Origin of the sequence: Arthrobacter sp. CC3 (genome assembly GCF_039907775.1) — a bacterium.
In the GTDB taxonomy this organism is placed as follows: domain Bacteria; phylum Actinomycetota; class Actinomycetes; order Actinomycetales; family Micrococcaceae; genus Arthrobacter.
The window spans coordinates 114,132-171,802 of record NZ_JARCCY010000008.1 but is presented as its reverse complement, the minus strand read 5'-3'; the positions used below and the strand labels follow the sequence as shown (position 1 = coordinate 171,802).

Below are 57,671 nucleotides of genomic sequence, written 5' to 3'. Positions count from 1 at the left end.
CAGCGATGCTCCGGGCGCCATGGGGATGGCACGGTACGTCCTGGCCCCCGTGGCCGCAATCGGCGTCGCCCTGGCGCATCCAAACGGGCTCATGTCCCTGCTGGCCTTGTCGATCCCCATCCTTCTGGTGTCCTTCGTCGCGTTCTCGCTGGCAAGGTACAGGAACGGTCATGGCCACAGGGGAACCCTTCTCATGGGGGCCGGGCTGCTTGGAATTCTCGGCGTCATCGCGGTCATGTGGAAGTACATTCGTCCGCCCGCGGCGGCGGCAACCTGGCTTCCTTTCCAGACACCCGGCCAAGCCGTGGGTGAGATCCTCACCAACTCCGCAATGCAGCGTCCGCCAGCCTGGGCTGTGAGCATCCTGCTGATCACCGGCGTTGTGGTCCTGTGCCGCCGTCACAAGCGCATCTGGCTCCTCGGCTCGTTCGCCGTCATAGCCGCCCTGTTCATCGTCGTCTCCGCCGGGCCGACCGGGTGGCTGCGCAATACGCTGACCGGTGTCTGGTACAACGACAGTTACCGCCTTGCGGCCCTCCTGCCCGTTGCCGCCGTCCCGCTGGCAGCTGCCGGAGCGGGCTGGCTTGTCGGAAAGCTTCAGCACGTCTGGGTGACGCACCGTGATTCGCTGAAGGCCGTCCCTGCCGGAATCCGGAAATCCCGCCTCGTGGTGTCCGCTGTGGTGCCGCTGGCACTCCTTGGCCTGATTCTGGCCGCCCAAACAGTGCCGCTGGGTGCTTCCATCCAGTCGGCCAAGGTCAATTACTCAACAACCCCGGACTCGGCCCTGGTCAGTTCAGACGAGATGGCCCTGATCGACGAGCTGGATGACCTCGTCCCCGCCGATGCAACCATCGCCGTCAACCCTTGGACCGGAGGCGCAATGGCCTTTGCGATCGCCGACCGCAACACCACGTCCAAGCACACGCTCACCACATACACGAAGGCCACCGAACTGCTGAACGACAAGTTGCGGGAGGCTGGCACCGATCCTGCCGTTTGCGACGCCGCCCGCGCGGACAACGTCCGCTATGTCCTCGATTTTGGAACGCGGGAAGTCCACGGCGGAAACCATGGTTTCGTGGGCCTGCAGATACCCGACGCGACGCCCGGGTTTAAACTGCTGGCCCGCCACGGTGACGCCAAGCTGTTTGAAGTGACCGCCTGCTACTGACGTTTTAGAGCCGGAGCATCCTCGCCAGCGGCGATGCGAGCGTCCTGGCATAGCTGTTGGTCATGTGGTTGTCCCGATAGACCATCACGTTGCCGATGACGGACGGGCAGCGGCCGTCGGTGCAAAAGTACGGGTACAGGTCGACCACGTCCACACCGGGAACCCTCGCGGCAGCCGCAGGCAAGGGATCGACCGGGCGGTCCCCGACGGCCTGCTGGATGACGCAGGCGTCCGAGCCGCTGCCGTTCGCCTGCACGCAGTCCGGTGCGGCGAACTCGGGATACGGAATATCCATTACGACCGAGACCCTGATTCCGGCGTCCCGAAGCGGCTTCAGCAGGCCCGCATAGCCCGAGACCAGGGCCTCCGGGTCCTTCCACCCCCACTGAAGGGCCCGTTCATAGCCTGCGGGCGTCATGCCCGAGACCACTACCAGGTCAGGTTTCAGGCGCAGGATCCGGCCCAGCGTCTCCCGGTTCTGGTTGGAGCAGTTATGGAAGACCGTGTCTGCGGATTCCGGCGGGGCCAGGGAGAACGGGCAGCCGTTCCGGACCATCGCGTGGACGTTCCAGCCGGACTGCTCCCCCACCAGCAGCAACGGATCCACCAGTTGCGCTGCGTGCGAGTCACCAACGACGATCATGGTCTTCCCGGCGTCGGCACTCCCGTAGCGGCACTTCTCCTCGCCCATTTTCGCCGGATCGAACGCTCCGCATTCGTTGCCGCCTGTCACGGGAACATCCTTCATCGCCACGGCCGGATCGGGCCGCACCGCCAGTCCTGAAGGCACCGCCGCCGGCCGGTCACCATCGAGCGCCATTGCTCCCGGATACTGACGCAAGTTAAGGGCCCCGTCCAGCTGCTGAGATTTCGCCTCAACGATTCCCCAGGGAGCGAGTGCGGTCAGCGTGGTAGCTGCAACCAGCCCGGCTGCCAGGACAAAGGCCTTGCGATGGCCCATGTGCCTCAACCCTCGGACGGGGACCTCCACGCCACCGTGCCCGCCATCGTGGCGGAACTTCTGCTCGACAAGGTAGTAGGACGCCACCGCCGCCACCAGACTGATGGCGGCCATTGCGGAGCCATGCAGGAGCCCCGGCGCCCTCCCCAGAAAGAACACATACAGGACAACCACGGGCCAGTGCCACAGGTAAAGGGAATAGGAGATGTCGCCGAGGAACTTCGCCGGACCGGTTGAGAGCAGCGAGGACGCGCTGAACCGGCCGTTACCCGGCTTCACTACCGAGGCGGCCGCTGCAGAGTGGTTGCCCGCAGCCGTCGTGCCTGCGGCCAGAACGAAAACGGTGGCCGCAACGGGTAGCAGTGCGACGTAACCCGGGAAGGCCATGGACGTGGAGAACGTGAAGGCGCACCACATAACGCCCAGCAGTCCGGCCCATCCAAGGAGCATTCGTAACCGCTCCCCAAGCTGGAACCGCGGAAGAACCAGCGCCAGGATCCCGCCCAGCCCAAGTTCCCACATACGGGTAGTGGTGGCGAAATAGGCGACGTCGTGGTCGGAGACCGAGAAGAAGGCGCTGTGGAGGAACGACGCCGCGGACAGTGCAACCAGCAGGTAAAGGCACAGCGATTTCTTGGCCATCCCGGTCCTTGTTGCCCACGCGGCCGCGGCGATCAGGCAGAGCGGGATAATTACGTAGAACTGCTCCTCCACGGCCAGCGACCAGTAGTGCTGGACCGGAGAGACGAGGGCCGTGGCTCCTTCGTAGCTGCCGGAACCGAAGGCCTGGTTCCAGTTCTGCACCTGGAGGGCGGCCATGATCACGTCAAAGGAAATTGACTGCCAGCGGCTCTGCGGGAGCAGCAGCACCATGGCCGCCAGCGTTGCCACCAGGACCAGGCTGGCGGCAGGGAGCAGCCGCCTGATCCGTTTGGCGTAGAAAGACCGGAGTGCGATTCGTCCGGTCGCTTCGATTTCGCGCACGAGCGATCCCACAATGAGGAAACCAGAGATGACGAAGAATACGTCCACGCCGACGAAACCGCCGGGCAGCACCGCCGGCCAGATGTGGTAGATAATCACCAGCCCCACGGCCACTGTCCGGAGGCCCTGGATGTCGCGCCTGGGTGCAGGACGGTTCGGGGCTGGCGGCGCAGCAAGGGATGCGGGCGCGGGCAGAGCGGGCACAACTATCCTTCCGGTTGAGAGCGATAGTTGTCCGCTCCGTTGCTGGACTATCCGTACGAAACGGATTGGTGCCGTGGCTGGCCGGCGACGGCGGCGCCGGAACTCTGGTTAGCCGGAACCCTGGCTAGGAGCGCAGCAGCGCCACGGCGTCGTGAATTGAACCGTCAAACTTTACGACGCCGTGCTCCAGCAGGATTCCGCGGGCACAAATGCGGGAAACAAGGTCGAGGTCATGGCTGACCACCACGAGCGTCTTGCCGTTCTGTGCGAGTTCCTGGATTTTGCTGATGCATTTCCGTTGGAACGGCTCGTCACCGACTGCAAGGATCTCGTCGATGAGGAACACCTCCGGGTCGGTGTGGACCGCCACGGAAAACGCCAGCCGGAGATACATGCCCGAAGAGTAGAACTTCACCTCGGTGTCAATAAACTGGCCGATTTCGGAAAACTCGACAATGTCATCGAACCGGTCGTTGACCTGTTGCTCGGTCATGCCCAGGATGGCACCGTTGAGGAACACGTTGTCGCGGCCCGAAAGATCAGGGTGGAATCCCGCGCCCACTTCGATGAGGCCGGCGACGCGGCCCCTGGTCCGCACTGTGCCGGAGTCGGGAAGCATCACGCCGGAAATGTGCTTCAGCAGCGTGGACTTCCCCGAGCCGTTCAGTCCCAGGAGCGCAACCGTCTCTCCCGTTTTTACCTCTACGGAGACATTCTTCAATGCATGGAACTTCTCGGACAGGTCGCCCTTTCGCCCTTTGGCGAGCCAGACGACGGCTTCCTTGATCGACCGTGTGTGGCGAAGCACGAACTGCTTGCTGATGTCAGAGACTTCGATTGCGTTGACCACTCACAGCTCCTGCGCGAAGCGGCCTTCGAGCCGCCGAAAGGTTAATTGGCCCAGGACGAGGACCAGCAGGGCAACGCCCAGTCCGACCGGTGTCCAGAGGCTGAACAGGTTCGGCGGAACGGCCGCGGAGCCGTCCGTCGTCGGGAACCAGAAAGCATAGTGGAACAGTTCGACGCCGATCGTCACCGGGTTGGCCTGATAGACCGCGAAAGCCGCGGCGCCAAGCTTCTCCTGCACCATCGTCCACGCGTACATCACCGGCGACGCCCAGGTGGCCACCATCAGCAGCATGTCCACGAGGTTTTCGGAGTCGCGGAAATAGACGTTGGCTGCGCCGAACAACAGCCCCAGACCGGTTGCCAGCAGGCCGACGATCACAAAGCCGGCGACCGCGGCCAGGAGCTGGAACACGTCCGGATGCCATCCTGCGATGAGGCAGCCCGCCACGAGAACCACAAGTTGCGGGAAAAAGTGGACACCTGACACCCAGACGGACGCGACGGGGAACAGCTCGCGGGGGAGGTAGATCTTTTTGATCAGGTTGCCGTTGTTGACTATTGACCGGGCCGCGTTACCCAGCGCCTCGGAAAAGAAGTTGATCAGGACAATGCCCGAAAACAGGTACACGGCGTAATTGGACAATCCCTCGGGGTTCCTCGGACTGCGTTCAAGTCCGAGGAACACCCCCAAAGCCACGTAGAAAACAATGAACTGCACACCGGGCTTCACGTAGGACCACAGGAGTCCAAGAACGGAGCCCCGGTAGCGGACCTTGAGTTCCTTCCGCACCAGGAGTTTCAGCAGGAACCCCGACTGGCGAAGATCGCGCAGGCCGCCGCCCAGTCCGGGCGTGGTTAGTTCCCCAGGAGTAGTCGCGCTCACTTGATCTCGTTCTGAGTGTGCTGCTCGAACGTCTTCCTCCAGGACTCAATCGACGTGAGGTCGTTCATTGCAGCCTTGTACTTCTTGCTGAGCGCCGGCCAGTCCTTCAGGAGTTCAGCGTGCAGCCGTGCGCTTTCAGCCAGCATCTTCCGAAGCTGTTTCGGATCGCGGCGGTACCAGGACGCACCGGTTCCTTCGGCGTTGGACACTACTGCGCTGTCGTACTGGGCCATCCGCCACCAGCGGTTGTCCTGGTGGGCAACAGTCGCCTGCGGCCGCTCGGCGCTGGAACCGCTAACCGGAGTGGCAAGCTGCCGGATGACAGTCTTTGCGGCCCACGGCAGCAGCGATACCTTGGACGGCTGGGATATCCCGTGTCCCCGGCGAGGGGGCTTGTCCATCTTGGGTGCAGGGAATTCATCCGGATCGGGGCGGATCACTGAATCCGAATAGCCGGACATCATTTCCCGGATCTGCGGCAGTTTGGTCGGGAGCAGCTCCCGCAGGGCCTCGGGGCCCTTAAGGATGTCCTCGAGCGCCCAGCCGCGGCCCTGGGCCGTGGCGTACTGCATCGACACCATGTGCTTCACGTCGATGTACTGCGATTCCCGGACAACGCGTCCGCCATGTTCATAAGGGCTGTGCAGCAGGGCCGCAATGACGCGGTTGCGGGCATGGAAGTAAGCCTGCCAGCCCACCAGGTCGTCCTTGTCGATCCAGGAGACATGCCAGACGGCCGAGCCGGGCAGGGAAACCGTGGGGAACCCGTGGGCCTTCGCCCGAAGACCGTATTCGGAGTCGTCCCATTTGATGAACAGCGGAAGGGAGAGCCCGATTTCGCGAATGACCTTCGTGGGGATCAGGCACATCCACCAGCCGTTGTAGTCCACGTCGCAACGGCGGTGCAGCCAGGACGTCTGGCGGAGGTTCGACGACATGAAGTCGTGCCCCAGAATCATTTCCTCGCTGGGCAGCGAGGGCTGGAACCGGTAGGGGTTCACGATCTCGCCGAACGTGTGCAGAACCGTCCGGTTGTAGAGGTCGAACATGTGCCCGCCCACGATGGTCGGGGTCTTGCAGCGGTCCGCGAAGGTCAACAGGCGGATGATGCTTTCCGGTTCGACAACGACGTCGTCATCCATCAGCAGGACGTAGTCGCTGCCGTTCTCCACTGCCTCAAACATCCCGCGGGCAAACCCGCCGGAGCCTCCGAGGTTGGACTGGTTAATGATCCGCAGTTTCCCCTGCAGGGAATCCTGGACCTCGTCGAAGCCCTCGGCATCCGCGACCTTCTGCGATCCCTGGTCCACGATCAGGATTTCCTTGACGTGCTCCAGCGCCTCGCCGTTCTCGGCAAGGAGCCTCAGGTTGTTGAGGCAGAAGTCGGTCTTGTTCAGCGTCGTGATCTGCAGGGTTACAGAACCGGCATTGCTCTCGGCTGCCGGGCCCTGCCATTCCGCGTCGAGCATGACGAGCGGTTCCGAGCCGGCCACGAGGTCGAACCAGTACCAGCCGCCGTCGCCGAACGGCGCGAGGGACAGATCGAAGAAGTTCTCCGAGATTCCTTCGACCCTGCGGGTGTCCACACGCTGGAGCGAACCGCGGGCGTTGGACTTGTAGACGATGACCGAGCCGGTGCCCTGGGTGCGGACGTGGAGGCGAATTTTCTCAACAGTGGTCCACCGCCGCCAGTAGCTGGCGGGAAACGCGTTGAAGTAGCTGCCGAAGGAAACCCGTTCGCCGGACCGCACGGACGTGGAGAACCGGGAAAGGAAGTCCTCCACGTGGGCTTCCTTCGTAGGGCTGCTGAAGGCCTGCGGTTTGCTGGCTTTTCCGTCGCGGTCGCCGACGGTGGGCAACTGGATGCCGGTGGCCGTGCCCATGTCCATGTACAGGGGCACCGTGTCCATCTGGCTGGAGCTCGGCAGGATGACGCGCTGAAGCGTATCCCAACGCTGTTCGCTGGACTCCAGGCTGTCGGTGCCCTTCGGGCTTTCGGTTGAGACACTCATGCGTCTACGCCTCCGCTTTCAAGCTTTGCGCCACTCTCAAAATGCGGCCGGATCTGGTTGTCAAACATGGTCAGGGCTGAGCCGATTGCCATGTGCATGTCGAGGTACTTGTACGTGCCCAGGCGGCCGCCGAACAGTACATCGCTCTCCGCGGCCGCGAGGTCGCGGTACTTCAGCAGGCGTTCGCGGTCGGCGGCAGTGTTGATCGGGTAATAAGGCTCATCGCCCTTCTCCGCCGCGCGGGAGAACTCGCGCATGATGACGGTCTTTTCCGTCTGGTAGTCGCGCTCGGGGTGGAAATGGCGCGGTTCGATGATGCGCGTATAGGGGACGTCGTCGTCGTTGTAGTTGACCACCGACGTTCCCTGGAAGTCGCCGACGTCGAGCACTTCTTCCTCGAAGTCGATCGTCCGCCAGGACAGGTCGCCTTCCGCGAAGTCGAAGTACCGGTCCACCGGCCCCGTGTAGATCACCGGGATCTGGCCAACGACCTTGTTCTTGCTGTACTCGTGCGACTCATCGAAGAAGTCGGTGTCGAGCCGGACCTCGATGTTCGGGTGCTCCGCCATCTTCTCGATCCACGCGGTGTAGCCGTTGGTCGGCAGTCCCTCGTACTTGTCGTTGAAGTAGCGGTTGTCGTAGTTGTAGCGCACCGGGAGGCGGGAGATGATACCCGCGGGCAGGTCCTTCGGATCCGTCTGCCACTGCTTGCCGGTGTAGTGCTTGATGAACGCCTCGTACAGCGGACGTCCGATCAGCTGGATGCCCTTGTCGTTCAGGTTCTGGGGATCGGTGCCTGCGAGCTCGCCGGCCTGCTCCTTGATGAGGGCCTGCGCCTGTCCCGGCGTGAGGTTTGCGCGGAAGAACTGGTTGATCGTGGCCAGGTTGATCGGCAGCGAGTACACCTCGCCCTTGTGGACTCCGTAGACCTTGTGCACGTAATTCGTGAACGTCGTGAACCGGTTGACGTACTCCCAAACACGCTCGTTGGACGTGTGGAACAGGTGGGCACCGTACCGGTGCACTTCGATGCCGGTCTGCTCTTCCTTTTCGCTGTAGGCATTGCCGCCGATGTGGTGGCGGCGGTCGAGGACAACGACCTTCAAGCCAAGCTCAGTGGCGGCCTGTTCTGCGATTGTCAGGCCGAAAAAGCCCGACCCTACGATGACGAGGTCAGCGGTCACAAAATCTCCTGGTTCGAATGCGGGCAGCCCAATGTTGTGCATTGGCTGCTGCTCTAGCCTACCCGAGACTACGCCGACACTAACGATTCGAAGGAGCTGGCAGGGCTTATCCACATAGTGCGTTGGGGGCGATGCCCCGCTGCCCTGCCAGCCGGTAGCTTGGGCAGAAACCACCTCCTCCCCAAGGGAAAGCACCTGATGACGCTCCACTGCACCCTGGTCCGCGGCCCCGATGCCGCCAGTCCGGGACCACCGCTCGAACTGACCGTCGAGGCGCCACCGGGAGGCTCCGGGCTCATGCTGCAGCAGGCATTAGCGCAGGAGTACGATGCTCGTGAACTCTCCGTGTCCGGCCTTCCCTTGTGCAGCCTGGTCGTTGGTCTACCGCCGCTGGTTACCGGGGCGGTCATCGTTGACGGCGCCCGGGAGCGCCCGCCGCAAAGCGGCGACGGAAGGGCCGAGACTCTGCTGGTTGCCGTACACAGCGGTCCGGCGGCGGGGACGGTGCTGCCGCTGAGGCGCGGCAGCTACCGGATCGGCCGGAGCGGTACAGAAATCGCCTTACCGGATGCTGCCCTCTCCCGCGAGCACGCCAGGCTGGATGTCACTGACACGGCCGTCACCATCACCGATTTGGACAGTGTCAACGGGACCTTCGTCGACGGGAAGCGGGCGGGGCATGCCGCGGTCTCAACAGACTCGCTCATCAGCTGCGGAAATTCGACGCTGTCCATTGTGTTCGGGGCTGGTCCTGCTGGACGTCTGCCGGAGTGGGAGGCCGCCGGATCCAGCGTGGTCGACCCCCTCACGATTCCGCACCGGCCGGAAGGCGGCAACCGGGGAATTCTCCTCCTCACAGCGATACTGCCGCTACTCATTGGCGTGGGCCTGGCCGTCATCACCGGAATGTGGATGTTCCTGGCTTTTACAGCCGTATCCGCTGTCTCTGTCCTGGTTCCCGTGCTCGCCGGCCGCCGTCAACGGCGGCGGCTCAAGGCATTGGTGGCTGCCGCCGTCGACGAGGACAGGGAACGACGACGCCGGGCCGCACCTTCCGCGGCCGAACTCGCCCTGAGCGGGCGCTCGGAACACACCGGCCGGCGGGGCGGGCCAGCCGTGCCCGACGATATCGGGCTTCGACTCGGAGTGGCCGAGCAACGGGCAAACATCAGACTGGACCCGGCCGACCCGGATTTCGAGGCGCCGGCGGCGGGCCTCATGCCGACTATCCTGCAGCTTTCGGACCTTACGCTTGTCCGCGGACCGCGGCAGGACGTGGCCGGGATGGTCAGGTTCATGCTGATGCAGCTCACAAGCTTCAGGTCAGCGGCCCGGACCCGGGTCGTTGTTCATGGAACACCCACCTCCCTGCCGCTGACTGCACGGTACCTAGCGCGGGTCATGCTGTCGCCCAATGCACGGACGACGTCGGAGCTTCTCGAACGCGGCATCGACCTGACCCGGGAGCGGGGCGTGCTGATACTGACACCTGATGTCCGCGGCGAGCCCCGGTCCCACGGCATGACTGCCGCCGCCATCAGCCGGGGCTGGCACGTTGTTGACTGTACCCAGGATGGCGACCCGCAGGAGGGCCACCCCGAATCGGGTGCGGTCATCGAACTGGGAGGAGCCGCCGCAAGGTTGCGGATTGAGGGCACGGCGACGGACTTCCTGCCCGACCTCGTCCCGGAGGGAGTCTTCGACCGGTATTGCCGGAACATGGCCGTGAAGCTTGAGCAGAGCCCGGATGCCACACCCGTCGTGCCGCAGAGTTGCTCGCTGGCTGAAGTCCTTCCTCATGCTGCACAAGACGTCTCGGGCCGCTGGGTTGCCGGCAGCACAAGGCCAGGACTCTGCGTTCCCATCGGGATGACTGCGCATGGGCCCCTCGTGGTGGACCTCGAGTCGGACGGCCCGCATTTTCTGGTGGCCGGAACCACCGGGTCCGGAAAATCCGAACTACTCCGGAGCCTGGCCGCTGGACTGGCACTCGGCCACCCGCCGGACCGGATCAACTTCCTCTTTTTTGATTTCAAAGGCGGTTCGGGCCTGGGACCGCTGACCGGGCTGCCCCATTGTGTGGGCATGTTGACCGACCTCACCAGAAACGAACTGGACCGCGCCCTGATTTCCCTGCGTGCGGAAATCCGGCACCGGGAAGAGTTGCTGCAGGCCGCGCAGGCTCCGGATCTGGCTGGCTATCGGGCCGTTGGCTCCCCGTCGGGTCCGCTCCCCCATCTGGTCCTCATCATTGACGAATTCCGCATGCTCGTTGAAGACGCCCCCGACGCCCTGAAGGAGCTGATGAGGATCGCGGCCGTCGGACGGTCGTTGGGCCTGCACCTGATCATGGCCACGCAGCGGCCCCAGGGCGCCCTTACGGCAGACATCCGCGCCAACGTCACCACAAGCATTGCCCTGCGCGTCCAGTCGGATATGGAATCGGTGGACATTATCAATTCACGGCTTGCCGCCTGCATTCCTGTGGCCAACCCCGGGCGCGCCTACCTCGCCCGCGGGTCGGAGGATCCGGTCGAGTTCCAAGCGGCGACGCTCGCGGGTGCCGCGGCAGCGGTGAGAGCATCGCCGGTCCGGGTTCGCCCTGCAGCCGAGGCCCTTGTGTCGCCAGTGGCCGGCCAGGAGGACGACGCTGACCCGGGGTGCCGGCTGTCGCCGGCCCGGGCAGCCGGTCCCATTGTGGAGTCGCTGGTGCAACTCTGGGACGGTCTGGGAGACCCGCCTCGCCGTCCCGTGGCGTTGCCCCTGCCAACGACAGTGCTCCTCCCCGAGGCCGGCAGAGAGTGCGGGCCCGATCCCGGCATCTGGTCCGTACCGCTCGGCCTGCTGGACGAACCGGACAGGCAACGGGTCTCCCGGCTGACGTGGCAGCCGGCCAACCATGGTCACTTGGCCTTGGTCGGCGGAACGGGAAGCGGAGTGGAAGAAGCCCTGGACCTAATACTTCAGCAGCTGATCCAACATGACACGGAATCGCATCTTTACCTGCTCGATGCCGGAAATGCCTTCAGCTCGGTCCGTTCCCAGCCCCGGGTCGGCGCGGCGGCCGGCCTCCACGAACTCCGCCGGGCCGTCAGGATCCTGGAACGTGTTGCCCTCGAACTTTCAGTGCGGCTCAGCGGCCCGACGGAGTCACTGCCGCCACCGATCGTCCTGGTGCTTTCCGGCTGGGGTTCATGGGTCTCATCACTCCGGGCCGGGCCACTGGCCTGGGCGGAAGACACCGTCCAGGACATCGTCCGGGACGGTGCCAAAGCGGGCGTGACGGTGCTCATTGCCGGAGACCGGGAGGTAGTAACGGCCCGGTACTTCGCCTCGATCCCCAACCGGGCCTACTTCCCCGCCAGCTCCACCGACGAGGGCCGGCTCGCCTGGCCACGGCTCCCCGACATACCGCTAATCCGCGGACGGGCAGTGATGTTCGGCCCGCTGACGGTCAGCCCGGCCTCAGCGGCCCAGTTTTACACAGCCCCTCGTGCGTCGACGGCAGCCCCTCCCACGGGCAAGGAACCGGCCGTCAGGCCCTTCAGAATTGAGGCCCTGCCCAGGCGTCTCAGCGTTGCGGATGTCCTGGCACGCGTCCCGGGCGTTCCCGCACCACCAGCCGGCACCGCTGCTGCAGCCGGACACGGCAACAGCAGCCGCCAGATACTTGTGGGGCTCGGCGGTGATGAACTTGTCCCGGCTGCAGTCCGTCTTCCACCGGGAAGCGTCCTACCGGTTCTGGGAGGCCCGTCTTCCGGCAAGAGTTCCCTTCTTGCAGCCATCCCGGAGCTCAACGCTGATGCTCCAGGATGGCTCTGCCCCGGCCCGGAAGATACAGCCGCCAGCTACTGGGCCGGCGTGCTGGCCAACGCTGAGGCGGGGACGCTTAACAAGGACGGGGTCCTGCTCGTGGACGATGCGGACACGCTGACCCCCGAGGCCCACCGGCATCTCGAGGCCCTGCATGGTTTTGGTTTGAGGGTAATCCTGACTGCGGGGTTCAGTCCTTCACTCAGCCAACGCGTCCCACTGGCTGCACATGCCCGGGGCCAGGGGGCCGGCATCCTGATCGCGCCACGGCACATCAGCGACGGCGATTTCTTCGGCATTCGCTTTGAGGTGGAAGCCAACCCGCCCGCAGGGAGGGCCGTCATCATTGCCGAGGGCCGGGCAGTGCCCGTTCAGTTGGCGGCCGGACCCGACTCCGGGGTCACAACGCCGGCGGAGCCCCGCCGGCACGTGAAGCAAAGCTGATCACGCGCTTGTTAAAGAGGAGGACCACGGCAATGACCGCAGGAACCAGCATCGCGAATCCCGCGGCAATGTAACCGCCGGTGAGCGTCGGAAATCCGATCGTCAGAACAAACAGCTGGGCCACCAAAGCCCCCGCCCGCGGCCAGCGGAATCCCCGGAACAGAAAATAGGCAACGGCGTAAAGCCAGGCCGAAAACGACAGCAGTAGTGCCAGGGTAAAAACAGCCCCCCAAAAGGAAAGGACGGGCGCTCCCGTGATCAGCTGAATTGCATACCAGCCCGCTGCCGCAAGAAGTGCCGTTGCTTCAGCGGCCACGATCAGGGACAGGACGGTGACCGGCGGCGGCCGGATGGCCCGAACTTCCGGAGAAACAGGGCGCGGGGATGCAACCGAATCGTCGGCATCGCCCGGCAAGCGGGGCTCGGGGCTGGCGTCGGAGTGGTCCTCTGGGGGTCTTGACACACTGGCACCATACCGGACATAGTCGACTCCGGGGAGAGCGCTGGCGAGCTATGTGACGTATCGCTCACGCTTATAAGGCACTTCGTGGACGATTACCCCTTGTTTACACAGCGTTAACATGACACGCTTAATTCAGATGACCAAGGGGACCCGGCTGGGTCCCTTTCTTATGTTGCTTCTAGTGAATATTTTCACAAGTGGCTAAAACGAGTTCCCAGGAATGGAGTGACTGATCAGCATGGATTGGCGTAACCGCGCAGCGTGCCTCGACAAGGACCCGGAGCTGTTCTTCCCAGTAGGAAACACCGGGCCCGCTCTCCTGCAGATCGAGGAGGCCAAGAGTGTGTGCCGCCGCTGCCCGGTGGTGGACACCTGCCTCCAGTGGGCCCTCGAATCGGGACAGGACGCCGGCGTCTGGGGCGGAATGAGTGAAGACGAGCGTCGTGCCCTTAAGCGCCGTGCTGCACGCGCTCGCCGGGCCTCCTGACCGTCTGAACTTCCGGCCTCCGGCCAAAGTGAAGCGGCCGCGGACTTCAGAGTCCGCGGCCGCTCCTATTTAAAGGTCGTTAGGGTTTCACCGTCACCGTTTTTGCAGGTTCAGGACGATCTGCACAGCGGTGCCGCCACCCTCGCGGGGTTTCCACTGGATACTCCCGCCCAGCTCACTGGTGACGAGGGTCCTGACGATCTGCAATCCCAGGCCTTCAACATGTGGCGTTTCCGGAAGCCCGACACCGTCATCGGCCACCGTCACGGTCAGGAACTCGTCGCCGTCGTCGCCCTCCGATCGGTCGGCGAGTAGCCAGACGGTTCCGGTCCGTCCCTCCAGGCCGTGCTCGACGGCGTTGGTCACGAGTTCGTTGATAACCAGGGCAAGCGGGGTGGCGAAGTCGCTGGGCAGTTCGCCGAACAGCCCGGACCTGGCGGTTTTGACTTGCTGCGACGGCGAGGCGACCTCGGCGGACAGGCGGAACTGACGTCCGATCAGCTCGTCGAAGTCAACGCTTTGCGTCAAACCCTGGGACAGCGTCTCGTGGACCAGGGCAATCGTTGCGACTCTCCGCATCGCCTGCTCCAAGCCCTGCTTGGCCTCATCACTGACCATCCGGCGCGACTGCATGCGCAGCAACGCCGCGACAGTCTGAAGGTTGTTCTTGACCCGGTGGTGGATCTCCCGAATGGTGGCGTCCTTGGTCACAAGCTCCATTTCACGGCGGCGGAGCTCGGAGACGTCGCGGCAGAGCACCAGGGCTCCGAACCTTTGCTGCTCATCGCGCAACGGGATGGCCCTAAGTGAGAGGCTGACTCCGCGGGATTCGATTTCGCTCCGCCACGGCATCCGGCCGGTGACCACGAGCGGCAGCGTTTCATCCACCATGCGGCGGTCCCGCAGCAGTCCCGCCGTAACCTCGGCGAGCGACCTGCCTTCAAGGGATTCACCGTCACCCAGGCGCCGGAATGCGGAGACGCCGTTGGGGCTTGCGTACTGCACAATCCCGTCTGCGTCGAGCCGGATCAGCCCGTCTCCCACGCGCGGCGCGCCGCGGCGGGATCCGGTGGGCGAGGCGAAGTCGGGCCACAGTCCGAGCGTTCCCATCCGGAGAAGGTCATAGGCGCACTGCCTGTACGTCAGTTCGAGCCTGGACGGCATCCGTGAACTGGACAAGTCCATGTGTGTGGTCACGACAGCGAGCGTCCGGCCGTTCCTGACCATGGGGACAGCCTCGACGCGGAGGGCCATGTCGCTGCTCCAGTTGGTCTCGCTGGAGCGCTCAATGGTCCGGCTGCTCCACGCCTTATCAACCAGCGGCTGCAGATCCGACCTGATCCCCTCCCCCACGAAGTCGGTGTGGAACACCGTGTGCGTGGTGGAGGGGCGGACGTGGGCCAAGGCCACGTAGCCGAACTCAGGATGCGGAAACCACAAGGCAAGGTCAGCGAAGGCGAGGTCGGCGACCATCTGCCAGTCGCCCACCAGGAGGTGAAGCCACTCGGCATCCCCCGGCCCAAAATCAGCGTGTTCCCTGATGGGGTCCGTAAAGATTGCCACTACACCTCCAGATTCGACGCAAGGAACGGATCCCTAGCGCCGGACGATTGACCTCAAGAGCCTCAATGCTACCGACAGTGACGCCATATCGTCCGCTTCGAGCGAGTTGACCTCCTCAAACATGCTCCTGGCACGGCCGAGCTGTTCGGCATTCAGGCCCTCCCACTCCAGTACCCGCTCCGCCGCGGGGGTTCCGGGCGACGTCGACTCAAGCACCGACGTCGTAATGTCCGAAATGGTGGAGTAGAGGTCATCACGCAAGGCGGCGCGGGCCAGCGCCTGCCAGCGGTCGCGGCGCGGGAGTTTGGTGATGCGTTCCAGGAGGGAATCGACGTGGAAGCGGTCGAACACCGTGTAATACACGTGAGCGATGTCTTCCACCGGCTCCGCATTGATGTGGGCGATCTTGGCAATGTCGAGCAGTACGAAGCTTTCGAACAGTTCGGCCCAGCGATGGGCGAGATCCTCCGGAAGCTCCCAGCTTCGGGCCTTTTCCAGCCATGCAGCCACCCGGGCGCGGTCCTCGCCCCGCAGGTAATCGAGGAGCCGTGCCCGCATCGGATCCATCAGCGGCTTGAACTCAGCCACGATTTCGGAGATCGGCCGGGAAGCGTTGCCCTGGCCGATCACCCAGCGGACAGCCCGGTCCAGGAGCCGGCGGATGTCCAGGTGGACGGTGCTCCAGTGCTCGGTGGGGAAGGAGGCCGGCAGTTCGTTGAGCTCGCCGACCATGATGTCCAGCTCGTAGATTTCGCGGAGGGCCACAAACGCCTTGGCCACCGCGGCTTCGTTGGCTGATGTCTCTTCGATGGTGCGGAAGGCAAACGTGATGCCGCCAAGGTTGATCATGTCGTTGGCCACCACCGTGGCGATGATCTCGCGCCGCAGCGGATGGCTGTCGAGCTCGACGTCGAACCTCTCCCTCAGCTGCTTCGGGAAATAGGAGCGCAGCGTCTGCCTGAACCACGGATCGTCGGCGAGATCGCTCTCACGCAGAGCCGTTGCAAGTTCGATCTTGGCATAGGCCGCCAGCACCGAGAGTTCCGGCGACGTCAGCCCCTGCCCCTGGGCCAGGCGTTCCCGGAGGGTCGCGGTTGTGGGCAGCGCTTCGAGCTCGCGCTTGAGGTCGGCGGACTTCTCCAGCCAGTCCATCAGCCGTTCGTAGCTGGGGCTCCACTCCGCCACCCGGATACGGTCATTGAGGAGCAGGATGTTCTGGTCAATGTTGTCTTCCAGGACGAGCCGTCCGACTTCATCCGTCATGGACGCCAGGAAATCGGCCCGCTCGGCGGACTCGAGCTTGCCCGCGGCGACCATCCGGTCGACGAAGATCTTGATGTTGACCTCGTGGTCCGAGCAGTCGACTCCGGCCGAGTTGTCGATGGCGTCCGTGTTCAGGATGACACCCTGAAGTGCTGCCTCAATGCGTCCGCGCTGGGTCATGCCCAGGTTTCCGCCTTCGCCGACCACCTTGACGCGGAGGTCACGCCCGTCAACGCGGATGGCGTCGTTGGCCTTGTCCCCCACCTCGGCATGCGTTTCGGTGCTTGCCTTGACGTAGGTTCCGATGCCGCCGTTGTACAGCAGATCGGCAGGCGCCAGGAGAATCGCGCGAAGGAGCTCAGGCGGGCTCAGCTCGGATGTGCCGTCCGGGAGTCCCAGGGCCGTCCGCACCTGGTCGGAGACAGGAATGGACTTGGCCTGCCGTCCGTACACGCCGCCGCCTTCGCTGATCAGGGCCTTGTCGTAGTCATCCCAGGAGGACCGCGGCAGGTTGAACAGCCTCAGCCGCTCTTCGTAGGACGCCGACTCGTCGGGATTCGGATCCAGGAAGATGTGGCGGTGGTCGAACGCGGCCAGCAGCCGGATGTGTTTCGACAGCAGCATGCCGTTGCCAAAGACGTCCCCGGACATGTCCCCGACGCCCACCACGGTGAACGGCTCCGACTGCGTGTCAAGGTCGAGTTCGCTGAAGTGGCGCTTGACCGATTCCCACGCGCCCCGGGCAGTGATCCCCATGGCTTTGTGGTCGTAGCCCACGGACCCGCCTGAAGCAAAGGCATCCCCGAGCCAGAAGCCGTATTCCGCCGAGAGCCCGTTGGCGATGTCCGAAAAGGTTGCGGTTCCCTTGTCTGCTGCGACAACCAGGTAATTGTCGTTGTCGTCGTAGCGGACGACGTCGGCCGGCGGAACTACAGCTTCACCGTCCGGCGTGGTGATCAGGTTGTCCGTCAGGTCCAGCAGGCCCCGGATGAATGTCTTGTAGCTTTCCACGCCCTCCGCCATCCATGCGGTCCTGTCAGCGGCAGGATCCGGGAGCTGCTTGGCGAAGAATCCGCCTTTGGCGCCGGTGGGCACAATGACGGCGTTTTTGACAGTCTGCGCCTTAACAAGGCCCAGGATTTCGGTCCGGAAGTCCTCACGCCGGTCGGACCAGCGCAGCCCGCCGCGGGCCACCTTGCCGAAGCGGAGGTGCACGCCCTCCACCCTGGGCGAGTACACCCAGATTTCAAACATGGGTCGCGGGAATGCCAGCCCGTCGATGGCGGCAGGATTCAGCTTGAAGCTCAGGTACGGCTTCTGCTGATAGAAGTTCGTCCGGAGCGTGGCCTCGATGAGGTTCGCGAAAGTCCGGAGCACGCGGTCGGCGTCCAGGGTGGCAACCTGTTCAATGGCAGCCGCCAGCTGCGCGCGGACGGTGGCTTGGCGCTCCGCCCGGACGTCGTCCTCGAGTGCGGGGTCAAAGCGTGCCGCGAAGAGGGCCACGAGCGAACGTGTCACGTCGGGATTTGCCAGGAGCGTGTCAGCGATGAATCCGAACGAATTTGTGTTGCCCATCTGGCGCATGTACTTCGCATACGCGCGGAGAACCACAATCTGGCGCCACGGCATGCGCTCGCGCAGGACCAGGCGGTCGAAGCTGTCCGACTCGACGTCGCCCGAAACGGCGGCGCCGAAAGCCTCCGCCAACAGCTGGCCCGTCGCGAGGGGAGCAACACCGGAGGGGTACTTCAGGCCCAGGTCGTACAGGAAGAAGTCCCGTTTGTCGGCCGTCTCGATTTCGAAGGGCCTCTCGTCGAGGACTTCGAGCCCCAGGTTGTGAAAGAACGGCAGGATCTGGCTGAGGCTCTTCGGCTCCAGCATGTAGAGCTTGACGCGGGCGTCCTCTTCGAGTGTTGCCCCTGCGCCCTCGGGCAGGTACACGTGCACGCCGGGCTTTTCGAGCCGTCCCTTTTCGGTCGGTTCGGCGGCGGAGCCGTACTTCTCAAAGCGCGCAATGTCCGTCAGCGCATCTTCAACCTCGTAGTCCACCCGGTAGCTGGCCGGGAAGGCCTCGGCCCAGGCAGAGGCAATCGCCTTGTTGTCGCCGTTGGCGCCGCTGGCACGCAGCACTTCCGTGATGCCCTCGCTCCATGAACGCGCCGCCCGGACAAGCCTCTTTTCAAGTTCCTCGACATTGACGTCGCTGACGTCGGCGTCCTTCGGAAGCCGGATCCGGAAGAAGAGCCTGGCCAGCGCGGATTCGGTCATCCTGGCTTCGTAGTCGATGGAGACGGCGTGAAAAGTCTCGCGGAGCTCCTGCTCGATGCGGAGGCGCACGTTGGTGGTGTAGCGGTCGCGGGGAAGGTAGACGAGTGCGGACATGAACCGGCCGTAGATGTCGGGCCTCAGGAACAAGCGTGTGCGCCGCCTCTCCTGCAGGCGTTGAATGCCTGTTGCCGTCGCGGCGAGGTCGGAAACCTCGATCTGGAACAGTTCATCGCGGGGGTACGTTTCAAGGATACCCAGCAGGTCCTTGCCCGAATGGGAGTGCGGCGGGAACCCGGCGCTGCGCAGGACGGCTTCGACCTTTTCGCGAACGATCGGAATGTTCCGGACCGAGCCCGCGTAGGCGCTGGTCGCGAAGAGGCCGATGAACCGCTGCTCGCCGTTGACGTTGCCGGCGGCGTCGAAGCTCTTCACGCCAATGTAGTCGAGGTAGGCCGGGCGGTGCACGGTGGAGCGGGAGTTGGCCTTGGTGATCACCAGAGCGCGCTTTTCCCGCGCCTTCCGCCGGCCGGCGACAGTGAGGTGCTGGACGTGGTGCCCGTCCGCGCCGCTGCGCAGCAGCCCGAGTCCGCTTTCCTCCCGCAGTTCCAGGACGTCTTCGCCGGACTCGTTGACCAGGTCATATTCCCGGTAGCCCAGGAAGGTGAAGTTTCCGTCATCGAGCCACCGGAGGAGGTCCTGGGCCTGGCGAAGTTCCTCGATCTGGGAGGCATTGGCCACGTTGTCCAGGTCCTGGGCGATCTGGAGGGCCTTGTTGCGCATCTTGGGCCAGTCTTCGACGGCCGCCCGCACATCGCCGAGCACGCGTTCAATGCCTTCGACGAGCCGCCCCCTGGCTTCCTCGCTGGCAAGGCCGATTTCGACGGCGATCCAGGACTCCATGTGCGAGGCGTTGTCACCCTGGGCAATCAGGTGTGACAGGCTCGGCATCGCGGCAGTGTCGCCGCTGGAGATGCCGATGCTGGATGGCACCCGGTCCACCTTCGTCAGCCGGGAGGTGGCGCGGTTGCGCGTGACGACGAACAGCGGGTGAAGGACAAGGTGGATTGCCGAATTCTGGCGGACGAGTTCGGCGTTGACGGAGTCCACCAGAAACGGCATGTCGTCCGTGACGATGTACACGACGCTGCAGTCCGACTCGTCCACGATCCTGATGCTGGCCGTGCCCGGGACGCGGACAGCGGCAACTTCGCGGTGGGTCTCGGCGCGGGCAGCCAGGACGTCAGGCGAATACGCCCGGGAATCCTCCTCCGCAAGGTGCTCGTAATAGTCTCCGAAGTACCCTTCACGGGCTCCGAGCAAAACGGACTGATCCTCCACATTGGAGCCAGACGACATCGACAAACGCCTCCATCACAAGTTCATGGCTGCCTCATTGCAGCCCTTATGGCGAGCCTAGCCCTTTAGATGCCGCTTCGCTGTGGAAGAAAAGACAGAGGATCGGCGTTTTTGCTGGGCAGGTGCACAAACCAATGCGGAAATGGCGCGGCGTAGCCCGGACTCGGGTGCGGCCTCCAGCAGCAGACTCCCGGCGAGGAGCGCGGCATCACTTGCTGCACTGTCTGCCGGGAGGAATGCGAAGATCCCTTCTGACGGCCCGTATCTTTCCCATGCCTCGCGCAGCTGGCGCTCGGGGAAGCGTCCGGCGGCCGCGGCCCGAACCTTGTTCAGGACCACCTTCGGTGAAGCCTGCGGAACCGCTGCCTCGAGTTCAGAAAGGCCGCGGACGAGTCGCGGCACGCCGATGGAGTCGGCCGATCCCACGGCATAGACGGTGTCTGCAAGCTCGAGGCTCCGAAGCGTGGCGGCATTCCTGCGTGGAGCCATGGTGTCAAAGCTGAGTTCCTCGTCCGCTTCGAGGCAGAAGCCGGCATCCACAACGACGAAGTCCGCCACCTCCCTGGCCTTCTCAAACACAACACCCAGGGCTGCTGCGCGCAATTCCGTCCAGCGATCCGCACGTGTGATGCCTGTCAGGATCCGGAGCGTCCCGGACTTGAGGACGACGGGTGTGGCAATTTTCAGGAGCGCGCCGGCATCCAGTTGTCCGAGGTCGGCCAGCCGGCATGCCTGGGCGAGACCTGCGGATTCATCCAGCAGCCCCAGCATGCCCGCGACGCTGGCGCCATAGCTGTCGGCGTCAATCAGAAGAACCGAATTGCCTGCAGCGGCCAGTTCACCGGCCACATTGACGGCCAGCAGAGTCCGGCCGGGGGAACCCGTGGGACCCCAGACAGTGATGACCTGTCCACTGCCGGACGGTTCTTCCGGGACGGGATCGATCTCCTCCGGCACGGTCCGGATGGCGGCACCCGTGTCCGCGAATCCACTGTCCCGCCCCTGAAACGGCGTGGGACTGGCCCACCGGGCAACCGCGCCCGAGATCCTGCCCGCAAGTGCTGCCGAGTCAACCCCCGCCGGCGCTGCCGTGACACCGATCGCTGCCAGCCTCGCCGTTTCTTCTGCGCTGTCCGTCAATGCGATGACGACGACGCCCACAGCGGTGAGCCGGTCAACGAGCGAGGCCGTCAGTTCGTCACTGCCCTCCGCGACAACGGCCGCCCGGGCGAGGCCGCTCTGGCAAGCAGCCAGCAGCTCTGTCAGCTCCGAGCATCTCCTCACGACGGTGACCGGTCCATGGAGGCGTTCAAGGCCGCCGACCAGGTCCTCCCGGGACTGGCCCACCGTGACGACCGGAATACTCATGACGTTCCGCCCGGGTTCCAGACCACCGAAATCCTCGCCTTGTTCGCTTGGGCACCCAGCAGCCTTGGCATCTGCTCGTCAGTGACAAGGACCATGACCACCGTGGAGCGTGACGATCCCAGTGTGGTCGAACCCGGGGTGACTTCAGCGATCTCGGCCCCTGGAAGCAGCAACTTCGGCTCGCTGAAGCCGTTGCGGGCATCAGGCAGGGCCACCCAGACGTCAACCCGTGATCCAGCCGCGGCCTGTTCCGGCAGGGCTTCGTCGACAGTAATTGCGACCGGCTTACGGTTCAGCACATCGGGCTTGCCAAGGCTTCCCCGAGGGACCAACTGGTCCGGACCGATCCGCTGTACAGCGACCATGCCCTCGGGAAGTCCCGCCTCTGCGGTGACATAGTGGGATTCCACGTCGCCGAGCCTGACCTTCACTCGGTTGACGTTTTCGGCAGTGAGTTTTTCACCCACGGCGATCTGGCCCTTTGCCGCAAACACCTCGGTGGTCTGATCGGCGGCCCCGACCAGCGATACAACACCGGCCACGGAGGCCAGGACCAGCAGGAACCCGAGAAGGAGCCGCGGATCTTTCCAAGACGGCTTTTTGAGCCTGACTGCAGTGGCCGTCGTACCTGAACTCACGTACCCGCTCCCCCCATCGGTGCCGACGGACTGGTTGATGCGCCGGACTACCTCATTGTTACGGCAAACGGGCCTGATCAGAAGTCAAAAGAACAAACAACGTCAAACTGTGGATAACAGCACCACCCGACGCCAATGGTGGCAAAATAAAAGCATGCCCCGATTCCTCACCCTCGCAGACGTAGCCGAACAGCTGCAGATCAACTCCCCGGCGGCCTATGCGCTGGTGCGCAGCGGCGAACTCAAAGCCATCCAGGTGGGCGGCCGCGGACAGTGGCGCGTGGAAGAAAAGATGCTGGAACAGTACATCGAAGAGCGGTACGCGGAAGCCGAGCGCATGATCCAGGAAGCCAAGTCCAAGTCTGTCTGAGCTGGGATGCCGGGCGGGGCCGCGACCGTGCGCGGGTGTACACACCGCACCGCAGCGCAGGAGTGCGCTCACAGATCCGCTCCGCGTACCGAACGTAGTGCACCCAGCGAGGAAAAGGGTACCGAGGCAATCTGGCTGACGTTGGCGGCTCGGCGGACTTCTCCGGGCCTGGTCATGGCCAGATCGAAATAGTCCCGCCCCACGCGGTCGATAACGCCATTCAGTCCCGCCGCGCCCTGCGCGCCGCCGATGAGGACTACCGTCAGATCTGCCCTGTCTCGCGCCAGCCCGCGAAGGGCACTGGCCAGCCCCAGCTTTCGCCGGACGGATGACGGCTCCGCCATCGCCAACCTCCCCAGGCCGTGGTACCGGGAAACTGCAGCAAAGGGGACCAGCACCTGGTGGGGAGGATCGTTGAGCACCAGGCTCTCTCCGCCCACGTGACTCAAGACGCCCTCGAACACGGCCCCCGATCCCAGGTGAACCGCCACCCTAAGCCCCAACGAACCGCGCAACCTGTCGGCCAGCCCCACGCCTGCGACATCCGCCCGCGACCGTTCGGCGATTTCCGATTCGAGCTCCAGCCGGCCAACTGAGGCCAGCTGTGCCTCCAAGTCCTCAAACAAGGCGTCCCAACGCATGCCGCCAATCTAGGCGCGCACCGTGCCGCGGTCAATTCGCGGCCGGCCAATGCGACGAAAAAACAAATCACTGGACAAAAGTCGGAAAGTAAGTTCAAACTGGATTCAAATAGATCAAACAGCATCAAACACCATCAAATGACTTGAGGAGAGGGATTATGGAAGTTTCCCGCGGCAGGCTGCTCCGCTCGGACGCAATGCTGGCAGTGGCGATCCTGCTTCTCGGTCTCTTTCTGGCGGCAACAGGCGCCTCGCTGACGGAGCGATGGCAGCGATCATCTGCAAGGGAGCAATCACTGGCTTTCGAAGACCTGCTCGGATTCGTCGTCGCCACAACGGGACTCATCATTGTCGCCTGGTGGATCTTGTCGCTGGTGATTGCCCTAACATCCGCCGGCCTGGAACGGGCCGGAAGCCGCCGGGCCGCGGAGATCACCGGAAAATACAGTCCTGCCTTCATGCGCCGCCTCGCCCTCGCCGCAGTGGGACTTCAGCTGCTGGGAGCCCCGCTTGCCCATGCCGGCACGGTGAGTGCCGACCCTCGGTGGAGTCCAACCTCCCCACAGGCCACTGCAGCAGTGTGGATGCCCACCGAACAGGCGGCGTCAGCACTTCACCCAGGTCCCGGCGGCACGGATCCACGGTGGAAACCGAGTGCTCCTGTCGTCGGCCCGGGTCCAATGACGGCACATCCTGTGCGGTCGGCCCGCCAACACCCGGTTGACGAGGACGGATACGTGACGGTGGTGGCCGGTGACTCGTTATGGACCATTGCGGCCAACCAGCTGGGCGGCTCCGCTTCTGATCGCGACATCGCCCTGGAGTGGCCGCGCTGGTACGAGGCCAACAGGGCCGTTCTGGGTGACAACCCCGATTTCCTTCTTCCGGGACAGGTACTCCGGCCTCCGTCCACGTCCTAAATCCGCAGCAACCCTGAACCTTTAGATATCCGCCATCAATCAGAGGAAAACGTCATGAGCGCATTGCATCTGGTCCCCGCCCTGCCGCAGGCGGAACGCCCGGCAGCCAGCGGCCCGGTTCAAGCCACCGAGGGCCGCCGCGCCCTCCAGCTGGTGGATGAGAACAGGGAAATCTGTGCCATTGCCCGCGGGACGGTACAGGCCGCCATCGAGGTGCTGGCGGGCACTCGTCCCATCCAGCAGCTCTCACGCAGGCTTGACCAACGATGCCTGGCATCACTGCAGCACCGCGCCGCACTGACCCGACGGGTTGCGGCCGGACCGTCTCCGACAGCAGGGCGACTGCACCGCAATCCGGCCGTCCGCACGGTCCGCGCCTGCCAAGTCGCAGCGGGGATCTACGAGGCAAGTGCCGTCGTCGTGGATGAACTACGGGTCCGCGCCGTGGCAGTAAGGCTGGAGCGCAGCAACCAGGTGTGGCGGATCACCGCGCTGGAGATCGGCTGACGATTCTTTGCAAAGGTGCCGCCACACAACCCTGTCCCACCACCCCCTGCGAACACGGATGAGGACCGGAACAGTGGTTCCGGTCCTCATCCGTTTTCAAGGTGCGGCTGCTCCGGCAGCCGTCAATTCCTAGCGCTTCTTCTTTTTCGCAGCGGCCTTCCGGGTGCCGTCCTGGGCAGCGGTCTTGGCCGGGTTCCCTGAACGCCCGGAAGTCCTTCCCTCGACACGCGTCTGGCTGGCGCCGTCTTCTCCCGGTGCGGTGTACTGCAACTGCGCGGGCTTCTCCGGAGCTTCCAGGCCGGCCGCACGGATCTGCGGCTCGTGGTGCTCCGTGTGTTCTCCGGCGCCGTCGGCGACCACAACGTCTTCCGCAGGAGTCACCTCGACCTCAAGGTTGAACAGGAATCCGACGCTTTCCTCACGGATGGCCTCCATCATGGCCTGGAACATGATGAAGCCCTCCCGCTGGTACTCCACCAGGGGATCGCGCTGGGCCATCGCCCGAAGGCCGATGCCTTCCTTCAGGTAGTCCATCTCGTAGAGATGTTCCTGCCACTTCCGGCCGATCACGGACAGGACCACCCGGCGTTCGAGTTCGCGCATGCTCTCGGATCCGATGACCTGTTCCCTGGCCTGGTAGACCAGGCGGGCGTCGGAAAGAATCTCTTCCTTCAGGAAGTCCACCGTGATGCGGGACTTTCCGCCGGCCTCGTCGATGACGTCGTGGGATGTAACGCTGACGGGGTAGAGCGTCTTCAGGTTCGTCCAGAGCTGGTTGAAGTCCCAGTCGTCGCCGGTGCCTTCGGCGGTTGCTGCGTCGATGAGGGAAGTGATGGTGTCCTCGATGAAGTACTGCACTTTCTCGTGCAGGTCATCTCCCTCGAGGATGCGCCGGCGGTCACCGTAGATTGCTTCACGCTGGCGGTTGAGGACGTCATCGTACTTCAGGACGTTCTTGCGCTGTTCCGCGTTGCGGCCTTCAACCTGGCCCTGCGCGGACGCAATGGCCCGGGACACCAGTTTCGATTCCAGTGCAACGTCGTCCGGCACAGAACTGTTCATGAGCCGCTCGGCCGCGCCCGAATTGAACAAACGCATCAGGTCATCGGTGAGCGACAGGTAGAACCGGGACTCGCCGGGGTCGCCCTGACGTCCGGAACGGCCGCGGAGCTGGTTGTCGATGCGGCGCGACTCGTGGCGTTCCGTGCCCAGGACGTACAGTCCACCGAGGTTCAGCACTTCCTCGTGCTCGTCCTTGACTGCCTGCTTGGCCGCTTCGAGCGCAGCAGGCCAGGCTGCCTCGTACTCTTCCGAGTTTTCTTCCGGATCCAGGCCCTTGGCGGCCAGTTCGGCGACGGCGGTGAATTCGGCGTTGCCGCCCAGCATAATGTCCGTACCGCGACCGGCCATGTTCGTGGCGACAGTCACGGCTCCCTTACGGCCGGCCTGCGCGACAATCGCGGCTTCACGGGCGTGGTTCTTCGCGTTCAGGACCTCGTGCCGGATGCCTTCCTTGGCCAGCAGCCTTGAGAGGTACTCGCTCTTCTCCACGCTGGTGGTTCCCACGAGGACGGGCTGGCCCTTTTCGTGGCGCTCGGCGATGTCCTTGACGACGGCGTCGAACTTGACCGCTTCGTTCTTGTAGACCAGGTCAGACTGATCGATGCGCTGCATGTCCCGGTTGGTGGGGATGGCCACCACTCCGAGCTTGTAGGTGCCCATGAACTCCGCGGCTTCGGTCTCGGCGGTGCCGGTCATGCCTGAAAGCTTGTCGTACATGCGGAAGTAGTTCTGCAGCGTGACAGTGGCCAGCGTCTGGTTCTCCGCCTTGATTTCGACGCCTTCTTTGGCCTCGATCGCCTGGTGCATTCCCTCGTTGTAACGGCGGCCGGCCAGGATGCGGCCGGTGTGTTCGTCCACGATCAGGACTTCGCCGTCGAGGATGACATAGTCCTTGTCCCGCTTGAAGAGCTCCTTGGCCTTGATGGCGTTGTTCAGGAACCCGATCAGCGGCGTGTTGGCGGACTCATAGAGGTTGTGGATGCCGAGGTAGTCTTCGACCTTTTCGATTCCGGCTTCGAGCACACCCACGGTGCGCTTCTTCTCGTCGACCTCGTAGTCGGTGTCGGCCTTGAGCCGCAGGACCACCTTGGCGAATTCGCTGTACCAGCGGTTCGTGTCGCCCTGGGCCGGACCGGAAATGATGAGCGGGGTGCGGGCCTCGTCGATGAGGATGGAGTCCACTTCGTCAACGATCGCGAAGTGGTGGCCGCGCTGGACCAGTTCTGACTTGTCCCAGGCCATGTTGTCGCGCAGGTAATCAAAACCGAATTCGTTGTTGGTGCCGTAGGTGATGTCCGCGGCGTATTGCTCGCGGCGCACGGCCGGGTCCTGGTTGGACAGGATGCAGCCGCTGCTCAGGCCGAGGAAACGGTAGACGCGGCCCATGAGGTCGGACTGGTACTCGGCGAGGTAGTCGTTCACTGTGATGACGTGGACGCCGTTGCCGGCCAGGGCGTTGAGGTAGGCCGGAGCGGTGGCCACGAGGGTCTTTCCTTCACCGGTCTTCATTTCGGCGATGTTGCCCAGGTGCAGCGCCGCGCCGCCCATCAGCTGAACGTCGAAGTGCCGCATTCCCAAAGTCCGCGAGGAAGCCTCGCGGACGGCGGCGAAGGCCTCCGGCAGGAGATCGTCGAGCTTCTCGCCGTCCTGGTGGCGTCCACGGAGCCGGTCGGTTTCTTCACGCAGTTCGGCGTCCGTGAAGGTCTTGAAAGAGCTCTCCAGGGCATTGATGGAATCGGCATAGTTCCTCAATTGCCTCAGGGTTTTTTTGTCACCCGTACGGAGAAGTTTTTCGATAAGTGATGCCACGTGAAGTTGCTCCCAGTCTCAAGCTGCCGAATTCTGGCGTGTTCAGTCTACGGGAGTCACGCACGGCACGTTACGCCTGTTCCCTGAGAGCGGATAGTCCGGTTTCGTGGGCAGCGACGGCCTCGGCAAGGGAAGCGGCAAGGTCGCCGACCGGCGAGACAACCACAGCGTCAAGCCCCAGCCATTCGGCCATGAGGTGGAGTTCCGCGGCAAGTTCGACGGCGGTGTCGGCTGGGGCACCCGGTTCGGCATGCGCCGCCCTCGCCAAGAGCAGCCCGGCCGGCCTGTCGGCTTTGAGGTCCACCCGAGCGACGATGCCGTCCCGAAGGAGGAACGGGAGGACGTAGTAGCCGAAGCGCCGTTTGGCCTCCGGAGTGTAGATCTCGATCCTGAAGTGGAAGCCGAAGAGCTCCTCCAGCCGCCGACGCTCAAAGACAAGCGAGTCAAAAGGGCTCAGAAGCGCCCGCCCTGTAGCTGCGCGGGGCAGCCTGGCGTCAACGTGCCGGTACACCGGCCGGTCCCAGCCCCGGACCGACACCGGCTCAAGGGTGCCCCCGTCGACCAGGTGCTCCACAGCGGTGGCCGCAGCCTTCAGCGGCGTGCGGAAATAGTCGGCGAAGCAGCGGACGGTGCCGATGCCGTGGGCCCTTGCGGCGGCCTCGATGAGCCGGTCCATTGCCGCCGCGGGATCCGCGTCCTGAGCTCCGCCGCCGTCGAACGCGGTGTAGACCTTGGAGGACAGCGTGTAGCGGCGTTCGAACTGTTCGGTCCGGGAGGAGGCCGAGACAAGTCCTTCCTCGAACAGGTGCTCCAGGACCCGCTTGACCGCGTTCCAGTTCCACCCCCAGTTGTCCGTCCGACGGTCTTCGACGTGCCCGATCCGTGCGGTGAGTTCTGCGGCAGTCAGGGGTTTACTGCTGGCCAGCGCGCTGAGGACTTTCTCAGCGACGTCCGTGCGCAGTTCGGGATCCATGCCGGATGCGCCGACCCATTTCCGGTTCTGCCACAGCAGCAGGTCCGGAAAATGGTCCGGCCGGATGAAGCTCGCTTCGTGTGCCCAGTACTCCGTCATTCTGCGCGGATGCGTTGAGGCCATCCGGTGCAGAATGCCGCGGTCATAATTTCCGAGCCGGGAAAAGAAGGGCAGATAGTGGCTGCGGGACAGAACGTTGACGGAATCAATCTGGACCAGGTGGAGCCGGTCAAAGGTACGGCCCACCGCCCGTGCGCTCACGGGTCCGGCGGGCCGTCCTTTGTCCAATCCCTGGGCTGCCAAAGCGATCCGCCGCGCCTGGATAAGGCTCAGCGATGCGCCCATGTCAGTCCTTCCGTTGGCTGGTCAACACCAGCTTAGGCGGACGCGCGGCTTAAGGGCGCGCAGGTTCATCCTCCGAGCGGTAGGCGAGGATCTTTTCCTCGACAGCTGCTTCGCCCGGTTCGCACGTCTGGTCCAGGCTGATGACGCCGTAGGTCCACCCGTCGCGGCGGTACACCACGGACGGTGCTTTGGTTTCCTTGTCCACGAAGAGGTAGAAGTCGTGGCCCACGAGCTCCATGTTGTCGACGGCATCGTCGAGCGTGAGGGACGCCGCGGGGAACACCTTGCGGCGGATCAGAACCGGAGAATCCCCTGCGGGGATGTCGTTGTCGACCTCGTAGGGCGACTTTTCAACGGGCGCGGCCTGGGGCTCCTGGTGGTTGATGGCCTCCACATACAGAGGCTCGGTGGTGCTTGCCGGCTCAAGGCTGGCAGTTGCCTCGCGGACGGCCTTGGGTGTGTGCCGCCCGTGGTGGACCTTCTTACGATCCTTGGCCCGGCGAAGGCGCTCAAGAAGCTTGTTGTAAGCGAGATCGAACGCGGCGAACTTGTCGGCGGCGCTTGCCTCTGCACGAATGACGGGGCCGCGGCCCAAGACGGTCAGCTCAACCGTGAGCAAGTCTGCGGTCTGGCGGGCCTTGGTCTCCTTGGAGACCTTCGCGTCCACCCGTTGGACCTTGTCTCCCAGCGATGCGATCTTTGAGATCTTCTCGTCGGCGTATTCGCGGAAGCGGTCTGAAACCGTCAAATTCCGTCCGCTGATCATGAACTCCATGGTGCCCTCCAAATGACTTCGGTGACACGACGGCGGCACTTCCCGGGGCCGATCTGACTGACAGTCGAGCCCCTTTCCGAGCCGCTATCGACAGGTACAACTGATCTTGGTACCCACAACCGACGTTAGTTCATCGGTACCCGTTATTCACCTTTTCTTCATTTATTTTTTTCAATGTCAGCCGCCAGTCCCTGCTGTGGCACCGTGAACGGCCGGTGGGTCGGCGGCGTCGGGCGGGCGTGTCGCTGCCAGCACTACGGCACCCATCACAACGCCTCCCGCCCGGTGGACGGCACGCGCTGCTTCCGCCAGGGTGGCACCGGTGGTGAGGACATCATCCACGATGATGCACGGGCGTCCGCGGATGTCCGGCGCGAGCGGCGACAATCGTGCCTGCATGGACCCCCGGACACGTTTGGCGCGGGCACCCCGCCCGAGTCCCTTTTGACCTCCGGCCAGCGGGTGCGCTGGAACCAGCGCCCGGAGGCGTCCGGGCAGGTCATTATTGGAAGCTGCCCCTTCGGTAAGGGCACGTCCCTTGCGGAGTGCGTTGGTGAGGTTCCCGGCGCCGAGGCTCCCGCGGCGGTCCAAATTCCGCAGCAGGAGGTGCACGGGGCTGAAGCCTCGCTTCCTGAATGCGCTGTTGGTGGTGGGAACGGGTATCAGGCAGTATCCCTGCAAAGTTCCGGCCGCGCCGCTGATGGCCCGTCCCAGCGCCTTGGACAACACCGATCCGAGCTGCCCCTGGCCATGTTTCTTAAACGACAACACAGCTTGAGCGAGTTCCTCACGATAAATGCCTGCTGCGACGACGGGGAGGATCACCGAACCGTTCACATCCATGAGGGCAGGAGCCTGCCCCTCAGCGCGGAACGGAGTCCTCGTGAGGATACGCACCGCCCGCTCGCAGGGTCCGCACAGCGCAAAGTCCTCAGTCCCGCAACAGACGCATTCAACCGGCGCTGCCAGCGCCAGTAGCTCGCGGCCCGCCATGGCTGCACGGTCCGCGGCCCGCGGCCACCATTGTGAGTAGTCACTGCGGTGCTTTGCCGCAGTGGGTGCGGGCGGTTCAAGGTCCGGGTCCGGGCTTCTCTCCACACGCCAAGCCTCCAGGGCGGGCGGCTCCGCCGGAAGTGGCCTGTCCGCCTATGTGGATTCGGCGCCTATGTGGAAAAGGTACCGACGGCGTTAGCCGGGAAATGACGGGTCCACGGGCCCCTTCAGCTGGGGCGACCAGCCGTTTCCAAGGCGCTGGAAGATGCCGTCGGCGGACTGGCCGAAAATTTCCTCCGGGCCGTTGCCGGCGCTGATGGCCGTAAGCCCGGGCCAGGGCGCCAGCTGCTGGGGCTGTGACGCCGCCAAGGACAGCAGTTCGGGCGTCACATTCTCAGTTGCCGATGCTTTCATGACCGCGACGGTGGTGTCACTGACCCAGACGCCTCGGTCCGGATCGCGGTCGGTCAGGAGGGTGGTCGGGGCCGTGAGGTCGCGGGGAGTGCCGTCTGCCGTGCGGACGATTCCCGTCACCTGCACCCGCGTTTTTCCGTTTTGCTCAGAAATCACGAGTGCACGAACGCCTTCACGCGATATCCGGAATTCCTTGACGGTACGACCGGCCAGCCAGGCAGGGGCCAGCGTGACGGTGGGGATGTTGGCGCCCTCCGGAATTCCGGTGGGCCGGTAGGCAAGCACCTCCGTGGCCCCGTTGGCGCCGGGTCCGGCCGTCCAGACCCAATCCTGCTGGCCGAACGACGGGCGGGTGAGGGTGCTGCGGGTGGTCAGCGCCCGTGCCGGCTGTCCCGGCACGATGGAGTACAACGTGGTCCGGCTGCCGTTCAGGAACGCCGCCGACTGCGATATCGGCGATTCGGCAGGGGAAGCCGGGCCAAGGGCCCCCACCGGCTGAATGTCCGGGAGCGGCGAGATCCGGTTGTTTTCGTATCGGACCAGTTGGCCGTCGTTAACCGCGATCTGGCGGGCCGGCACGTTCTTGTCCCGGACAGGGGGCAGCACGGACCCGTTGTCCTCGACCCGGACAAGGTCCTGGTTCGCGCGCAGTTCGACGTTGACCACATCCGGCTGGCCGCGGAAGGAAAGGGCCAGTTGGGTCTGCATCCTCAGCCGATCCTCATTGGAGGCCTCCACGAGTTCCTTGGCTGACAGATCAACCTGCGCTGCGCCGGAAACGACCGGGACGGACTCCCGTGTCAGTTTCATCCCGGACGGGAAGGCACTGACCACGGCTCCTTTGAGGTACGGGGCAGGTCCGCTCAGCAAGGCGCTGGTCATCGCCTTGACCGTTTTCTTCTTGTTGAACCATCGGACGTCGGGCACGGCATACGTGAAGCCGGGATCGTAAAAATAGATGGGGTAGGCGCCGTAAATCACCTTGAATGTCTGCTCCGGGATGGCGATCCCGTCGGGAATGGCGGAGATGCGCCACTGGCCGTCCACCTGCGTCAGCGTGACCGGAATTTTCTCCTTGGTGCCTTCGGGGAACTGTGTGGCAATTCCGTCCGCGTCAACGGAGTAGGCGACGTCCAGTTCGTAGTTGTAGACGTTTTCCACCCCGGTGCGGACCACTTTGGTTGAGCGGAAGACCAGGGTCCGCTGGTCCGGTTTCCACGCAACAGAGGCTGCTTGAGTGAGGTATTCCCTCGCCACGGCGTAGTCGTCCTCGTAGCCACTGCCAGCGAGGTAGAAGTCTTCAATGACGGATTCGGGGCCGGCGCCTTCTCGCGGTGCAACGGGGAAGAAGACGGGCGCATTGTTTGGCTTGCCCGCGCTCTCGTCGGTGCTTTTCCCCACGGGCCCCGAGCGCGGAATCTGGGCGCAGGAGGTGAGCAGCAGGAGCAATACAGTCATCAAGGCCGCGGCCGCCGTGCCAAACCGCCGTGTGATACCGGTCATTTTGCTTCTTCCCGGCCCTCGCCGTGCTTCGACCCCGGAGCAGCTGCTGACGGCACGGCCGGCTGGGGCTCTGCCTGCCCTGTGGGCGGCCCGGCAGGACCGCCGTCGGCTCCTGCTTCCTCCGGGAGGGCTACGGTTCCAAACAGCAGCATGGTGCCCTGGCCCGATCCGCCCGGCAATTCGACGTCGGCCGGTTCCAGCTGGAGCGGCGATTTGGTGATCGCTTCGCCCTGCCGCAGGGGCAGCGTCAGCCGGAAGTTCGATCCAGTCCCCTTGCTGCCCCAGGCCTGGAGCCACCCGTTATGGAGTTTGGTGTCCTCCGCGGCGATGGACAGGCCCAGCCCGCTGCCGCCCGTGGTCCGCGCCCGGGCGGGGTCCGCACGCCAGAAACGGTCAAACACCCTGGCGGCTTCCGCCTGCGTCATGCCGATGCCGTGGTCGCGGACGGCCACCGCCACGGCGGTTTCGTTCGCTGCGACGGAAATGCTGACCGGTTTGCCTTCGCTGTGCTCGAGCGCGTTCAGCACCAGGTTGCGGAGAATCCGCTCGATGCGCCGGTCATCCATCTCCACGACGATGCTCTCTTCCCGCGAATTGATGGTGACCTCGGAACCGTACTCGGCCGCGACCGGCCCTGCATCCTCCACGACATTGGCCACGAGCTGAAGGATATCGGTGGGTTCGGCGTCGAGTACCGCCACGCCGGCATCGAAGCGTGAAATCTCAAGCAGGTCAGCCAGGAGCGACTGGAACCGTTCCACCTGGTTGTATAGCAGTTCCGCCGAGCGCTTGTTGATGGGGTCGAAATCGTGCCGTGCGTCGTACAGAACCTCGGCGGCCATCCGCACTGTGGTCAGCGGCGTGCGAAGCTCGTGGGACACGTCCGAGACGAAGCGCTGCTGCATCTGCGACAAGGTGGCCAGCTGTGTGATCTGTTCCTGCAGGCTGGCGGCCATGTGATTGAACGATGCGCCCAGCCGCGCCACTTCGTCCTCGCCCTTGACCACCATTCGTTCCTGGAGCTGCCCCGCCGCCAGCTTTTCCGACACCACTGCGGCGTGGCTGACCGGGCTGACCACGTTGCGCGTCACGTACCAGGCAATGGCACCGATGATCAGCACAAGTACCGCGCCGCCGGCCAGGAGGACGTTCTGTATTTCGTCGAGGGTCTTCTGTGCAGTGTTGAGGTCGTAAATAAGGTACAGCTCGTACACGGTGCCGTTGAAGGTGACCTTGTTGCCCACGGCGATGCCCGGCCGGTCCTCGGTTCCCACGGGGAACTCCGTGGATGCCCAGAACTGGTCCTTTCCGGACTCCTGGACGGCCTTCCGCAGCTCCGGCGGAATCACGCTGATGGTCAGCTGGTCCGAGGCCCGCGATTCCACCCAGCGGTTTCGGGGCTTGGTCTGCTCGGGCATGGCCTCAAACACGTAGCGCCGCTGGATCACGTTTCCGCGCCCCTCCACGGCATTCAAGGTGTCGTAGACCAGCGTAATGACGCTTGACTGGTCGGTGACCTGGGCGCCGTCGAACGTGTCCTGGACCTGTTTGACGTTATAGAGCGTCTCCGACTCCGCCTGCGTCAACCGCTCCTGGAACAGGTTGTTGGCGATCTGGTTCGACAGGTAGGCGCCAACTACTGCGAAAGAACCGATCGACAGCAGCAGCGTGGTGAGGACCGTCCGGAACTGCAAGGACCGGCGCCAGCGCCTGTGCAGTGCCCGCAGCAGGAAACGGACGCCCGGCAGGAGCCTGATCAGCCCGGTCCGGACGAGCCGCGAGACCCGGAGACCCACGATCCGGGCCCGGCGGACCCAGATCCGGGCACGGAACGGCAACCCGGAGAGCACACCTGCGATGGCGTCGGTGTGTTCCGGAGCGCTGTGGACGTGGGGGTGTTCCGTTTTTGGCGGTCGGGCTATCTCCGGCTCATTGCCGACGTCGCCGCTGGACGGTTCAGGAACCTGCTTTGTAGCCGACACCACGGACCGTCAAAACTACTTCGGGGGCTTCGGGGTCGCGCTCGATCTTGGACCTCAGCCGCTGGACGTGGACGTTCACAAGGCGGGTGTCTGCCGCGTGCCGGTATCCCCAGACCTGCTCCAGCAGCAGTTCCCGAGTGAAGACCTGCCACGGTTTACGGGCAAGGGCAACAAGCAGATCGAACTCGAGGGGCGTCAGCGAAATGCGTTCGTCGTTCCGGCTCACCAGGTGGCCAGCCACATCAATGGTGATGTCGGCGATGCGCAGCGTCTCGGGGGCCTTCTGGTCGCCGGGGCGGAGCCGGGCGCGGACACGGGCCACCAATTCCGCCGGCTTGAACGGTTTGGGAACGTAATCGTCCGCCCCCGATTCCAGGCCGCGGACCACGTCCGAGGTATCCGACTTGGCGGTCAGCATGACGATGGGCGAATCCGACTCGGCGCGGATCTGCCGGCACACTTCGATCCCGTCCATGCCCGGAAGCATCAGGTCAAGCAGCACGAGATCAGGCTTCGAGGAACGGAAGACTTCCAGCGCCTGCCCGCCGTCCGCGCAAAAGACGGGCTCAAATCCGTCATTGCGCAGGACAATACCGATCATCTCGGCCAGCGCTTCGTCATCGTCCACTACCAGAATGCGTGCCTTCATAGTTATATATTCGCCTATTGAATGGGCTTTGTCCCGTTGAGGGCCGACACGGCATGGCGCGGGGACCCGCCGCACGGGGCGCGCTTCCGACGGCGGGTCCCCGCCACAGCGGGAAGAATCAGCCGGAAGCTATGAGGCATGCAGGCAAAACTATAGGCTGGGAGCGGGCCGGACGGTGCAGTTCACCGCCGGTCCGGAGCGCCGGGCGGAAGTTGTGGCCGGGCGGCTCGCGGACAGCGTCTTTTGGGGAGGAACAGGTTGTCAGAGCAGGATCCGAACGCGTGGCCCGGGGAGGGCAAGCCGCAGCCGGTGCAGCCACTCCCCTGGGACGCACCCGCGCAGTGGAACGCACCGCCGCCCGCCTATGGCGGCCAGCCCCAGTGGGGCTCCCCCCATCCCGGAACGCAGCCGGCTCCTCAGCAGCCGTACGGTCAGCCAGGATACGTTCAGCAGCCGTACGGTCAGCCGGGATACGTTCAACCCGGATATGTCGCCCCGCCAGAGCCCGGCGTCGTGCCCCTGCGGCCCCTGTTGTTCGGCGAAATCCTGGACGGGTCGTTTCAGACCATCAGGCGGAACGCCGGGGCGATGCTGGGGGCGGCACTTCTTGCCCAAACCCTGGCAACCGTTGTCAGCGCAGTCGTTACAGCGGAGACCGAATCGCGCGGGCAGTCGATCGCGACGTGGGTGTCCGGCATGGCTCCCCCCGAAATGATCGGACTGGGCTTTGGCCTCCTCATCGGCGCCGCCGTCCTAGGACTCCTGTCCTTCTTCATCTCCATCGTGCTGCAGGGTGTGATGGCCGTTCCCGTGGCCCGGTCTGTCCTGAACTGGCGCACGGGATTCAAGGAGATGTGGAAGCTGTCGCGATCCAAAATCGGATCGCTGCTGGCTTATGGCGGGCTGCAGCTCCTGGCGGGCATCACCCTGGGCGTCGTGCTGGTCGGCGCAGTGGTGCTCCTGGTTGACGGCATGCGCGGATCGTCGGCATTGATCCTCGTCCCGCTGTTCCTCGGTTCCATGCTGATCGTGGTGTGGCTCTCCATCCGGCTCCTCCTGGCGCCGGCGGCGATCGTCGTCGAGCAGCTGGACGTCCTTGACGGCCTGCGGAGGTCCTGGCAGCTCACCCGTCACAGCTGGTGGCGCATCTTCGGCATCCTGTTGGTCATTTCCCTCCTGATCGGCATCATCAGCCAGATTGTGCTGCTCCCCCTCGGGCTCGCCTCCGGCGGGCTCTCCTCCGTTATCGCCCCGCACGGCGACGACGCCGGCCAGCGCGCCCTCGACGCGGGTCTCGGGATCGCTGCGATCATCGTCACCGCAGTGATCGGGGCTGTCGGCTACGCTTTCCAGACTTCCGTGATGGGGCTCCTCTATTTTGATCTCCGGATGCGCAAGGAGGGCCTTGACCTCGCCCTCCAGCGGCAGCTCGAATCGGGCAACGAGGCCGACGGCGTTCCGGGACGCGGTGTGGCCCCGGAAGTGAACTTCGCGGGACGACCTCCCACCGGCAACTGGCCCCAGCCGCCTTACGGACAGTCGCCTTACAACTCGCCTTACGCGCAGCCACCGTACAACCCGCCGCCGGGCTACAACCCGCCCGGCTCCAACCCTCCTCCGAGCTACGGGCCGCACCCAACCAATCCGCCGCCGGGCGCCGGATGAGCCGGCCAGGCCCATACGAGTCGGCATCCGAACTGGCGTCCGCGGCCTGGGTGGTCCTGCAGTCGACGTTGGACCGCGCGCAGGTTGTGCCTCCCGCTCCACCCGTGGAACCCGGCAGCGAGGAGGCCCGCAGGTGGGCCGCCGAAGAGCTCTCCAAACCCGTCTACCAGGACGCGCAGCCCGACTGGCTCACCGACCTCTGGAGGCAGTTCACTGACTGGCTGCGATCCCTCGGCAGCGGCGACCCTGCCATGGACAGCGGAGTTGCGGTACCGGCCATCGGAGTGACAATCCTGGTCCTCATCGCCGTCGCTGTCCTTCTCGCGCGCCCCCGGTTGAACGCCCGGCGCCGGCGCCCCGCCGGGGACGACGTGGACGCCGATCCTTCCGTCAGCCCGGCCGAATACCGGCGGCGCGCTGCGGCAGCCGCGGCGCGCTCCGAGTGGCGTACCGCCGTCGTCGAACAGTTCCGCGCCATGGTCCGGTCCGCGGAGGACCGCACGGTCATCGATCCCCTGCCCGGCCGGACGGCGGACGAGGTGGCCGGCCAGCTGGCCGGGGCCTTCGGCAGCCATGCCGCCGAACTCCGTCACGCTGCCGGCATCTTCGACGCTGCCCGGTACGGCAGTGCCGACGCCACGGCCAGCGACCATGCCGTGCTGGTTGCGCTGGATCAGCGCCTGGACGCAGCAAAGCCCGACTTCGGACAGCCTGCCGCAGACCGGCTGGTGCTGCCACGATGACGCCCGTCCTCGAATCAGCGAACCGGCCGGTAAACGACGGAGGAGCGGCCGACGGAGACGCCGCCAACGGCGCTCGCCCGGTCCGCCCCCTCGCCGCATGGATCCGCCGTCACCGGACGTGGACGGTGCTCATCCTGGTCTTTTCCCTTGGCGTGGGGCTGACGATCATGGCCCAGCTCTCGCCCCGCGGCGACAGCTTTCCCCTGTCCACACGCAACGCAGCTCCCGACGGGGCACGGGCTGCGGCCGAGATTCTGCGGAGCCGGGGGGTGGAAGTTCGCCAGACCGATAACTTCGGAGCGACAATGTCCGCACTGGATGACGCCGCCGAATCCGGCGCCCTTGAAGCAGGCGACGGCACCGGCACCACCTTGTTCCTCTACGATCGCAACGGCTACCTGGACCCCGTGCAGCTGCAGGAGTTGCGGCAGGCGACGGACCGGCTGGTGGTGGTCACTCCCCGGCTCAGCACGCTCAGCGCTCTTGACCGCGATATCAGTCCTGCCGGAGTGGTGCCGTCCGGAGTGGCAATCCTGGATCCCGGCTGCGGGCTCGACGATCCCGCGGCAGCCGGGGCCGTCACGGCGGAGTCCGCGTACCTGTACAAGGCCGACCTCGCCTGCTATGAGCCTGCCGAGGGCCTGGGCGGACTGTATGCCGCCAGTGACGATGGCAGTCTGGTGGTGCTGGGCAGCACCCAAGTACTCAGCAACCGCCGGCTCGATGAACACGGCAATGCGGCGTTGACGCTGAGGACGTTGGGGGCCTCGGACACCCTGGTCTGGTACCTTCCAGGGCTCGCTGATGTGGTCGCCGAGGACACACCCAAGACCCTTGACCAGCTCGCCGCGCCGTGGGTCGCCTTCCTCGGCCCCTGGCTGGCCCTGGTGGCCGTGCTGGCCATGGCCTGGCGGGGCCGGCGGCTGGGACCGCTGGTCTTCGAGCCGCTGCCGGTGGTGGTCAAGGCCGTGGAGACTGCCGAGGGCCGCGCCCGGCTGTACCACGACGCCCACGCCGTGGACAGGGCTGCTGACAACCTCAGGGCCGGTACGCTGGTCCGCCTCTCCCGGCTCCTCCGGTTGGGACCGGAGGCTGAGTCATCGGCAATTGTCGACGCCGCCGCACGGCACCTTGGGCGAACCCGCGAGGAGACCGCCCGCGTCCTCGAAGGCCGCCCCCGCTCGGAAAGCGAGCTGGTCCACTGGGCCCAGCAGCTGGAATCACTAGAGAAAGAGGTAACCGCCCAATGAGTGAGCAGACCAACGGATTCACCCAGGGCGGCCCCGGCGGTCCGGCCCTGGCAACGGCGGAGGAAGCACCCGGCAGCGATCCCGTCCGCCAGGCCCTCCTCAACGTGCGGCACGAGGTGGCCAAGGCGGTCGTCGGCCAGGACGCCACCGTCACCGGAACGCTGATCGCATTGCTGTGCCGCGGGCATGTCCTGCTGGAGGGCGTTCCGGGTGTGGCCAAGACCCTGCTCGTCCGGACGCTTTCCGCCGCCCTGAGCCTGGACACCAAGCGCGTGCAGTTCACGCCCGACCTCATGCCCGGCGACATCACCGGCTCACTGGTTTTTGACTCCCGGACTTCGGAGTTCAGTTTCCGCGAAGGCCCCGTGTTCACCAATATCCTGCTCGCCGATGAGATCAACAGGACACCGCCGAAAACGCAGGCGTCCCTGCTGGAGGCCATGGAGGAACGCCAGGTTTCGGCAGACGGCGTCTCCCGGCAGCTTCCCGTTCCGTTCATCGTGGCAGCCACGCAGAACCCGGTGGAGTATGAAGGCACCTATCCCCTCCCGGAAGCCCAGTTGGACCGCTTCCTGCTGAAACTTGCCATGCCGTTGCCGGGGCGCGCCGATGAAATTGAGGTCATCCGCCGGCACGCGGCCGGCTTCGACTCCAGGAACCTGGCCGCCGCCGGGGTGCGCGCGGTCGCGGGTGCGGCAGAGCTGGAGGAGGCGCGCGAGGCAGTGGCTGCCGTGGTGGTGGCGCCCGAAGTCGCCGCCTACATCGTGGACATCGCGAGGGCTACCCGTGCTGCCCCTTCCTTCCAGCTCGGGGTGTCGCCGCGCGGCGCCACCGCCCTGCTCAGTGCCGCCCGTGCGTGGGCCTGGCTGTCCGGGCGGCAGTTCGTGACCCCCGATGATGTGAAGGCCCTGGCCCTCCCCTGCCTGCGGCACCGTGTTGCCCTGCAACCGGAAGCACAGATGGACGGCGTGCATGTTGACGGGGTTCTCGCGAGCATCCTGGCAACTGTGCCCGTGCCCCGCTGACGCCATGGCCATTTCCGGACGGTTCGTACTTCTGGCCCTGGCAGGTCTGGTGCCCGTGCTGCTGCTTCCCGGCTGGGGCACGGTCCTGGTGGTCTGCCTGGTCCTGGGCGCACTGCTGCTGCTGGACCTTGCCCTGGCGGCGCCGCTGCGGAAGATCACCCTGGACCGCACGCTTCCCGGGAACGTCACGCTGACCGGCAGCTGCGAATCCGTCCTGACCATCGGGAACACCGGTCCGCGCCGGCTCCGCGCCCTGGTGCGGGACGCCTGGCAGCCGTCCGCCGGTGCGAAGGATCCGCGCCAGTTCATCGACGTTCCGGCCGGCGAACGGCGCCGGATGAAGGTGCGGCTGGAACCTGCCCGGCGGGGCGACCTCAAGGCGCCGCATGTGACCCTCCGGGCTTTCGGCCCGCTGTGGCTGGCCGCACGCCAGCGGACCCTCCGGTGTCCCGGCGCCGTGCGGGTGCTCCCGCCGTTCCACTCACGGCGCCACCTGCCGTCCAAGCTCCGAAAACTGCGCGAGCTCGACGGCAAGGCGGCGGTCCAGATCCGGGGTGCCGGCACCGAATTCGATTCCCTGCGCGACTATGTCCGCGGTGACGACGTGCGCTCGATTGACTGGCGCGCTACGGCGAGGCGGTCCGCCGTCGTCGTCCGTACCTGGCGTCCCGAACGGGACCGGCGCGTGGTCATCATGCTGGACACCTCCCGGACGGCGGCGGCGAGGATCGACGATGAACCCCGGCTCGATACCGGAATCGAGGCTGCCCTGCTGCTGGCCGTCCTTGCCGAACGCGGCGGCGACCGTGTGGATTTCTTCGCCTTCGACCGCCGGACGCGCGGCCGGGCAGGCTCCGCGTCGAAAGGAAACCTGCTGGGACAGCTCGTGCAGGCCATGGCCCCGTTGGAACCGGAACTCATTGAGCTGGACTGGAGCCAGGTCCCTGGCCAGATCCGGCAGATATCGGCGCACCGTTCGCTGGTGGTGCTGCTGACGCCGCTGGACAGCGGCGCACCGGAAGAGGGACTGCTGCCGATGGCTGCCCAGCTGGCGCAGCAGCATGTTGTGGTGGTTGCCTCCGTCCGGGACCCCATGCTCGGTACGATGCAGAAGGAACGTACGACGGCGGCACAGGTGTTCCGCGCGGCGGCCGCCCAACGGGCACTGCTGGAACGCGAAGCGGTCGCCATCCAGCTGCGCCAGATGGGGGTGGAAGTGGTGGACGCCGAACCCCACCAGCTGCCGCCCGCACTGGCGGACGCCTATATCCGGCTCAAGGCCGCGGGCAGACTATGAACGACGTGTCGAAACCAGGAGGCCAACGTGACAACGCCTATCTATGAACGAGCCTTGGGCAGTGACTTCGCCCGGCTGCAGCCCGAGCTCCAGGAGTACTTTTCGCTTGCTCCCGGCTCAGGCCGCTACGGCGTCGGAGAAGGGGTCTTCGACGTTGTGGGGTGCCGGCAGCAGTGGCTCCGTCCGCTGCTGCGGCTGACCGCCGGGGAAGAAGCATTCTTTCCGGAATACGGGGAACGTATTCCCTTCCGGATCGAAAACCACGCACACCTCGATCCGTTCGGCCGGTCAAGCCTCACCGCCAGGCGCGAGATCCAGTTTCCCGGCCGCACCCGGTTGTTCCATGACACCACCAGCTTTGACGACTCCCGGAGCAAGCCGGGGCTGGTGGACTACGTTGGCCGCTACCGGCGCCTGGTCACCGACCTCAACCTGAGCGTGACCGCCGAAGGCAGGCTCCGCGGCGTCTCCGAATCGTCCCGGCTGTTCCTGGGTGCCCTGCGCATTCCGCTGCCGGCGGCCCTGGATGCCAAGGCGTATGCGGAGCAGTGGTGGGAACCGGCGGAGGGCGAAAACGGCAAGCACCGGATCCAGGTGAAGGTGATCCAGCCGCAGCTGGGACTCGTCCTGGTGTATGCGGGCAGCTTCGACTACCGCCTTCGCTCCTACCCCGGCCAAACCGCAGGGCAGGGCCACCTCCCGGGCTACGCCCGGCCGGACCGGTGGGAGAGCCGCGTCTAGCCGAGTGCCAGCTGGTTGAGCCCGTCCGCCACCTGGGTGAGCCGGGTCAGCACCGCAGTGGCGGACGACGGCGTGTGCCCGGCCAGCCCCCCGGAAGGCGTCACCCGGATGGAGCCGAGTGACGAGGCGGGCAGCCCCAGCTGGCGCCAGGGCCGCCAGACGTTCTCCACTGCTTCCTGTACCCGGGGCAGTGCCGCTGACGGGTTGCCCGCGGCCACGACCCCGGCCCACAGGCTCTTGCCGGCTTCGACCGCGCCGGCTAGCTGTTCCCACTGGCGGGAGGTGAGCGCCTTGAGCGGGACGGCTATCCCGTCCGCGCCCGATGAGAGAATACGGTCGAAGGGCGCCTCTATTTCGTCAACCGCGATCACCGTTTCGACGGCACCGGCTGCCCTGGCCGCATCGATGACCAGGCGCCACGCCTCGGTCACTTCCTGCCCCGGGACGGCCCGCAGGGTCCGGTAGCCGCTGGATGTGGGAATGGTTCCGGCGAGGACCGCCGCAATATCAGGTTCGTCGATCTGAACCACCAGCCGCGCCCCGGGCACAGCCGTACCGACGCGGGCCAGTAAATCACCGATGCCGGCGGCCAGTGATGCGGCGATATCGCGTCGGGCGCCGTAGTCGAGCAGGGCACGTTCACCGTTGTGGAGGTGGAGGCCCGCGGCCAGGCTCAACGGTCCGCGCAGGTGGACCTTGAAGTCGCGGGCCGGGCTTTCTTCCGTCCCGGCAACGTCGGCAAGGACGTTGATGTCCGTTGACAGCGCCGACTTCGCCCGCATGAGGTCTTTCCCCGGACGATCCACAATCCGCCATCCGTGGGGCTGGACGTCGACGGCCAGGTCCACCAGCAGTGACGCGGTCCGGCCGAGTGCATCGGAGCCGACGCCGCGGTCCGGAAGCTCCACGAGGAACGGCAGGTGCGGGTTCCCGAGTTCGCCGCGGACAATCCGCGTCGCCTCCAACGGATCGTCACCGGGCCACGGGCCCAGGGCGGTGGCAGTTACTTGCGATTCCGGCATGGCCTAGGCGTCGACGGCGGTTGACGGCGCCGGCCGGCTGGCGGCGGACCCGTTGTTCTCGGCGGCCTGGTGGTCTTCGGCGATAGCTTCGTGGTGCCGGATGACCTCACCGATGATGAAGTTCAGGAATTTCTCCGCAAATGCCGGATCGAGGTGGGCTTCCTCCGCGAGGCGGCGCAGCCGCGCAATCTGGGCGGTCTCCCGGCCCGGGTCCCCGGCAGGCAGCCTGTGCGTTGCCTTGAGGAACCCGACCTTCTGCGTGGCCTTGAACCGTTCGGCAAGGAGAAAGACGAGCGTCGCGTCGATGTTGTCGATACTGGACCGGATGGACAGCAGTTCCGCCATGACCGATTGGTCCACTTGTCCGGCCAATGAGCTGGCTGAGGGGTCGTAGGATTCGGCGTCTGGAAGATCTTGGTTCTGCTCGGTCATGCTCCCAGTCTATGGGCACCCCGCCAATTCCCTGTGGCTGTTAAGCGTCCCCGCAACGTTCCAGCGGGAGGTTGCCCGGGGACGGAAATGCCCGCCGTCCGGAACGGACGGCGGGCATTTCCACTACGAAGCGGAACTAACCGGCCAGCAGCGCGCGGTTGGCTTCCCGGCGCTTGGCCTGTTCGTCCGGATCAGGGACGGGCAGCGAGGCGATCAGCCGGCGCGTGTAGTCGTGCTGGGGTGCGCCCATCACCTGGGTGCCCAGCCCCTGCTCCACGAGCTTGCCCTTGTAGAGCACACCGACCCAGTGGGACAGGATGTCGACTACCGCGAGGTCGTGGCTGATGAACAGCGCGGCGAACCCGAACTCCGCCTGGATGTCCTTGAACAGTTCCAGCACCACAGCCTGGACGGAAACATCCAGCGCCGAAGTGGGTTCGTCGGCAATCAGCAGCTTCGGGTTCAGGATCAGTGCCCTGGCCAGTGATGCCCGCTGCCGCTGTCCGCCGGACAGTTCGTGCGGGAACCGGTCAGCGTACGACGCCGGCAGCTGCACCGATTCGAGCAGCTCACCCACGCGTTTCCTCGCCTGCGCCGGCGAGGGATTGCTGTGGATGATGAGCGGCTCGGCAACGCAGTCACCGATGGTCAGTTGCGGGTTGAAGGATGCCGCCGGGTCCTGGAACACGAAACCGATTTCCTTGCGGAGGGGCTTGAACGTCCGCTCTTTGAGGTTCAGCATCTCGTAGCCCAGCACCTTCAGGCTGCCGCCCGTGGTGCGGTTGAGGCCCGCGATCGCGCGTCCGATAGTGGTCTTGCCCGATCCCGATTCGCCGACCAGGCCGAAGACCTCACCCTCGGACAGCGTAAAGCTCACGCCGTCCACGGCTTTGAAGCCGGGGCTGCCCAGCCGGCCGGGGTATTCGATGGTGAGGCCCTTGGCTTCCACCAGGACTTTGCCGCCCTGGTGGGCCCGCGCCGTCAGTCCCTCCGACGCGGAGTTCCGGCCCAGGTGCGGCACCGCCGCCAAAAGCTTCCGCGTGTACTCCTGCTTCGGCTCAGCGAACAGCACCTTGGCGGTTGCCTCCTCGACGACGTCGCCCTGGTACATCACCACCACCCGGTCGGCCAGATCGGCCACTACCCCCATGTTGTGGGTGATGAGCACGATCGAGGTGCCGTACTTGTCCCGCAGGTCCCTAAGCAGCTGGAGGATCTCAGCCTGGACGGTGACGTCCAGGGCTGTTGTGGGTTCATCGGCGACGATCAGCCCCGGATTGAGTGCCAGCGCGGCCGCAATAACGACACGCTGTTTCTGGCCTCCGGAAAACTGGTGGGGGTAGTAGTCCACGCGGTTTTCGGGGTCCGGGATGCCCACTTTCCGGAGGGCTTCGATGGCCCGGGATTTGGCTTCCTTGGCGGACACCTTGCCGCCCTTGCCCTGCGCATGGGCACGGATGCCTTCAGCGATCTGCCACCCCACGGTGAAGACGGGGTTCAGCGCCGTGGACGGTTCCTGGAAGACCATGGCAACGTCCCGGCCGCGGATCTGCCGCAGCTTGGCCGCGCTGACGCTGATGACGTTGTTCCCGTTGATCAGCACCGCACCGGAGCTGATGGCGGTCTCCGGGAGGAGGCCGAGGATGGTTTTGGCGGTGACGGTCTTGCCGGAGCCGGACTCGCCGACGATCGCCACCACTTCGCCCGGCCTGACCTCGAGGCTGACGTCCTTGACTGCATAGACGTCCCCGGCATCGGTGGCGAAAGTGACCTTGAGGTGGTCAATATCCAGGACCGGGCCGGTGCCGCGCTTGTCGATGTTGGTAGTCATGAACTGCTCACTTCTGCTTGGATTCCTGCCTTCGCGGCTGCGTTCGAATCGGGCCCGCCCTTGCCGGAAGCGGCCTTCTTGCGTCCGCGCAGACGCGGATCGTTAAGATCGTTGATGCTCTCACCCATAAGGGTGAGGCCCACGACGGTCAGCACGATGGCGAGGCCCGGGAAGACGCCGGTCCACCAGATGCCGGACGTGGTGTCGGCCAGCGCCTGCTTGAGGTCGAAGCCCCACTCGGCCGCCGAGCTCGGTTCGATGCCGAAGCCCAGGAATCCGAGTCCGGCCATGGTCAGGATGGCTTCGGAGGCGTTGAGCGTGAAAATCAGCGGCAGGGTGCGGGTGGCGTTCTTGTAGATGTGCCGGCTCATGATGCGGATGTCCGACGCCCCGACTACTTTGGCCGCTTCCACGAAGGGTTCGGCCTTGAGGCGGATGGTTTCTGCCCTGATCACCCGGAAGTACTGCGGGATGAAGACCACGGTGATGGAGATTGCCGCGGCCATGATGCCGCCCAGCAGGCTGGATTGCCCGCCACTAATGACGATGGCCATGACAATGGCCACCAGCAGGGAGGGGAAAGCGTAGATGGCATCCGCGACGACGACGAGGATCCGGTCGAGCCAGCCGCCGATGTAGCCGCTGACGAGTCCGAGGATGACGCCGATGAAGATCGACATCAGGACGGCGACAACGATCACCATGATGGCCGTTTGCGTACCCCAGATGACCCTGGACAGTACGTCGTAGCCGCCCACCGTGGTCCCCAGCAGGTGCTTTCCACCGGGTGCCTGCTGTGCGGGGAAACTGCCGTCGGCGTCCGAGAGCTGGGCGTAACCGTAGGGAGCCAGGAGTGGCGCGAAAATGGCTGTCAACACAAAGGCGGTGGTCAGGATGAGTCCTGCCACCAGCATTCCGCGCTGCAGGCCCACGCTCTTGTTGAAGTGCGAGATGACCGGCAGCCGGCGGAACAGGGGAGCCCGTGGATCCGCAGCAGGTTCAACAGTTGTAGGAGTGCTCATATCAGTACCTCACGCGGGGGTCGATCAGCGCAGCAACAATGTCCACGATGAAGTTGGTCACGGCCACGATGACGGCGAGAAGGACCACAATGCCCTGGACCGCCACGAAGTCGCGGGCCGTGAGATAGGTGGCCAGCTGGAAGCCAAGGCCTTTCCATTCAAAGGTGGTTTCCGTCAGTACGGCACCGCCGAGCATCACGGCAATTTGCAGGCCCATCACCGTGATGATGGGGATCAGTGCGGGCTTGTAGGCGTGCTTGGTGACCAGCCGGAATTCGCTGACGCCGCGGGAGCGCCCGGCCTCCACGTAGTCCCGGCCCAGGGTTCCGATGACGTTGGTGCGGACCAGCCGCAGGAAGATGCCTGCGGTCAGCAGGCCCAGGGCGACGGCCGGCAGGACCGCGTGCGCCATGACGTCGCCCAGGGCTGCCATGTTGCCGCTGCGGATGGCATCCAGCCAGTAGATGCCGGTCGGCGACTGTAGCGAGGTGAGCTCCAGTTCGCTGGAGGTCTTGGCGCGGCCGGCCACGGGGAGCCATCCGAGCCACACGGCGAACGTGAGTTTCAGGAGCATGCCGGCGAAGAACACGGGTGTGCCGTAGCAGACGATGGCGAAAACGCGCAGGACGGCGTCGGGTGCGTGGTCCCTCCGGTAGGCGGCGACCATGCCCAGCGGAATGCCGACCAGCAGGGCCACGAGCAGCGCGTTGATGGTCAGTTCCAGAGTGGCTGAGCCGTAGGTGGCCAGCATTTCCGTGACCTGGCGGTTGTCCGAGAGCGTGGTGCCGAAGTTGCCTGTGGCCAGTTGTCCCAGGTACTCGAAGTACTGCACGAGGATCGGACGGTCATAGCCTGCCGCGGTGATCCGCTCCGCCAGCTGCTCTGGCGGCAGCCTGCCGCCCATGGCCGCCGTGATGGGATCGCCGGTGATGCGCATCAGGAAGAACACCAGCGTCACGAGGATGAAAATTGTAGGAAAGATCAGCAGGAACCTGATCAGGATGTATTGGCCCAGTCCCCCGCCGGACGACTTCTTCTTTGACGGCAGCAGGCCGTCGGCGTCGGTTGGCGGCGCCTCAATCAGTGTTGTCATTGGTACCTAAATGTGTGCTTCCGGCGGCTTCGTGGGCCCCGGAATCTGTTGCCCTGGCTCAGCACGAAAGGCGGGACGCCGTGGCGCCCCGCCTTTTCGGCTGGCCTGGACCGGATGGAGAACTGGACCTACTTGGAAATTACGCCAAGCCGGGTCTTGAAGGATGCGTCCAGGGTCTTTTCGACACCCTTGACATCCTTTCCGGCGACCATAAGCTGGGCGCCCTGCAGCAGCGGCAGCGTGGAAAGATCCTTGGCCACGGCCGTCTGGGCTTCGCCCAGCACCTTTTCGCGCTCTGCCTTGTCAACGGTGGTGAGCTGGGACTTGATCAGCTCGGTGACGGATGCATTTTCGTAGTGGTTCTTGAGGAAGTTACCCGGAACGAAGAACGGGGTCAGGTAGTTGTCCGCGTCCGAGTAGTCGGGGAACCAACCGAGCTGGTACACCGGGTAGGCGTCAGCAGTTCGGTCCTTGGAGTAGGTGACCCACTCGGTGGACTGCAGGTCAACCTTGAACAGTCCGGACTTTTCGAGCTGTTCCTTGATCATGGCGTATTCGTCGCCGGAGGACTTGCCGTAGTGGTCCGGGTTGTACTGCAGCTTGATGTTCACCGGTGCGGTGACTCCTGCATCGGCGAAGGCTTTCTTGGCCTTGTCCAGGCTGGGCTTGCCGTTCCCGTCGCCGTACATCTCCTTGAGGGGCTGGATCGCGCCAACGAATCCGTCTGGCACCACGGAGTACGCCGGCAGGTAGGTGCCCTTGTAGACCTGGGTTGCGATGGCGTCGCGGTCAACGACGTTAGCCATGGCCTGGCGGACGGCGAGTGCCTTGGCGGGGTCGGCGTCGGCAGCCTTGGCACCGAACGGCATGGTGTCGAAGTTGAACACGATGTAGCGCAGCTCACCGCCGGGGCCCTTGTGGACCTTCACCTTGGAGTCCTTCTCCAGGTCGGCGGCGTCGGTTGCCGTCAGGCTGCGGCCGGCGACGTCAATGTTCCCCTGCTGGACGTCCAGCTTGAGGTTGTTTGAGTCGGCGTAGTACTTGATGGTGGCGCCGTCATTTGCGGGCTTGCCGAGCAGGCCCTTGTAATCCGGGTTGACCTTCAGGCTGACGAGCTCGTTCTTCTTGTAGCTGTCGATCGTATAGGGGCCCGCGAACGGTTTGCCCTTGACGATTTCGTCGTCGGTCATCAGCTTGTCCGCCGGGAATACCTCTTCGTCGACGATCGGTCCGGAGTTGGCTGCAAGAACGCCGGGGAAGACCTGGTCGTTGCCGGCTTTGAGGGTGAAGACCACCGTGGTGTCATCCTTGGCGGCGACCGACTCAAGGTTGCCCAGCAGCGAGGCGGGACCGTTCGGATCCGCTATCTTGACCACGCGGTCGATGGAGAACTTCACGTCCGAGGAGGTGAGTGCGTGACCGTTGGCAAATTTGAGGTCCGACTTGAGCTTCACGGTGTATTCCGTGGGGCTGGTGAATTCCGCGGACTCCGCGATGTCAGGCGTAGCGTCGGCCGTGCCCGGCTTGGCGTTCAGGAGGAACGGGTAGATCTGGTTCATCACCATGAAGGAACCGGCATCATAGGACCCCGCAGGATCGAGGGTAACGACCTTGTCGGTGGTGCCGTAGGTAATGGTTCCGCCTCCGGCACCGCCGGTGGAAGTTCCGCCGCCGCCGGACGGACCTGTGCAGGCTGTCAGTGCAAACGCGGAAACACCCGCGAGCGCGATAGCGCTGTGCAGGGCCTTTTTGTTCATTGCCATCTGTGGACTTTCTGTTCGATGAGTACACGCGTGCCGCCACGCAACTGGATCAGTTGGACTCGGTGGGCGGGACGCTGTCCTGGTCACACGATTCAATCAGACCCGAGAGCGGTGAATCGTTACAACCTGTGAGTTGAGACACAAAATTTACCTGATTGGGTCAAAACTATCGTTTTCTTCAGCGTTCCGGCCGGATCAGCCTCCGACGGAACGACGAGTGAGTGCCATAGGGAATCGCCATTGAAGAGTCTCCTTCCCGGGAATAGAGTTGCCCTACCCGGCTGAAGGGAACAGACCATGGGCAAAGCCGCCCTCTGTGTGGGGATCAACGAATTTGAACACCTGCCAAAATCCAGCTGGCTGCAAGGTTGCGTCAATGACGCCCGCGACCTCGCGGCACTGCTGCAGACCGGATACGGTTTCGCCGAGTCGGACATCTCGCTGCTGCTGGATTCCCGGGCCACGAAAGACCGGGTGATGGCGCAGCTGGATGCGATGATGGACCGCGCCGCCGCGGGCGAACTCCAGCACATCGTCTTCACCTTCTCCAGCCACGGAACGCAGATTCCGGACACAAGCAACGACGAAGCGGACCGGCTGGATGAAGCCTTCGCCTGCTACGACATCAACAACACCGGCGACTCGTGGGATCCTGCCACCGTCATTTCGGATGACGAACTGTTCACCCTCTTTGCCCGCTTGCCGGACGGCGTGCTGATGGACGTGGTGCTGGATACCTGCCACAGCGGCACGGGCCTGAAATCTTTGGATCTGCTGCCCGGGCGCCGGCCCCGCTTCCTGCCGGCACCGACTCCCCGCGGCGTTGCTGCCACGGAGTTCAACGACACCAGGGCACTGCGTGACCTGGTGAAAGCCGGCCCGGGAGTCAAGCCCGTGCTTTTGGCCGCCTGCCGGGCTGACCAGACCGCTGCCGACGCCTTCCTGGACGGCCGCTACAACGGAGCCTTCACGTACAACTTCATCAAGGCGGTCACCGGCGACGGCGCGCTGGGCCGGGCGGACATCCTCAAGCTGGTCAGCAAAGGCCTCAGGGCCGGCGGCTTCGACCAGGTGGCGCAGCTGGAAGGCTCGACGCCGGCACGGAAGGCCCCCTGGGGAAGCTGACCCCGGCTCACTCCTGGCGCTCTTCCTCCGGGTGGAAGGTGGCCACGGGCATTTTTGTCCCGGCTTCCCTTTTGATGGTTTCTAGCTTGGCCTGCTGCCATTCCGCGTCCATGACCGGCTTGAGCGCCGCGAAACACAGCCTGCCGCCCTCATCAAACCGCAGCAGGCCCCCGCCACGGACGGTGTAGTAGTCGCTGTCCACGCGGAGACCAAGTTTGTTCCTGGCCTCGCTTTTTGACATCGTCACGGACTGGACGAAGGAGGCGCCGATTTCGGAGACAACGAAACCGTCCGGCCCCACCCTGGTACTGGGACGTACGCGGTTCACGACGATGCTCGTGTCCTGATCGATGCCGGCAGCCTCGATCAGCCGCGGGTTCTCCCACATGAAGCGGTTGACCTCCTCGGGATCGGCGGCCAGGGCAGACAACCGGACCGGGTAGCGCAGATCGCGAAGATGCTTCAGTCCGTCCAGCAGTTCATCGGGCTCCGTGGAAAGGTCAATGTCCCAGAAGGCGTCGCGCACGGCCTGCCGGTATCCCATCATGTCCGTCGGCACCAGTACGGCGTCTGCTGCGAGGATTCCCCGCAGCAGGTCCTCCCAGCCCGGGTCCACCGGCGGCATGTAGGCAAGCCCCCGCAGCACCATGCCCAGCATCTGATGTCCCAGATGCGCCCCGGCTTCGGCCACCTGGTAGCGGCTGGACCGGCCGCCCGGCCGGTCCAGCCGCTGCAGCCACAGCCGTACGACGGCGTCCAGCACCCCTTTCACGGCAATCTCGCCGCGCCGGTGGGGTTCGGGATCCAGGCGCCACTCGAAGGGCACGTCCACGTCGAGCGGCCGCCTGGCGGCGCCCCGCGAGAACAGCCCGTCGGCCAGCCCGAACAGCCCGGAGGCCAGGACTTCCTTCTCCATGTTCCGGGCGGGCACGGTTCCGGACTTCCCGTCCGGGCCCGGAACAGCCACTGACAGCTGTTGTTCCACCCGCTCAGGCGAGGAAAACACGCTCAGCATGGCCACCAGGTCGGCAATGCATTCGTGCAGCGCGTAGCCGTCCAGCAAGGCATCGCTGTCTGTCCACTGGCGCCGGTAACCGTCCAGGATCGCGTGCGTCACCTCATGGGCGACCAGGTCGTGATAGAGCGCCAACGGGACAGAATGCGTGGAACGGTCGTCGGTCCGGTGCCCGAAACGGATCAGGCCGCGTTCGCGGTCGTAGCCGGTGGAGGCGTAGGGGATCTTGTCATACACACTGATGAGCAGCCGGTGGCCCGAAGCCCAGCCCATCCGGCGCCCCAGGGTGACTTCAAATGCCTGTAGTGTTGCGGTCGCCACCGCATAGACGTGCTGTGCGAGGAACCGGCTGTCGGTCAGCAGCTCTTCCAGCCCGGCGGGTGCGTCCTGGTCGTCGATGCACCATTCGTTGCGGTCCACGGACAGGGAAATGGGCCGGGGACCGTCAGCCCCGGGAGCCCGCACCCGCAGGGCCAGACGTGCGCCGGCCGGGCCGTTGACCACCCTCTCCACCGGTACCCGGATGCTGGTGGTGAGGGGCTTTCCTGACTTGCGGGTGAAGGGGCCCTCGGCAAGGGCGGTCAGCGCCACCATCTCGAGGCCATGCCCTATTCCAAGCGCTGCAGAGACCATTGCGGGCCTGCTTTCCTCAACTGAGCAGCCGCACCGGGTGAGGTGGCGGCCTGCTTCAAGCCTGGTTCCCCAGGCCTCAATTATTGCGGTCGCAGGCGTAATTGACTACGGCCAGCCGCGGCGGGACCCCTAGTGGAGTTCCGCGCGCTGCAGCGAGCGCGCGGCGTCAATGGTGGCCTGTCCCAGGACCCGGCTTCCCTGGTAGAGCACCACGGTCTGTCCGGGGGCCACTCCGCGCAGCGGGGTGGCAAGGGTGACCACAAGATTCGTCCGCTCGGCGCCGTCGTCGTCCGTCAGCAGTTCCGTATGCGCCGTTGCGGGAACAGGATCGCCGTGTGCCCTGACCTGGGCGTGGCAGTCGAACTCTTCGCCGGTGGCGATTTCCGCAATCGGCAGGCCGGCCCACGATACTTTGATGCCGCGGATCTCGTCGATGGCCAGGAGCGCTTCGGGGCCCACCACTACCTTATTTTCCTTGGGCCGGATCTCCAGGACGAAGCGGGGCTTGCCGTCTGCGGCCGGGGTGCCGAGCTTTAGGCCACGGCGCTGGCCCACGGTGAACGCGTTGGCGCCGGGGTGCTCTCCCACCTTGGACCCGGTTTCATCCACGATGTCGCCCGTGGTCATGTCGATCTTTTCGGCAAGCCACCCGGCGGTGTCGCCGTCCGGAATGAAGCAGATGTCGTGGCTGTCCGGCTTGTTGGCCACCGACAGCCCGCGGCGCTCGGCCTCGGCGCGCACTTCGGCCTTCGAGGGGGTGTCCGCCAGCGGGAACATGGAGTGCTTGAGCTGTTCGTGGGTGAGGACGCCGAGCACGTAGCTCTGGTCCTTGGCCCAGTCGGCGGCGCGGTGGAGTTCCGGGTTTCCGTCGGCGTCGGTGATCACCTTGGCATAGTGGCCGGTGCAGACGGCGTCGAAGCCCAGTGCGATGGCCTTTTCCAGCAGCGCCGCAAACTTGATGCGTTCATTGCAGCGCATGCAGGGGTTCGGGGTGCGTCCGGCAGCATATTCGTCGATGAAGTCCTGGACCACGTCTTCCTTGAACCGCTCGGAAAAGTCCCAGACGTAGTAGGGAATGCCCAGCACGTCACAGGCACGCCAGGCGTCGCGGGAGTCTTCGATCGTGCAGCACCCGCGGCTTCCGGTACGGAGCGTTCCGGGCATCCTGGACAGCGCCAGGTGGACACCGACGACGTCGTGTCCCGCCTCGACGGCGCGGGCGGCGGCAACGGCGGAATCGACTCCGCCGCTCATGGCTGCAAGAACTCGCATGCTGGCTTTCTCTAGGGGAGGGTGTGGTGGTGCGGTGTGCAGCTCCTACCGGGCCCGCGTGCTGGACGCGGCCGGATACACTGCATGCCCCACCATTCTACTGCCTCACCCAAGGGGGACCCGAAATCGCCTGCGCGGGCCCTTGACGGACTGAGCCGCGGCTTCTATTGTCAGGATTAGTATTTTTAGAAGCGGCCGGCCGATAAGACCGGCCTTCGAAGGAATCGAGCGGCACCATGTCTGTCGAACGCATCGTCGGGCACCCCATCGACAGCATCGTCGTGGCCGGCGCAGGCCTGGCCGGGGCCACCGCCGCCCGCACCCTGCGCAGCGAGGGGTTCGCCGGCAGGATCAGCCTCATTGGTACCGAACGCCACCACCCATACCTTCGTCCCCCGCTGTCCAAGGAGTACCTGCTGGGCAAAGCCGGCGAGGACGCAGTCCACGTCGCTCCCGAGACCTGGTACACAGAGAACGACGTCGACCTCCGCCTGGGCGTGACCGTCGCCGCCGTCGACCCGGGCACGCACAAAGTACAACTCAGCAACGGCGAGTCCCTCGACTACGATGCACTCCTGCTGGCTACGGGCGCACTCCCCCGGCGCATTCCCCTGCCGGGGAGCGGGCTCGACGGCGTCACCATGTTCCGGACCCTGGACGACAGCCGCCGCCTCCGGGAACAGTTATCGCCGGGCGGACAGAACGTGGTGATGGTGGGCTCGGGCTGGATCGGGATGGAACTGGCGGCTGCTGCCGTCGGCTATGGCAACCACGTGACGCTGCTCGGACTCGAGGACATCCCGCTGGCCGCCGCCATCGGACCTGAACTGGGCGCGTTCTTCCGCTCCGTTCACGAAGCACACGGTGTCCGGTTCCGCCTGCGCGCGACCGCTTCCGAACTCCGGGGCGACGCCGGCCGCGTCACCGCTGTGGTCACCGGCTCGGGCGAGGTGCTGCCCGCCGACATCGTGGTGATTGCCGTGGGCGTGGCCCCGGACACCCGGCTCGCGGAGCAGGCCGGACTGGTCCTCAGCAACGGGATACTGACAGACGCCTCCCTGCGGACAAGCGCCCCGGACATCTTCGCCGCGGGGGACGTGGCCAACGCCCTGCACCCGTTCACGGGGCAGCACCACCGCAGCGAGCATTGGCACAACGCACTCAATGGCGGAAAAATCGCGGCCAAATCGATGCTCGGCCAGGATGCGGCACTGGACGCCATTCCGTACTTTTACACCGACCAGTACGGGCTCAGCATGGAGTATTCGGGCTTCCCCACGCTGGCCGCGGCCGCCGAACCGGTGATCCGCGGGTCCCTGGAGAGTAGGGAATTCATCGCGTTCTGGCAGCATGAGGGCCGCGTGGTGGCGGGAATGAACGTCAACGTTCCCCGCACGCAGAAAGCCATCAAGGCACTGATCTCCAGCCGGGCGGCCATCGGGCCGGGCCGTCTGGCCGATCCCGGCGTGCCCCTGGATCAGCTCCTGGCAGACGACTGACGGGCCACCGTGGCGGCGGTCTGGATGGTCGATTCGTGCCCGGCCATACCCGCCTGGCGGGCCCGGTCGTAGGCGCCCGGCAGTGCTGCCAGGAGGGCGTCGACGTCGGACTCCGTGGACGCGTGCCCCAGGGAAAAACGCTGTGCTCCACGCGCGGTGTCCTCATTGAGGCCCATGGCCAGCAGGACGTGCGAGGGCCGTGGCACGCCGGCGGTGCAGGCCGAACCAGTGGACGATTCCACCCCGGCAAGGTCCAGCAGGAAGAGCAGGGAGTCACCCTCGCAGCCCGGAAAGGTGAAGTGCGCGTTGCCGGGCAGGCGTCCATCGCCCGGCGCTCCACGGAGGACGGCATCGGGGACGGCTGCCCGCACGCCGGCGATCAGCCTGTCCCTCAGCCCGGTGATCCGGGCCGCTTCCCCGGGGAGGTCTTTGGTCGCGGCTTCGGCAGCCGCGGCGAAGGCTGCGATCGACGCCGTGTCCAGCGTCCCGGACCGCACGTCGCGTTCCTGACCTCCGCCGTGCATCACCGGCGTCAGCTTGACGGCACGGCCCAGCAGCAGGGCTCCGACCCCCACCGGGCCGCCGATCTTGTGGCCGGAGATGGACATGGCATCCAGCCCGCTGGCCCGGAAGTCCACCGGCAATGACCCAAAGGCCTGGACTGCGTCCGAATGAACCGGAACGCCAACAGCATGGGCCGCCGCAACCACCTCACGCACCGGCTGGATGGTGCCGACCTCGTTGTTTGCCCACATCACCGAGACGAGGGCGATGGTCTCGGGGTTCCGGGAGAGCTCCGATCCCAGCGCTTCCAGATCCACCACGCCGTCGGAATCCACCGGCAGCCACCTGACCTCGGCGCCTTCGTGCCGCTCCAGCCACTCCACTGTGTCCAGGACAGCATGATGCTCGACGGCGGAGCACAGGATCCTCGTGCGCTCCGGCTTCTCGGCGCGGCGGGCCCAGTACAGGCCCTTGACGGCCAGGTTGTCAGCCTCCGTGCCGCCCGAGGTGAAGATGACTTCCGACGGGTGGGCCCCGGCAGCTGCGGCTATTGCCTCCCGGGCGTCTTCCACCGAACGGCGGGCCCGGCGGCCGGAACCGTGCAGTGACGAAGGGTTGCCGGTCCTGGCCAGTTCGCGGGTGAGCGCCGCCAGGGCCTCGGCGGCGATGGGCGTGGTGGCGGCATGATCGAGGTAGACGGACACAAGCCAATTCTAGCCGCGGCAACCCGGCCCGCCCCGGCACCGGTGTAGATTCGAGCGGTGAAAGCCTCGATTTACCTGGTGCTGGCCACCCTCTTCTGGTCCGGCAACCTTGCGGTGGGGCAGGCAGCCGTGGACACCATGACGCCCCTGGAACTCACGTTCTGGAGATGGGCGCTGGCCGCCCTTCCGCTTGTGGCGCTGGCCCACTTTGTGGAACGCCCCGACTGGCGTGCAGTCCTTGGCCGCTGGCGGGTACTGCTGCTCCTGAGCGTTCTCGGGATGGGCTGCTACACCCTGCTGCTCTACACCGCCCTCCAGCACACGTCCGCTCTCAACGCTTCGCTGATCACGGCTGCCAATCCGGCGCTCATCGTGGTGATGGCCATTTTCATGCTCGGTGAAAAGCCCGGCCTCTTCGGCTGGCTGGGCATCGCCCTGGGTCTCACCGGGGTGCTCCTGGTCCTGACCCGGGGCGAACTGCTCCGAGTGTTCAGCATTACCTTCAATTTCGGTGAACTGCTGATGATCGGGGCGATCGTCGTGTGGGGCTTCTACACCATTATTTCCCGCCGGCTGGGCCTGCCGGCCATCGCGGCCACAGCCGTCCAGGTGGTGATGGCCACAGTCCTGCTGGGTCCGGTGGCACTCGCCGCGGGCGCAGGTTTCCCCGCTACCGCAGCCGAAGGTTGGTCCATCGCATACATCGCCGCGTTCCCGTCGCTGGGGGCGTACCTGTGCTGGAACCTCGCACTCAAAACAACAGCACCCGCCACCGCCGGCAATTACCTGAACCTGATTGTTGTGTTCACGGCGGCCATCACGGTGATGATGGGCATTCCGGTCAGCCTGCCCCAGATCTTCGGGGGCATGCTTGTCATAGCCGGTGTGCTGCTGGCAGGCCGGCCTCGGAAACCCGCGGAAATCAGGGCGGCGTAACCCTGGCGCAGCACTGGCCAGCCGCTTTGTTCCCCACGATGCGGCCCTCGGCAACTCCGCAGCCGGCGGCCGCGCCGGTGAGGAACGCGCCGTTCATGGCGCAGACCACGTCGGCGTGGCCGTCCGCGAGCCGGTGGAACGGACAGTTGCGCAGCGCGAAGCCGCCCGCACCGTCCGGATCCGGCAGGTAGCCCTCCGCCGAGAGGAAGTCCTCGAGGCTGTGGCTCCCCTCCGCCATCTCCAGGCCCTTCGCGTAGGACGTGGCCAGCAGCGCGTCCCGGACAGGCTCGCCGGCGGCACTGGACCGTTCAATCGCCGCCGCCATGAGTTCACCGGCCAGGTCATAGTTGCGGTCCGGTACGGAAGCGCCCAGCTCCGGCTGGGCCGGCCGGTACAGCTTCGCCGGCCGGCCCGAGCCCGGTCCGGCCTTCCCGCCGAGCTTTCGGAACTCGACGGTGAGCACACCGTCCTGCACCAGCCTGTCCAGCTGGAACGATGCTGTACTTCGCGGGATCTCCAGGGCGGCGGCCGCCTCGTCACGTCCCACCGGGCCGGCGGAGGACCATACGAATCCGAAGAGTTTCCTGCGGTTTTCATCACCAAGTGATGCCACGGCCGCGATCCGGCGGGCCCAGGGAAGTCTGCGCATGGAACACCCTAACTCTAAAAACAAGATTCATTGCTTAATTCAGAATCTCTTTCTAAAATTATGTTACCTACTTTTAGAAGGAGCAAGCCATGAAATCATCCTCGGTGCTGACCACGCCCGGCCGCAGCCTGGCCGCCGAACCGGGCCGGCAGGCCTTCCTGCTGCTTCGCACGGTCTTCACGGTCGCCCCGATTATTTTCGGCCTCGACAAGTTCACCAACCTGCTCGCCGACTGGACCGTGTATCTGGCCCCCGTGGCCACATCAGTGGTTCCGCTGCCGGCCCAGACCATCATGTACATCGTTGGTGTGGTGGAGATTGTTGCCGGTATCGCGGTGGCGCTCCGGCCACGCTTCGGATCCATGCTGGTGGCCGTGTGGCTGCTGGGCATCATCATCAATCTGCTGCTCCTGGGCAGCTTCTTCGACGTCGCCCTCCGCGACTTCGGCCTGCTTGTGGCCGCCCTGGCCCTCAACCGGCTATCGCCCCGGGGTTCCCGCAAGGCCTAGCGGTAACGGCTCAGTCCGTTGGCGGAACGACCACCAGGCGTTCCGCCACGTCCGCCCGGGCCGCTGCGAGCGCAGCGGAGTCCG

At 65.1% G+C, this 57,671-nt stretch carries 45 protein-coding genes (2 of these 45 cut by a window edge); 16 read left to right on the top strand and 29 right to left on the bottom strand.

Annotated elements, in window-relative coordinates; translation table 11 throughout:
- On the top strand, nt 1–1,174 hold the 3' portion of the coding sequence (locus PV761_RS07085; protein WP_347895467.1) for a DUF6541 family protein. Its footprint begins 824 nt before the window's first position; the window shows 1,174 of its 1,998 coding nt (coding positions 825–1,998); its start codon lies beyond the left edge, outside the window; its stop codon occupies nt 1,172–1,174.
- 4 nt (nt 1,175–1,178) lie between these two features.
- Here PV761_RS07085 and PV761_RS07080 read toward each other — a convergent pair whose 3' ends face one another.
- The 5 genes from PV761_RS07080 to glf form a co-directional block, all read right to left on the bottom strand.
- Nucleotides 1,179–3,323, bottom strand: coding sequence for an acyltransferase family protein (locus tag PV761_RS07080; RefSeq protein ID WP_347895465.1), 2,145 nt, complete (start codon nt 3,321–3,323; stop codon nt 1,179–1,181).
- Nucleotides 3,324–3,447: 124 nt separating this feature from the next.
- Nucleotides 3,448–4,173: an ABC transporter ATP-binding protein gene (locus PV761_RS07075; protein WP_028270175.1), complete on the bottom strand. Its 726-nt coding sequence runs from the start codon at nt 4,171–4,173 to the stop codon at nt 3,448–3,450.
- Nucleotides 4,174–5,055, bottom strand: coding sequence for an ABC transporter permease (locus tag PV761_RS07070; RefSeq protein WP_028270176.1), 882 nt, complete (start codon nt 5,053–5,055; stop codon nt 4,174–4,176).
- The gene (locus PV761_RS07065) at nt 5,052–7,067 is read right to left on the bottom strand and encodes a glycosyltransferase (RefSeq protein WP_347895463.1); all 2,016 of its coding nucleotides are present in this window, start codon (nt 7,065–7,067) and stop codon (nt 5,052–5,054) included. Before PV761_RS07065 ends, PV761_RS07070 begins: the two co-directional genes overlap by 4 nt.
- On the bottom strand, nt 7,064–8,251 hold the full coding sequence (glf, locus tag PV761_RS07060; RefSeq protein ID WP_347895461.1) for a UDP-galactopyranose mutase: 1,188 nt from the start codon (nt 8,249–8,251) through the stop codon (nt 7,064–7,066). Before glf ends, PV761_RS07065 begins: the two co-directional genes overlap by 4 nt.
- A gap of 198 nt (nt 8,252–8,449) precedes the next feature.
- On the opposite strand from glf, the gene PV761_RS07055 reads away from it, so the two are divergent.
- Nucleotides 8,450–12,508, top strand: coding sequence for an FtsK/SpoIIIE domain-containing protein (locus tag PV761_RS07055; RefSeq protein WP_347895459.1), 4,059 nt, complete (start codon nt 8,450–8,452; stop codon nt 12,506–12,508).
- Here the strand turns inward: PV761_RS07055 and PV761_RS07050 are convergent.
- Nucleotides 12,465–12,824, bottom strand: a complete 360-nt coding sequence (locus PV761_RS07050; protein ID WP_347895457.1) for a hypothetical protein — start codon at nt 12,822–12,824, stop codon at nt 12,465–12,467. The two genes, PV761_RS07055 and PV761_RS07050, sit on opposite strands and share 44 nt — an antisense overlap.
- A gap of 385 nt (nt 12,825–13,209) precedes the next feature.
- Here PV761_RS07050 and PV761_RS07045 point away from each other — a divergent pair, with 385 nt between their 5' ends.
- Nucleotides 13,210–13,458, top strand: a complete 249-nt coding sequence (locus tag PV761_RS07045) for a WhiB family transcriptional regulator (protein WP_003804966.1) — start codon at nt 13,210–13,212, stop codon at nt 13,456–13,458.
- Nucleotides 13,459–13,551: 93 nt separating this feature from the next.
- On the opposite strand, the gene PV761_RS07040 is transcribed toward PV761_RS07045, so the two are convergent.
- Genes PV761_RS07040 through PV761_RS07025 form a run of 4 tightly spaced genes read right to left on the bottom strand, consistent with a single transcriptional unit; the run spans nt 13,552 to nt 21,914 of the window.
- Nucleotides 13,552–15,021 carry a PAS domain-containing sensor histidine kinase gene (locus PV761_RS07040; protein ID WP_028270180.1) on the bottom strand — a complete coding sequence of 490 codons (1,470 nt, stop codon included), beginning with the start codon at nt 15,019–15,021 and terminating at the stop codon, nt 13,552–13,554.
- Between the two features lie 33 nt (nt 15,022–15,054).
- A complete protein-coding gene (locus tag PV761_RS07035; RefSeq protein WP_347895455.1) occupies nt 15,055–19,908 on the bottom strand; it encodes an NAD-glutamate dehydrogenase in 4,854 nt (1,617 codons plus the stop codon).
- Between the two features lie 57 nt (nt 19,909–19,965).
- Nucleotides 19,966–21,276, bottom strand: coding sequence for a chromosome partitioning protein (locus PV761_RS07030; protein WP_347895453.1), 1,311 nt, complete (start codon nt 21,274–21,276; stop codon nt 19,966–19,968).
- Entirely contained in the window at nt 21,273–21,914 is a 642-nt protein-coding gene (locus PV761_RS07025; protein WP_347895451.1) for a hypothetical protein, read from the bottom strand. Before PV761_RS07025 ends, PV761_RS07030 begins: the two co-directional genes overlap by 4 nt.
- Before the next feature lie 154 nt (nt 21,915–22,068).
- Here PV761_RS07025 and PV761_RS07020 point away from each other — a divergent pair, with 154 nt between their 5' ends.
- Nucleotides 22,069–22,284 carry a helix-turn-helix domain-containing protein gene (locus PV761_RS07020; RefSeq protein WP_028270184.1) on the top strand — a complete coding sequence of 72 codons (216 nt, stop codon included), beginning with the start codon at nt 22,069–22,071 and terminating at the stop codon, nt 22,282–22,284.
- Nucleotides 22,285–22,352: 68 nt separating this feature from the next.
- Here PV761_RS07020 and PV761_RS07015 read toward each other — a convergent pair whose 3' ends face one another.
- Nucleotides 22,353–22,925, bottom strand: coding sequence for a hypothetical protein (locus PV761_RS07015; RefSeq protein ID WP_347895448.1), 573 nt, complete (start codon nt 22,923–22,925; stop codon nt 22,353–22,355).
- Nucleotides 22,926–23,083: 158 nt separating this feature from the next.
- On the opposite strand from PV761_RS07015, the gene PV761_RS07010 reads away from it, so the two are divergent.
- Complete coding sequence (locus tag PV761_RS07010; protein ID WP_347895446.1) at nt 23,084–23,845, top strand: hypothetical protein; 762 nt, start codon at nt 23,084–23,086, stop codon at nt 23,843–23,845.
- A 54-nt stretch (nt 23,846–23,899) separates the two neighbouring features.
- Nucleotides 23,900–24,352 (top strand): Rv3235 family protein, encoded by a 453-nt coding sequence (locus tag PV761_RS07005; protein ID WP_347895444.1) that lies wholly within the window; start codon nt 23,900–23,902, stop codon nt 24,350–24,352.
- Nucleotides 24,353–24,481: 129 nt separating this feature from the next.
- Here the strand turns inward: PV761_RS07005 and secA are convergent, their stop codons facing one another.
- The 7 genes from secA to mtrA form a co-directional block, all read right to left on the bottom strand.
- Entirely contained in the window at nt 24,482–27,223 is a 2,742-nt protein-coding gene (gene secA / locus PV761_RS07000) for a preprotein translocase subunit SecA (RefSeq protein ID WP_347895442.1), read from the bottom strand.
- 70 nt (nt 27,224–27,293) lie between these two features.
- Nucleotides 27,294–28,541: a crosslink repair DNA glycosylase YcaQ family protein gene (locus PV761_RS06995; protein ID WP_347895440.1), complete on the bottom strand. Its 1,248-nt coding sequence runs from the start codon at nt 28,539–28,541 to the stop codon at nt 27,294–27,296.
- A gap of 49 nt (nt 28,542–28,590) precedes the next feature.
- Entirely contained in the window at nt 28,591–29,316 is a 726-nt protein-coding gene (gene raiA / locus PV761_RS06990; RefSeq protein WP_028270189.1) for a ribosome-associated translation inhibitor RaiA, read from the bottom strand.
- A gap of 177 nt (nt 29,317–29,493) precedes the next feature.
- Nucleotides 29,494–30,159: a phosphoribosyltransferase family protein gene (locus tag PV761_RS06985; protein ID WP_347895438.1), complete on the bottom strand. Its 666-nt coding sequence runs from the start codon at nt 30,157–30,159 to the stop codon at nt 29,494–29,496.
- Nucleotides 30,160–30,504: 345 nt separating this feature from the next.
- The gene (locus PV761_RS06980) at nt 30,505–32,226 is read right to left on the bottom strand and encodes an LpqB family beta-propeller domain-containing protein (RefSeq protein ID WP_347895436.1); all 1,722 of its coding nucleotides are present in this window, start codon (nt 32,224–32,226) and stop codon (nt 30,505–30,507) included.
- Entirely contained in the window at nt 32,223–34,085 is a 1,863-nt protein-coding gene (mtrB, locus tag PV761_RS06975; RefSeq protein ID WP_347895480.1) for an MtrAB system histidine kinase MtrB, read from the bottom strand. Before mtrB ends, PV761_RS06980 begins: the two co-directional genes overlap by 4 nt.
- A gap of 97 nt (nt 34,086–34,182) precedes the next feature.
- Nucleotides 34,183–34,857 (bottom strand): MtrAB system response regulator MtrA, encoded by a 675-nt coding sequence (mtrA, locus tag PV761_RS06970; protein ID WP_011692552.1) that lies wholly within the window; start codon nt 34,855–34,857, stop codon nt 34,183–34,185.
- A 513-nt stretch (nt 34,858–35,370) separates the two neighbouring features.
- Here mtrA and PV761_RS06965 point away from each other — a divergent pair.
- The 6 genes from PV761_RS06965 to PV761_RS06940 are packed head-to-tail and all read left to right on the top strand — an operon-like array spanning nt 35,371 to nt 41,578.
- Nucleotides 35,371–36,522 (top strand): glycerophosphoryl diester phosphodiesterase membrane domain-containing protein, encoded by a 1,152-nt coding sequence (locus tag PV761_RS06965; RefSeq protein WP_347895433.1) that lies wholly within the window; start codon nt 35,371–35,373, stop codon nt 36,520–36,522.
- Nucleotides 36,519–37,265: a DUF4129 domain-containing protein gene (locus PV761_RS06960; protein WP_347895431.1), complete on the top strand. Its 747-nt coding sequence runs from the start codon at nt 36,519–36,521 to the stop codon at nt 37,263–37,265. The genes PV761_RS06965 and PV761_RS06960 overlap by 4 nt, the downstream gene beginning before the upstream one ends.
- Entirely contained in the window at nt 37,262–38,515 is a 1,254-nt protein-coding gene (locus PV761_RS06955) for a DUF4350 domain-containing protein (RefSeq protein ID WP_347895429.1), read from the top strand. Before PV761_RS06960 ends, PV761_RS06955 begins: the two co-directional genes overlap by 4 nt.
- Nucleotides 38,512–39,540: a MoxR family ATPase gene (locus PV761_RS06950; protein ID WP_347895427.1), complete on the top strand. Its 1,029-nt coding sequence runs from the start codon at nt 38,512–38,514 to the stop codon at nt 39,538–39,540. The genes PV761_RS06955 and PV761_RS06950 overlap by 4 nt, the downstream gene beginning before the upstream one ends.
- Before the next feature lie 4 nt (nt 39,541–39,544).
- Nucleotides 39,545–40,837, top strand: a complete 1,293-nt coding sequence (locus PV761_RS06945) for a DUF58 domain-containing protein (RefSeq protein WP_347895425.1) — start codon at nt 39,545–39,547, stop codon at nt 40,835–40,837.
- Nucleotides 40,838–40,864: 27 nt separating this feature from the next.
- Complete coding sequence (locus PV761_RS06940) at nt 40,865–41,578, top strand: DUF4166 domain-containing protein (RefSeq protein ID WP_028270195.1); 714 nt, start codon at nt 40,865–40,867, stop codon at nt 41,576–41,578.
- Here PV761_RS06940 and PV761_RS06935 read toward each other — a convergent pair.
- The 6 genes from PV761_RS06935 to PV761_RS06910 form a co-directional block, all read right to left on the bottom strand.
- Nucleotides 41,575–42,600 (bottom strand): hypothetical protein, encoded by a 1,026-nt coding sequence (locus tag PV761_RS06935; RefSeq protein ID WP_347895422.1) that lies wholly within the window; start codon nt 42,598–42,600, stop codon nt 41,575–41,577. The two genes, PV761_RS06940 and PV761_RS06935, sit on opposite strands and share 4 nt — an antisense overlap.
- A gap of 3 nt (nt 42,601–42,603) precedes the next feature.
- Nucleotides 42,604–43,032: a chorismate mutase gene (locus PV761_RS06930; RefSeq protein ID WP_347895420.1), complete on the bottom strand. Its 429-nt coding sequence runs from the start codon at nt 43,030–43,032 to the stop codon at nt 42,604–42,606.
- Nucleotides 43,033–43,168: 136 nt separating this feature from the next.
- Nucleotides 43,169–44,863, bottom strand: coding sequence for an ABC transporter ATP-binding protein (locus tag PV761_RS06925; protein ID WP_347895418.1), 1,695 nt, complete (start codon nt 44,861–44,863; stop codon nt 43,169–43,171).
- Nucleotides 44,860–45,885, bottom strand: a complete 1,026-nt coding sequence (locus tag PV761_RS06920; RefSeq protein ID WP_028270199.1) for an ABC transporter permease — start codon at nt 45,883–45,885, stop codon at nt 44,860–44,862. The genes PV761_RS06925 and PV761_RS06920 overlap by 4 nt, the downstream gene beginning before the upstream one ends.
- A 1-nt stretch (nt 45,886) precedes the next feature.
- The gene (locus tag PV761_RS06915) at nt 45,887–46,978 is read right to left on the bottom strand and encodes an ABC transporter permease (RefSeq protein ID WP_347895415.1); all 1,092 of its coding nucleotides are present in this window, start codon (nt 46,976–46,978) and stop codon (nt 45,887–45,889) included.
- 128 nt (nt 46,979–47,106) lie between these two features.
- Nucleotides 47,107–48,741, bottom strand: coding sequence for an ABC transporter substrate-binding protein (locus tag PV761_RS06910; RefSeq protein ID WP_347895413.1), 1,635 nt, complete (start codon nt 48,739–48,741; stop codon nt 47,107–47,109).
- 297 nt (nt 48,742–49,038) lie between these two features.
- On the opposite strand from PV761_RS06910, the gene PV761_RS06905 reads away from it, so the two are divergent.
- Nucleotides 49,039–49,866: a caspase family protein gene (locus tag PV761_RS06905; protein ID WP_347895411.1), complete on the top strand. Its 828-nt coding sequence runs from the start codon at nt 49,039–49,041 to the stop codon at nt 49,864–49,866.
- Nucleotides 49,867–49,873: 7 nt separating this feature from the next.
- On the opposite strand, the gene PV761_RS06900 is transcribed toward PV761_RS06905, so the two are convergent.
- Together PV761_RS06900 and mnmA are read right to left on the bottom strand one after the other, a co-directional pair.
- Nucleotides 49,874–51,514, bottom strand: coding sequence for a hypothetical protein (locus PV761_RS06900; protein WP_156037078.1), 1,641 nt, complete (start codon nt 51,512–51,514; stop codon nt 49,874–49,876).
- A gap of 129 nt (nt 51,515–51,643) precedes the next feature.
- Nucleotides 51,644–52,786: a tRNA 2-thiouridine(34) synthase MnmA gene (mnmA, locus tag PV761_RS06895; protein WP_347895409.1), complete on the bottom strand. Its 1,143-nt coding sequence runs from the start codon at nt 52,784–52,786 to the stop codon at nt 51,644–51,646.
- Between the two features lie 236 nt (nt 52,787–53,022).
- On the opposite strand from mnmA, the gene PV761_RS06890 reads away from it, so the two are divergent.
- A complete protein-coding gene (locus PV761_RS06890; RefSeq protein WP_347895407.1) occupies nt 53,023–54,285 on the top strand; it encodes an FAD-dependent oxidoreductase in 1,263 nt (420 codons plus the stop codon).
- On the opposite strand, the gene PV761_RS06885 is transcribed toward PV761_RS06890, so the two are convergent.
- Entirely contained in the window at nt 54,264–55,493 is a 1,230-nt protein-coding gene (locus PV761_RS06885; protein ID WP_347895405.1) for a cysteine desulfurase family protein, read from the bottom strand. The genes PV761_RS06890 and PV761_RS06885 overlap by 22 nt on opposite strands.
- A gap of 57 nt (nt 55,494–55,550) precedes the next feature.
- Between PV761_RS06885 and PV761_RS06880 the strand changes: the two genes are divergently transcribed.
- Entirely contained in the window at nt 55,551–56,429 is an 879-nt protein-coding gene (locus PV761_RS06880) for a DMT family transporter (protein WP_043437962.1), read from the top strand.
- Here the strand turns inward: PV761_RS06880 and PV761_RS06875 are convergent.
- Entirely contained in the window at nt 56,416–57,078 is a 663-nt protein-coding gene (locus PV761_RS06875) for a helix-turn-helix domain-containing protein (protein WP_347895403.1), read from the bottom strand. The genes PV761_RS06880 and PV761_RS06875 overlap by 14 nt on opposite strands.
- An 89-nt stretch (nt 57,079–57,167) precedes the next feature.
- On the opposite strand from PV761_RS06875, the gene PV761_RS06870 reads away from it, so the two are divergent.
- Nucleotides 57,168–57,587: a DoxX family membrane protein gene (locus PV761_RS06870; RefSeq protein WP_028270209.1), complete on the top strand. Its 420-nt coding sequence runs from the start codon at nt 57,168–57,170 to the stop codon at nt 57,585–57,587.
- A 10-nt stretch (nt 57,588–57,597) separates the two neighbouring features.
- Here PV761_RS06870 and PV761_RS06865 read toward each other — a convergent pair whose 3' ends face one another.
- On the bottom strand, nt 57,598–57,671 hold the 3' end of the coding sequence (locus PV761_RS06865; RefSeq protein WP_347895478.1) for a hypothetical protein. It continues 637 nt past the right edge of the window; only the last 74 of its 711 coding nucleotides appear in the window; its start codon lies off the right edge, out of view; it ends in the stop codon at nt 57,598–57,600.

What these genes read in the sequence shown, in the direction of transcription:
- PV761_RS07065 (WP_347895463.1), bottom strand. Translation starts at nt 7,067, where the DNA reads ATGAGTGTCTCAACCGAAAGCCCGAAGGGCACCGACAGCCTGGAGTCC.
- PV761_RS06950 (WP_347895427.1), top strand. Translation starts at nt 38,512, where the DNA reads ATGAGTGAGCAGACCAACGGATTCACCCAGGGCGGCCCCGGCGGTCCG.
- PV761_RS07020 (WP_028270184.1), top strand. Translation starts at nt 22,069, where the DNA reads ATGCCCCGATTCCTCACCCTCGCAGACGTAGCCGAACAGCTGCAGATC.
- PV761_RS07010 (WP_347895446.1), top strand. Translation starts at nt 23,084, where the DNA reads ATGGAAGTTTCCCGCGGCAGGCTGCTCCGCTCGGACGCAATGCTGGCA.
- PV761_RS06900 (WP_156037078.1), bottom strand. Translation starts at nt 51,514, where the DNA reads ATGGTCTCTGCAGCGCTTGGAATAGGGCATGGCCTCGAGATGGTGGCG.
- PV761_RS06925 (WP_347895418.1), bottom strand. Translation starts at nt 44,863, where the DNA reads ATGACTACCAACATCGACAAGCGCGGCACCGGCCCGGTCCTGGATATT.
- PV761_RS06915 (WP_347895415.1), bottom strand. Translation starts at nt 46,978, where the DNA reads ATGACAACACTGATTGAGGCGCCGCCAACCGACGCCGACGGCCTGCTG.
- PV761_RS06870 (WP_028270209.1), top strand. Translation starts at nt 57,168, where the DNA reads ATGAAATCATCCTCGGTGCTGACCACGCCCGGCCGCAGCCTGGCCGCC.
- PV761_RS06985 (WP_347895438.1), bottom strand. Translation starts at nt 30,159, where the DNA reads ATGGATGTGAACGGTTCGGTGATCCTCCCCGTCGTCGCAGCAGGCATT.
- PV761_RS06875 (WP_347895403.1), bottom strand. Translation starts at nt 57,078, where the DNA reads ATGCGCAGACTTCCCTGGGCCCGCCGGATCGCGGCCGTGGCATCACTT.
- PV761_RS06930 (WP_347895420.1), bottom strand. Translation starts at nt 43,032, where the DNA reads ATGACCGAGCAGAACCAAGATCTTCCAGACGCCGAATCCTACGACCCC.
- PV761_RS07015 (WP_347895448.1), bottom strand. Translation starts at nt 22,925, where the DNA reads ATGCGTTGGGACGCCTTGTTTGAGGACTTGGAGGCACAGCTGGCCTCA.
- PV761_RS06890 (WP_347895407.1), top strand. Translation starts at nt 53,023, where the DNA reads ATGTCTGTCGAACGCATCGTCGGGCACCCCATCGACAGCATCGTCGTG.
- PV761_RS06910 (WP_347895413.1), bottom strand. Translation starts at nt 48,741, where the DNA reads ATGGCAATGAACAAAAAGGCCCTGCACAGCGCTATCGCGCTCGCGGGT.
- PV761_RS06995 (WP_347895440.1), bottom strand. Translation starts at nt 28,541, where the DNA reads ATGGGCGCATCGCTGAGCCTTATCCAGGCGCGGCGGATCGCTTTGGCA.
- mnmA (WP_347895409.1), bottom strand. Translation starts at nt 52,786, where the DNA reads ATGCGAGTTCTTGCAGCCATGAGCGGCGGAGTCGATTCCGCCGTTGCC.
- PV761_RS07030 (WP_347895453.1), bottom strand. Translation starts at nt 21,276, where the DNA reads ATGAGTATTCCGGTCGTCACGGTGGGCCAGTCCCGGGAGGACCTGGTC.
- PV761_RS07035 (WP_347895455.1), bottom strand. Translation starts at nt 19,908, where the DNA reads ATGTCGTCTGGCTCCAATGTGGAGGATCAGTCCGTTTTGCTCGGAGCC.
- PV761_RS06960 (WP_347895431.1), top strand. Translation starts at nt 36,519, where the DNA reads ATGAGCCGGCCAGGCCCATACGAGTCGGCATCCGAACTGGCGTCCGCG.
- PV761_RS07045 (WP_003804966.1), top strand. Translation starts at nt 13,210, where the DNA reads ATGGATTGGCGTAACCGCGCAGCGTGCCTCGACAAGGACCCGGAGCTG.
- PV761_RS07055 (WP_347895459.1), top strand. Translation starts at nt 8,450, where the DNA reads ATGACGCTCCACTGCACCCTGGTCCGCGGCCCCGATGCCGCCAGTCCG.
- PV761_RS07005 (WP_347895444.1), top strand. Translation starts at nt 23,900, where the DNA reads ATGAGCGCATTGCATCTGGTCCCCGCCCTGCCGCAGGCGGAACGCCCG.
- PV761_RS06920 (WP_028270199.1), bottom strand. Translation starts at nt 45,885, where the DNA reads ATGAGCACTCCTACAACTGTTGAACCTGCTGCGGATCCACGGGCTCCC.
- PV761_RS06955 (WP_347895429.1), top strand. Translation starts at nt 37,262, where the DNA reads ATGACGCCCGTCCTCGAATCAGCGAACCGGCCGGTAAACGACGGAGGA.
- PV761_RS06980 (WP_347895436.1), bottom strand. Translation starts at nt 32,226, where the DNA reads ATGACCGGTATCACACGGCGGTTTGGCACGGCGGCCGCGGCCTTGATG.
- PV761_RS06905 (WP_347895411.1), top strand. Translation starts at nt 49,039, where the DNA reads ATGGGCAAAGCCGCCCTCTGTGTGGGGATCAACGAATTTGAACACCTG.
- mtrA (WP_011692552.1), bottom strand. Translation starts at nt 34,857, where the DNA reads ATGAAGGCACGCATTCTGGTAGTGGACGATGACGAAGCGCTGGCCGAG.
- raiA (WP_028270189.1), bottom strand. Translation starts at nt 29,316, where the DNA reads ATGGAGTTCATGATCAGCGGACGGAATTTGACGGTTTCAGACCGCTTC.
- PV761_RS06945 (WP_347895425.1), top strand. Translation starts at nt 39,545, where the DNA reads ATGGCCATTTCCGGACGGTTCGTACTTCTGGCCCTGGCAGGTCTGGTG.
- PV761_RS06935 (WP_347895422.1), bottom strand. Translation starts at nt 42,600, where the DNA reads ATGCCGGAATCGCAAGTAACTGCCACCGCCCTGGGCCCGTGGCCCGGT.